Genomic DNA, 57671 nt, shown 5'->3' on the forward strand with positions numbered 1-57671 from the left:
CTTTAGTACCTGGTTTGTTCATGTGACGATCACGTTGGTGTTCTGTATTATGTGCCGCACCTATGTCTTTACGATCAAGAAGATTGAATTTATATTCAACAATCGCACTAAAGTTTTTGTTTAAATCGTAAGTTGCGCCTACAGATACATATTTAACTTCTGGTGAACTAAAACCTCGATACTTCCAAAGGTAACCATATTTTGAAAAGTTGTCATAATCAGAAGATTTAAGTTTGTGTTGAACATAAGCTAGAGAAGGAGTTAAACGACCAACCTCAAGATCGATGCCATATTGAGCAACTAATTCAAATCCTCTAACTTTTAGATCAGTATTTCTCAAGTAAAAATCTTTATTACTCACTGGATCATGGTAATAAGTAGCAAGACTATTCTTTAATTTACTTTGGAAATAGTTAGCACCTAAATATAAATTATAGTTATCATATTTAAGACCACCAGCCCAAGTACTTTGACGATTATCACTGTTTGAAGTTTGCGCATAACCCGCACCAGCAGTTAAACCAGAGTCAAAGATGTTCCATTGAACGTTTGCACCATAAGCTTCACGAGATTCACCTCTAATTGCATCTTCTTTAAAATCATTTGAGTTATCTCCGTTATCTGCATATTGTAATGCAAAGCTGATATCATCAGTTAAACCGAAGAAGTTATTGTTACGATAAGTTGCAACAGCTTTAGTTCGAGCTGAAAGTACGTTCCAATCGTTGTTTGCTGCATCACCACCAAATTGTGGTAATACGTCAGTATAAGCAGTAATTGCTTTTAACACACCGTCATTACGACCATAGTCGAATGAACCAGCATCACCAAAGTTTAAACCAGCGAATGCATAACGTACTTCATTATCAGAATTTTTACCCGCTTTAGCTTCGTATTCCCAACGACCATAGCCAGTTACGCTATCAGTGATTTGAGTTTGACCTGACATACCTAAACGAGCTGAAGTATCATCACCTTCGCCTTTTTGACCACGGTCAGTGATGTTGTTAGCTGCTTTTACTCGGCCGTAAAAGTCAACTTTATTACCATCTTTGTTCCAAACTTCGATAGATGCATTTGCACCAGCTGCTACTAAAAGCGCAGGGATAGCGATTGCTAATAGATTACGTTTCATTTTTTACCCTCATGGTTATTTTTTAAAAAGACACTTCCATAAGTTTAGTGTCAATTTTCGTACAATAATTATTCATCCAAAAAATAATATTTTTATCTATTATTTTTCTACTTTTTACAGTAGTGTAAATTATGTATAAATTTTTTTTAAAATCAAGCGAACTTTTAATTAAATGTAGTGTCTAAGTCTAAATTTAAGCCTGTTTGATTGTTTTTTAAACTAAAACAGATTAATATCTACCTACTGTAACTCTCAATAAATTCTTGTTAGGGATTTTAATCAACTTAAAAGTTTGCATTACGCGGCGTTCTTGGGAATGGAATAACATCGCGCACATTTTGAACACCTGTTACATAAACAATTAAACGTTCAAAACCAAGACCAAAACCAGAATGCGGCACAGTACCGTATCGACGTAAATCACGATACCACCAATAATCTTCTTTTTTGAGTCCCAATTCTTCCATGCGCTTATCCAACATATCTAAACGCTCCTCACGCTGAGATCCACCAATGATTTCACCAATTCCTGGCGCTAAAACATCCATTGCCGCTACCGTTTTACCGTCATCATTCATACGCATATAAAACGCTTTAATATCTTTCGGATAATTTTTTACTACCACTGGTGCCTTAAAATGTTGTTCAGCTAAATAACGTTCATGTTCTGAAGCTAAATCAATTCCCCAGCTGACTGGGTTTTCAAATTTAGCATCACAATTTTGTAATATAGTGATAGCATCAGTGTAATCCACTTGAGCAAAATCAGCATTAATAAAGTTTTCAAGACGATTGATTGCTTCTTTATCGACATGCTGAGCAAAAAATTGCATATCATCAGCACGTTTTTCTAGCACTTCTTTAAACACATATTTCAACATATCCTCAGCAAGCTTAGCGTTATCATCTAGATCAGCAAATGCTACTTCAGGCTCCATCATCCAAAACTCAGCTAAATGACGAGTAGTATTTGAGTTCTCTGCTCTAAATGTTGGACCAAAAGTATAAACTTTAGAAAGTGCACAAGCATAAGTTTCAGCGTTTAATTGTCCAGAAACGGTTAAAAAAGCTTCTTTACCAAAGAAATCTTTATCAAAATCAACTTTACCATTATCAGATTTAGGCAGATTTAGCATATCAAGTGTTGAAACGCGGAACATTTCGCCCGCCCCTTCAGTATCTGATGCGGTAATAATAGGAGTTGATAGCCAATAAAAGCCACGATCATTAAAAAACTGATGAATTGCTTGCGCAAGCGTATGGCGTACACGCGTTATCGCACCAACAATATTGGTTCTTGCACGCAAGTGAGCCACTTCACGAAGATATTCAATTGAATGGCGCTTTGCTGCCATTGGGTAAGTTTCGGGATCGTCAACAAAGCCATACACTTCAACTTGCGTTGCTTGTAATTCATATTTTTGACCTTGACCTGGTGACTCCACTACTTTACCAGTGACTTTAACGGAACAACCAGCTGTTAGACGCAAGATTTCTTGTTCATAATTAGGTAAATTATTTTCAATAACAGCTTGAATAGGATCAAAGCAGGAACCATCGTAAACAGCTAAAAATGAAATACCTGCTTTAGAATCACGGCGAGTTCTTACCCAACCTTGAACTGAAATAGTGCTACCAACAGCAATTTTGCCTTGTAACACATCAACAATAGGTGCAACTGAAGTCATTTAATTATCCATCTCTACATTAATTTGTTTAAGTAATATTTAAAGTAATACAGATATATTCTAAAGACTATCCCATAACGAAATGGAATTCTTGAATAACTTGTTTCTTATTACTAATTTTTAGTTTCTAATATTAATAATAAGTTAAACATGAATTATTATCATTGTTTAACACTAAAAGTTCGTTTTAATTCATCAATAAAATCTAAATCCTGAGATATCGTTTTACCTGGACTATCTGATAGTTTAGCCACAGATTGATTATTACATTCCGTTAATTTAAGCACAATGTTCAATGCTTTGGTATTGACCTCTTTAGATGGAATATCACAAGCTAAAAAACCACCGACGCCAAAAGATAATTTTACGCGATGATTAAAATGTTGATAGATTTTAATCGCCTTATCAAAATTTAAGCTATCAGAAAAAACCAAAAGTTTAGTTTGTGGATCTATGCCCAATTGCTGATAATGAGCAATTGCTTTTTCACCCCATTGAATTGAATCACCTGAATCATGACGAAGCCCTTGATAATGGGAAGCAAAATGCAAATCAAAATCACGTAAAAATGCATCCATTGTAATACAATCTGTTAATGCTATTCCTAAGTCATGAGGATATTCATCTAACCAAACTTGAAGAGCATTTCTTTGGCAATCTTGAAGATTAGCACTTAAACGTTGATGAGCTTGAAACCACTCGTGTGCTTGGGTTCCAACAGGAGTAAGCCCTAAACGATAAGCCAGTAAATAATTGCTAGTACTATGAAAGTTATGAAAGTGTGTTTTCAAATAACTGACAACTGCCTCTTGCACCGCAAACGAATAACGCCTACGCGTACCAAAATCCATTAAATTAAAGCCCGACATATCCATATTAGCTGTTTTTTCATTAAACACCGCCAATTTATCTTTTAGCCGAGCTAGTGCCTCAGAAACTCCAATATTAGGTGAACGATCTTTATGAACAATTTCACTGATAACGGCAAGTAATGGCACTTCCCATAGAATAACATCTAGCCATTTACCTTCAATTGTAATAGAAAGCACTCCATCTTCATTTTTTATAGTGAGCAAATCACTATTGAAACGCCATTTTTTAAGCCAATTTAAATAGTCAGATTTAAAAAAGGAAATATTTGATAAATAGTTAAATTCATCATCAGACAGCGCTAATGATTCCATTAATTTCACTTGATGTATTATTTCATCAACATATTGTCCCAATAAATCATCACTACGACAACGAAACTGCGCAACAACAGTTACCTCAGGGTAGTAATGAAATACAGCTTGCTGCATATGCAACTTATAAGCATCAGTATCTAATATTGATGTAATTATTGCTGGTAACATGTAAATTTAATGCTATTGCTTTAAATAAAAATTTCAAAGATTATAGCAGAATAATAATGAAGATATAGATTAATTATGTAATAAGATTGTTTTTAATCGACTATAATATCGATCAGTATAAAATATAAATTGATTTCAAACCAAAAGGTCATAACAACATGAATATAAAAACACCTGAATCGCAGCCTATTGCCAAAAATCGTCTTGATTATAAATCACCCGATTTTACCATTACCGACATTGATCTTGATTTTGATTTAGCTCCCGAAATAACAACCGTCACAGCTCGTAGCCGTGTTATTAAGAAAAATAATGAAGTGGACAATTTAATTTTAGATGGTGAAGATCTTAAATTGATTTCTGTTAATATTGACGAACAACCATGGCATGATTATCAGCTCACAAAAGCTGGCTTAATCATTCAGCGTGTTCCAGCAGAATTTACATTAACGATTGTTAACGAAATTAAACCAATTGACAATACAGCACTTGAAGGATTATATGTATCAGGCGAAGCGCTCTGTACTCAATGTGAAGCAGAAGGATTCCGCCATATTACCTATTATCTTGACAGACCTGACGTTCTTGCTCGCTTTTCAACACGTATTACCGCGAATAAACAACATTATCCTTATCTACTTTCGAACGGTAATCGCATAGCGCAAGGCGAGCTTGCTGATGGACGTCATTGGGTACAATGGCAAGATCCTTTTCCAAAACCGGCTTACTTATTTGCATTAGTTGCTGGTGATTTTGATATTTTAAAAGATCAGTTTATCACGCAATCAAAACGGAAAGTTGATTTAGAAATTTACGTTGATAAAGGTAATTTAGATCGTTCGCAGTGGGCTATGACAAGCTTAAAAAATGCCATGCGTTGGGACGAAACACGCTTTGGGCTTGAATACGACTTAGATATCTTTATGATTGTAGCGGTTGATTTTTTCAATATGGGAGCAATGGAAAACAAAGGATTAAATATCTTTAATTCAAAATATGTGCTTGCCAAGCCACAAACAGCAACAGATGATGACTATTTAGGTATTGAAGGTGTAATTGGTCATGAATATTTTCACAACTGGACTGGTAATCGGGTAACCTGTCGCGACTGGTTCCAACTTAGTTTAAAAGAAGGATTAACTGTATTTCGAGATCAGGAATTTAGCGCTGATATGGGATCTCGTTCAGTAAAACGCATTGAGGATGTCAAACTTTTGCGCACCGTTCAATTTGCCGAAGATGCTAGCCCAATGTCTCACCCTATTCGGCCTGAACAAGTAATAGAAATGAATAACTTTTACACAGTCACCGTGTACGAAAAAGGCGCTGAAGTTATTCGAATGATGCATACTTTATTAGGAGAAGATAAATTCCAAGCAGGGATGAAACTTTATTTTAAACGCCATGATGGTAGTGCCGCAACTTGTGATGATTTTGTTGCAGCCATGCAAGATGCCTCAGGTATTGATTTAACTCAATTTAAATTATGGTATAGCCAATCAGGAACACCTGAATTAACCGTTACCGATAATTATAACGAGAAAAATCAACAATATACTTTAACAGTAGAACAATATACGCCAGCTACTCAAGATCAAGCACAAAAACAAGCTTTGCATATCCCACTTGATATCGAGTTATATCAACACAATGGTGAAATAATTCCACTGCAATACCAAGGCAAATCTGTTCACCATGTTTTAAATTTAATACAAAACAAACAACAATTTATCTTTGATAACGTAACTCAAAAACCGATTATTTCAGTATTACGTGATTTTTCAGCACCTGTTAAGTTAACTTATGATTATCAAGATAATGATCTTATTTTCTTAATGCAACACGCTACTAACGCATTTAGCCGTTACGATGCAGCTCAAATGTTATTAGCAAAATATGTTCGCTTGAATGTGAAAAATTATCAAGAAAATCAAAATTTAATGTTGCCTGATTCAGTATTAGATGCATTTAGAGCCGTATTGTTATCAGAAAAAACTGACCCTTTCCTTATTGCACAAATCTTAACCTTGCCATCTGAAAACGAGTTGGCGAATTTATTTACTGTGGTTGATCCAATCGCAATTCATCAAGTGCGTCTATTTTTGTTAACGCATTTTGCAAACGAACTTTATGATGAATTATTAGCCATTTATCACCACAATAAAACATCACAATATCAAATTAAACATAATGACATTGCTAAGCGGTCACTTAAAAACTGTTGTTTAACTTTATTAGCTCATGCCGATGATAATTCGCACGCCAATACATTGGTTAACCAACAATATTATCAAGCAAATAATATGACTGATTGTTTAGCCGCCTTGAGTGTTGCTGTAAAAGCTGAACTTGATTGTCGAACTGAGTTATTGGCTAACTTTGATGACAAATGGCATCAAGATGGACTTGTTATGGACAAATGGTTAGCACTAAACGCAACAAGCCCAGAAAAGAATGTTCTTGTTACCGTGAAAAAATTATTAACTCACCGCTCATTTACACTCAGTAACCCAAATCGGATTCGTGCATTAATTGGAGCATTTGTAAATAATAACCCTGTGGCATTTCACGCTGAAGATGGCAGTGGTTATCAATTTTTAGTTGAAATTCTTACTGAGTTAAACCAAAAAAATCCGCAAGTTGCAGCAAGGCTTATCGATCCTCTAATTCGATTAAAACGTTATGACAAAAAGCGTCAACAGCAGATGCGAAAAGCACTTGAGGCATTGCTAAAAATTGAAAATTTATCTAAAGATTTATTTGAGAAAATTAACAAGGCACTAGAAGCCTAAGTAGGAAATAGCATTCTGCAATATCGTTGTAGGATGCTATTAATAAATTTAAAATTGAAGTTAAAATTTTATACTTAAACGTATAGTTTCCTGAAACTTTTTTACAAGCACTTTAATAAGTTTTAAATAATGACAATAAAAGAAATCACTCCCACAGAACTTGCACAAAAATTAAATCAGCAAGATAATCTATTTCTACTCGATGTACGAGAACCCAATGAAATAGCCATTTGCAGTATTGGCAACGCAACTCATATTCCAATGAATATGATCCCTTTATATCTAGATAAAATCCCAGATGAAATCGATATTGTTATTTATTGTCATCACGGCAGACGTAGCCTAACTGTTGCTCATTATTTAGCAGAAAACGGGTTTGATCCTAACTTTCTCTATAATCTTACAGGAGGGATTGATGCTTGGGCGCTAACAATTGATAAACAGATGGCACGATACTAAAATGCCCGTTATAAAACGGGCTTTTCTTCATTACTTTACCTTGCTATGCTTATTCTTGAGGCATCACCCAATAACCATTTTGGTTATGTGTTTTCATATAATCTTTAAATTGTTGAGATTGATAAATACGCTTCACATCTTGAGCCCATCGACTATTTTCGTTTCCTTCATTCACTACAACCATAATTTCCAAATCAGGAATGATGGTTTCAGAAAGTAATGCTTTGTTCGAGTCAATATTAGCAGAATAAACAATGCTACCTGGAATTACCGCAAAATCTAATTCATTAAGCACTCTAGGAATATTGGCCGAATCCATTTCAATAATTTCAATCCCTGCAATATTTTGAGCAATATCATTTCTACTAACAATAATAGGATTTGTATTATTTTTTAATTTTATCCAACCAGCTTTTTCTAGTAGATTATATGAACGAGCTGCATTAGAAGCATCTTGTGGAATAGCAACTTTTGCTCCTGAAAAAACTTGCGTTAGTGAGGTGAACTTATTTGAAAATATTGCCGCAGGTACCGATGGTACATGCACAACCGATTTTAAATTTGCTTTACGCTGGGCATTAAACACATTCATATAAGCTGTGTGCTGTGCAACGGTTAAATCAATACTACCTTCACTTAAAGCTACGTCTGATTCAAGTAAATGCGGAAAATTCACTAATTTAACCTTATAACCCTCTGATTCAAGTATGGGTTTAACAGCATCATTAAAAAGATCGTTATATGGACCTGGTGATACGCCCATGCTAATTTCTTTTTTTGTCTGATTATCGACTGGTTTAGACGAATTATCACAACCAATAGTCAAAAACACTGAACTAGCAACTAAAACGACTGATATGTATTTAAATATTTTTTGTTTGATAAACGCATTTTTCATTTCAGCTATCCTCTATAAGCTATAAGCATTAAATACACTCTAACACAGAAAAAAGCATTCATTTATTCCAAGTAATTCTATCTTATAACTATATGGAATAAGATATAAAAAACGATTATTAGAGCAACAATTTAACCTGTGATACCGTTAGATATATCAATTATTGTCAATCGTTGAATATGCAATATAAACACCTGCAATAAATGATTCAGCCAAATTGCCTAAGCAAGCACTTATTCAACTAGAACAAAATAAATAGGTGATGAACAATGATTAAATTTGAACATGTCTCAAAACAATATGAAAGAAATGGCGTCACAACACAAGCTTTAAACGATATTAATTTAACCATCAGTAAAGGTGATATTTACGGCATTATTGGTTACAGCGGCGCAGGTAAAAGTACCTTAGTGCGCTTAATTAACTTTCTTGAAAAACCAACACAAGGCAATGTCATTATTCAAAATAAACTATTAAATCAATTATCTAGTAATGAATTACGTCAAACCCGTCAAAAAATTGGTATGATTTTTCAGCATTTTAATTTGCTTGAATCAAAAACCGTATTTGAAAATATTGCTATTCCTTTAATTTTAATCAAAAAAGGTAAACATTCGATTAAACAAAAAGTCTATGAACTTTTGGAATTTGTTGGATTAAGTGATAAAGCTAACAGCTATCCCAAAGAGCTTTCTGGTGGGCAAAAACAGCGCATTGGTATCGCCCGAGCATTAGCCAACGGTCCTGATATTTTACTATGTGATGAAGCAACTTCAGCACTTGATCCACAAACCACTCAAGCTATTTTAGATTTAATCAAAAAAATCAATGAAGAATATAAAATAACAGTCGTGTTAATCACTCACGAAATGCATGTAATTGAACAAATTTGCCATAAAGTTGCAGTAATGGAAAAAGGCAAGATTATAGAACAAGGTAACGTACTTGACGTATTTGGACAACCAAAACACCAAACTACTCAAAATTTTGTTAGCTCAGTGATCAACGATCAAATTCCAAATGGTGTTGTGGAAAATTTGTTAGAAATAGAAGGTAAAAAAGACAATATTAAATTATTTAAGCTCGAATTCTTAGGAAGATCTGCGTCAGAACCCGTGATGAATTCACTTATACTGCAACAAAAAGTTATCGTCAATATTTTGTTTGCCCATATGTCAGAAATCGAAAAAACGGTTTTAGGTAGTATGTTTGTTCAACTAAAAGGTAACGATAGTAATATCAAAGAATCAGTACATTACTTACGTGAGTGCGGTGTGCAAGTCACTGAAATTAAACATTGGGAGATGAGTAAAAATGGAAATATTTAATACTATAATTGACTATTTGGCCTCTTGCTTTGCAACATCAGTAACCACTGAACAATTTGTTCAAGCATTCTATGACACCCTAATTATGGTATTTTTCTCCTTAATTTTAGGTTCATTAATCGGAATTCCACTTGGTATTTGCTTAGTTACAACAAGACCTTATGGACTATTAGAAAATCGTCGAGTGTTTCGAATTATCAACCCGATTATTAATATAGTTCGCTCATTGCCTTTTATTATTTTATTAGTTGCTATCCAACCTTTAACAAAGGTCATTGTAAATAGCTCTATTGGCACTATAGCAGCGATTGTTCCGTTAACATTTTATGTTGCTCCTTACATTGCTAGATTAGTTGAAAATTCATTACTTGACGTGAATAGTGGTATTATTGAAGCGGCTCAATCAATGGGAGCGACGCCAATACAAATTATTTGGTATTTTATGTTACCAGAGGCATTTAGCTCTTTAATTTTAACGCTTACAACTGCTACTATAGGTTTAATTGGTGCTACAGCGATGGCTGGTGCTATTGGTGCTGGCGGTATTGGTGATTTAGCTGTGTCATACGGTTATCAACGTTTTGATAATACTGTTACTTATATCTGCGTGGTGATATTAGTTATCGCTATACAATTTATTCAAAGCACTGGTAATTATTTAGCTCGTAAAGCACGGCATGAATAAAACACATAATCACTTTTAGTTATGCATGATCAGTAAAAAATGGGGGGAGCTAAAATATAACTTTCCCCATTTATTATTTAGAAAAATAGCCTTAATTATCTTTTATCTCTCTAATAAGATATTTTACGTAAAACCTCTGTTTGCCTATAAAAATCAGCCATCGAGTATAAAAACTATTTATTGAGCAGTTATACACAAATAGGCAAAACGTTTAATTGATTTCTTTATTTACAAATATCAAGTAAAATAAGCAAAATTTTACCATTCTAGAAATCTAGGAAATCAATGTGACAAACGCATTACAACAAAATTTGGTTGAAATTCACGATATGTCTTTTTATCGTGGAACAAGGCCTATTTATAAAAATATGAGTTTGAATGTCCCTAAAGGAAAAGTGACAGCAATCATGGGACCTTCAGGAATTGGTAAAACCACACTACTAAGGCTCATTGGTGGTCAATTAAAACCGCAGTCAGGAAAAATTTTATTCGATGGAGAAGACATTCCAAGCATGTCTCGCTCCCGACTTTATGAAGTACGCAAACGTATTAGCATGTTATTCCAATCGGGTGCTTTATTTACCGATCTAACTGTGTTTGATAATGTTGCTTACCCACTACGTGAGCACTTCAAATTACCTGAACCTATATTGCATAATTTAGTCTTAATGAAATTACAAGCTGTTGGTTTACGTGGTGCAGCTCAAATGATGCCATCGGAACTATCTGGTGGTATGGCAAGGCGAGCAGCATTAGCTAGAGCCATTGCGCTTGATCCCGATTTAATTATGTTTGATGAACCTTTTGCTGGGCAAGATCCTATATCTATGGGTGTTATTGTTAAACTGATATCTGAAATCAACCAATCATTAGGATTAACCTGTATCGTTGTTAGCCATGACGTGACCGAAGTGCTTAGTATTGCAGATTATGCTTATATTGTAGCCGAACAACATATTATTGCAGGTGGTACACCACAACAATTACGTGATAATGATGATTTACGAGTAAAACAATTCCTTGACGGGTTGGCTGATGGTCCAGTACCTTTTCATTATCCTGCTGAAGATTACAAATTAGACCTAAGCAGAGGTACAAAATAATGTTAAATATACTGGCAAAATTAGGACAATGGTTTATTGATGTGATTGCAATGATTGGTCGTTCTGGTGTGATGCTCTTTAGGGCATTAATTGGTAAGCCACAATTTAATAAACAATTCCCATTACTTATTAAGCAATTTTATTTTGTTGGAGTACAATCACTCACTATTATTATTGTTTCTGGTCTTTTTATTGGCATGGTTTTGGCCTTGCAAGGTTATTTTATTCTGACCACTTTTGGTGCTGAAGCCAGCCTTGGAATGATGGTAGCCCTTGCCCTACTTCGTGAGTTAGGTCCTGTTGTTGCTGGTTTGCTGTTTGCAGGTCGTGCTGGCTCTGCATTAACGGCTGAAATCGGCTTAATGAAAGCAACTGAGCAGCTATCAAGTATGGAAATGATGGCAATTGATCCATTACGACGTATTATTGCACCTCGTTTTTGGGCTGGTTTTTTCAGTATGCCATTTTTAACTGCAATTTTTGTTACCGTTGGTATTTTAGGTGGTGTTATTGTAGGTGTTGATTGGAAAGGTATTGATGCAGGCTTTTTTTGGTCATCTATTCAAAGTAATGTTGATTGGTGGCATGATCTAGGTAACTGTTTTGTAAAAAGCTTTGCATTTGCCATTGCCAGCACTTGGATTGCACTTTTCAATGGTTATGATTGTGTACCAACATCAGAAGGAATTAGTCGAGCAACAACAAGCACTGTTGTTTATTCATCATTAGTAATTTTGGGGTTAGATTTTATTTTAACCGCATTAATGTTTAGTCATTGAGGTCATTAAACATGAGTCGTAAAGTTGAAATCACAGTAGGATTATTTATGGTACTGGTCATTTGCTCGGTACTTTTTTTATGTTTCCGTGTAACGGATCCAACATCATTTGCTAGTCATAATTCATATCGAGTTTATGCTGTATTTGATAATATTGGCGGATTAAAAGCACGCTCTCCAATCAAAATCGGTGGCGTTGTGATTGGTCGAGTCAGTAATATAACACTAAAATCATCAGATCTTGATGTATATAAACCCTATGTAACAATAGATATTGATGCACAATACAATCAAATTCCAGTTTCAAGTTCGCTTTCAATTAAAACATCAGGTTTATTAGGTGAACAATTTATTGATATTAACTTTGGACTTGATAAAAGTACTGAATTAGAACTTGATTCATTGGATAGCGAAGGTACAAGCAACAATTTGCCAACAAATAATCATGAACCAGCTTATTTTCATGATGGTTTTGTAATATACAACACTAAACCAGCAATGGTTATTGAAGACTTAATTGGTCAATTCCTTTATAGTACTGGAGGTTCGACCGATGATAAAGATAAGAAACAAGATACACAAGATATAAATGAAAATTAAGGAGTTTTGTTACTATGTTAACCAAATTTAAACACACTATTTTTTTTGCATTAGCTTTAATATTTAGTGCTAATGCGTTTGCTGAAAATGATCCTTATAAAGAAATGCAAGTTTCTGCTGATAAGCTTTTTAGCACTATGAATGCACAATCTGCGGCACTAAAATCAAACCCTAACAAACTAAAAGAGATCGTAAGAACAGATTTATTACCTTATGTACAAGTAAAGTATGCTGGCGCATTAATTTTAGGTAATTATTATAAAAGTGCTACAGATGCGCAACGTAAAGCCTATTTCGCTGCTTTTGAAAACTATTTGGTACAAACTTTTGCTCAAGCATTATCTATGTATAATGGCCAAACTTATCAGGTTGAATCGCCAAAAGATTTAACAGGTAAAACGCTTATCTCTATTCGTGTTTTATTAAACCAACCTAATAAAAACCAACAACCATTGCGAATTGATTTCCAATGGCGTAAAAACTCTGTCACTGGCGAATGGAAAGCTTATGATTTAGTTGCAGAAGGCGTCAGCATGATCACCACCAAGCAAAATGAGTGGTCAACAATTTTACGCCAAGATGGTATTGACGCATTAACTAAACAATTAACTGATCTTTCAAATCGCAATATTGACCCAAACGCTAAACCAAAAGGCTAGCCATAATGTCGCGAATAAAAACAGAAAAACAACAAGAAATATTATCTTTACAGGGTGAACTTGATGTTCACTCTTTAAACGATTTGTGGTCAACACAAAATACTATTTTAAATGGTGTAAAATGCATTGATGTTGCGCAACTTACTCGGGTTGATTCTTCAGGGCTCGCAACTTTAATTTATTTTTGCAATAAATATCATGTAAAGCTCAAAGGTATTAATCCTCAGCTACAAACATTAATTACATTGTATGATCTACAACCTGTAATTAATATTTAAAAAATGTTAAGTTTTATACTGAAACACATAGTTACCTGAAACTTTTTAACAAAAAATTCCCCCATAATTTACATTAATGATGAGTATGAATAATGGATAAACAAGAAATTATAAACAAATTAAAAAATTCGCTTGAACTTGATGATGTACATGTTCTAACCGATGATGGAAGCCATTTCCAAGTTATTGCTGTAGGAGAATTATTTGCCGATTTAAATCGAGTGAAAAAACAACAAGCAATCTATGCCCCTTTGGCTGAATTTATTAATGATAACCGTATTCATGCGCTTTCTATAAAGACTTATACCCCCACTGAATGGCAACGTGAACGCAAACTTATGGGATTATAACCATTTCTTAGCATGATAATCCCTTGAATTAATTGTTTTCGCCACCATATTATGTTGTATCAATAGACAACACCATTTGTATAAAGGTATCGCTACATGACTAATCCATTATTAACAGATGCACCATTACCCCTTTTTTCACAAATTAAACCCGAACATGTTTTGCCTGCTATACAAGAAACTTTAAAAAACTGCAGAAATACCATTGAAGCAGTATTAAAGCAAAATAGCCAATATACTTGGGATAACTTAATTCAACCAATTGATGAAGCAGACGAAAAATTTGGACGAGCTTGGTCTCCAGTTAGTCATCTTAACTCAGTTAAAAATAGCCCTGAATTACGTGAAGCTTATGAAGCTTGTCTGCCATTACTATCTGAGTACAGCACATGGGTTGGGCAACATAAACCTTTATATCAAGCTTATAAGCAACTCAAAGAAAGCGAACAATATGCTACTTTAACCAAAGCACAGAAAAAAGTGGTTGATAATGCACTACGTGATTTTGAATTATCTGGAATTGGCTTACCCGATGACAAACAGAAACGTTACGGTGAAATTGTTGCAAAATTATCAGAATTATCCTCAAAATATAGTAACAATGTGCTCGATGCCACCATGGGATGGTCAAAATTAATTACCGATATCAAAGAACTATCTGGCATGCCTGAAAGTGCGCTTTCTGCCGCAAAAGAACAGGCTAAATTAAAAGATAAAGAGGGTTGGTTACTAACCTTAGATATACCAAGTTATCTTCCCGTCATGACCTACTGTGATAATCGTGATTTACGATTTGAACTTTACCAAGCCTATAATACTCGTGCGTCAGATCAAGGACCAAACGCAGGTAAGTGGGATAACACTGAAATTATCAAACAAATCTTAACGCTTCGCAATGAGCTTGCACTATTACTAGGCTTCGATAATTACGCTAATAAATCACTAGCAACAAAAATGGCAAGTTCAACAACTCAAGTTATTGAATTTTTGACCAATTTAGCAACTAAAGCTAAACCTCAAGGTGAAAAAGAGTTAGCAGATCTTAAACGTTATGCTTATGAGTTTTTTGGCGCAAGTGACATCAAACCATGGGATATAGCTTATTATAGTGAAAAGCAAAAACAGCATTTGTACGCTATCAACGATGAAGAATTGCGCCCTTATTTCCCTCAACAACGAGTTATTAATGGTTTATTTGAAGTAGTGCATCGCATTTTTGGTATTACAGCCAAAGAGCGACAAGGCGTTGAAGTTTGGGATCCTGAAGTTAAATTTTATGATCTCTTTGCCGCAAATGGTGAGTTAAAAGGTAGTTTCTATCTTGATTTATATGCACGTGAACATAAGCGTGGCGGTGCTTGGATGGATGATTGTATTGGTCGTATGCGTTTTGCTGATGGTCATGTACAAAAACCCGTTGCCTATTTAACTTGTAACTTCAATCGCCCTGTTGGTGATAAACCAGCACTATTTACACACGACGAAGTCACAACCCTTTTCCATGAATTTGGTCATGGTTTACACCACATGTTAACCGAAATTGATACTTCATCAGTTTCTGGTATTAATGGGGTGCCATGGGATGCTGTTGAATTACCAAGTCAATTTTTAGAAAACTGGTGTTGGCAGCCTGAAGCGCTTGCATTCATATCTGGGCATTATCAAACTGGTGAACCGTTACCAACTGATATGTTAGAAAAGATGCTAGATGCTAAAAACTATCAAGCAGCACTATTTATTTTACGCCAATTGGAATTTGGTCTTTTTGACTTTAAATTACATACACAAAAAGATCCTGATATTTTAAATACATTGGCTGAAATAAGAAAGCAAGTTGCCGTTGTTCCTACCGTTGAATGGGGAAGATTTCCACACGCATTTAGCCATATCTTTGCTGGTGGTTATGCTGCAGGTTATTATAGCTATTTATGGGCAGAAGTATTATCCGCTGATGCATTTTCACGTTTTGAAGAAGAAGGTATTTTCAACGCTAAAACAGGCAATGCATTTCTTGATAATATCTTGTCACAGGGTGGTAGCGATGAGCCTATGACATTATTTAAAAACTTCCGAGGGCGTGAACCTCAACTTGAAGCATTACTTCGTCATTATGGTATCCACTAATTCTAACTTTGCTCAGCTAAAATTATTAGCTGAGCAGTGGTTATCCACACATGCTGATCTTCCATTCGCTCTTGTTACCCAAAACAATCAACTTGAGTTACAAAAAACTGACGAACCAAAACTAGGGGCAATATGCGTAAACTTTGTTTCTGGAACAATGGCTCATCGTCGCCAATTTGGTGGTGGACGTGGCGAAGCAATTGCTAAAGCAGTAGGTATCAAAGGTGAGTATTTACCTACAGTTCTTGATACCACAGCAGGGCTTGGTCGAGATGCATTTGTTTTAGCATCAATCGGTTGCCATGTCACTATGTTTGAAAGGCATCCTGTTGTTGCTGCATTGCTAGAAGATGGCTTGCAGCGTGCCTACCAAGATCCCCAAATCGGTAGTTGGCTTGAGCAACATTTACGTTTAATTTATCATTCAAGCATTGAGGGATTGAGCACTTACCCTGAAAAACCTGATGTTATTTATCTCGATCCAATGTTTCCGCATCGTCAAAAAAGTGCGCTTGTCAAAAAAGAGATGCGTATTTTTCAACTATTAGTTGGTAGTGACAACGATGCTGACAGCTTATTAGAACCCGCAAGGCAACTTGCCAAAAAACGTGTAGTTGTAAAAAGGCCCGATTATGCACCGTTTTTAGCCAATCAAAAACCAACGGCCGAAATTAAAACTAAAAATCACCGTTTTGATATATATACACCTCTAGAGTAATACAAGGATATTGTTTAAATTATGCGATTAGATAAATTTCTCACTCATCACTTAGGCGCTAGCCGCACTATTGTAACCAAAGAACTCAAAGCTAAAAAAGTGACTGTCGATGGTGAAATTATAAAATCAGGTGCTTACCAGTTATTACCCGAGCAAGTGGTTGAGTATGATGGTTATGAAATCATACCCGTAACCAATAATCGTTACTTTATGCTTAATAAACCTCAAGGTTATGTCTGTTCAACTGATGATCCTGACCACCCTACTATACTTTATTTTATTGATGAACCAATGCCTGAAAAATTGCATGCAGCAGGTAGACTTGATCTTGATACTACAGGACTTGTTCTACTTACTGATGATGGTAAGTGGTCACACCGTATTACATCACCCAAACATCATTGCGAAAAAGTCTATGCCGTCACGGTTGAACAGCCATTATGTATTGAACTGATTGATATATTTAAAAATGGTATCCAATTAAAAAATGAGAAATCACTTACCAAACCAGCGAAATTAAATATTATTGATGACTTTCACGCTGAATTAACTATTAGTGAAGGACGATATCATCAAGTTAAACGCATGTTTGCAGCAGTCAATAACCATGTTGTTGAATTGCATCGCAAACAAATAGGTAAGGTAATTCTTGATATACCTGAAGGTGAATATCGACCACTTTCACAAGATGAAATCGACTCGTTTAATTGACACATATAATTTACATTAATCTTAATAGCAACTTTCCATTTAGATAAATAAATATTTTTTAAATAATTTTATCTCATTTATATGACATATTTTAGGTGCATTTTAAAAAATTTGAAGGAAGTATGACGTGCCAACTCAAGATTGTTTAAGTGATATTAAAATTTCCAAACAAGCGCTTATTTTTATCCTTGGATTACTTTCTATGTTGATGCCTTTATCCATAGATATGTATTTACCTAGTATGCCAACGATTGCACGCGACTTTAATGTAACCGATGGCACGGTACAGCTAACAATTAGTTGCTATTTATTAGGATTTTCTGTTGGACAACTTTTATTTGGACCACTCACAGATAGTTATGGGCGTCGTAATGTTCTCATTTTGGGTCTAATTATTTTTATAGTTGCGGCGTTAAGCTGTGGTATTGCCAACAATATTAATCAATTAATTACAGCTCGCTTTTTCCATGGCATTGCGGCAGCGGCTACAGCAATAGTCATTAATGCGTTAATGAAAGATATTTATCGTGATCGTGACGAATTTTCTAAAATGATGTCATTTGTCATGCTGATATCCAACGTAGCACCATTACTCGCACCAATTATTGGTGGATTTATTTTATATTGGTTTAATTGGCAAGCCAATTTCTACACTATTAGCCTAATTGCTTTGACTTGCTTTGGTCTAGTGATCGCATTTATTCCTGAAACACTTACAAAAACAAAACGCAATAAATTTAGTTTAATTCGTATTTTAAGTAATTTTATTACACTGTTCAGGCATCGCCAAGTATTAACTTATATGATGTTAGGTGCATTTTCTGGAGCTGGATTATTTTCATTTTTAAGCTTAGGACCTTTTGTATATATGAATCTACACGGTGTTGCATCAACTAATTTTGGCTACTACTTTGCATTCAATATAATAGTTATGGTGTTTATGAATACATTAAATAGCCGTTTTGTTAAACATGTTGGCTCGATTAAAATGATGCAGTTCGGTCTTTTGGTCCAATTTGTTATGGCAATAGGCCTTACTATCGTAACATTATTTAATCTCGGATTTGCCTATCTTGTTATTTGCATTGCAGGATATATTGGTTGTATGTCAACCATTGGTGGAAATAGTATGGCAATCGTTTTAGACTTTTATCCCTATATTGCAGGTACAGCCTCATCTCTTGCCGGTACAATTCGTTTTGCAATCGCTGGGGCAATAGGCATATTATTATCATTATTGGTATCAACTTCAACTGCACAATCCATAACGGTCAATAATACAACAGAGTGGCTAATGGTTGGCTCTATGGTGTTATGTAATTTTATTTCTGTGAGCTTATTTTTGAGTGTCAAAAATAATAAAAGGTAATAATTATGATCTATCAACTAGGTGATTTACATCCACAAATTCATCAAAATTGTTTTATCGCAAAATCTGCTGATATCATTGGTGATGTCGTTTTACAAGAGGGTGTTTCTATTTGGTTCAACGCTGTTTTACGCGGTGATATTGCTCCCATACATATTGGTAAAAATAGCAATGTGCAAGATAACACTACCATCCATATTGAAACAGATATCCCTTGCATTATTGGCGAGAATGTCACTATTGGGCATAATGTTATCCTACATAGTTGCACCATTGAAGATAATGTATTAATTGGTATGGGTAGTACTATATTAAACAATGCCAAAATTGCAAAAAATTGCCTTGTTGGCGCCAACTCGTTAGTAACACATACCATACCTTATGAAGAAGGTTGTTTAATTATGGGATCACCCGCAAAAATTATCCGCAAATTAACTAAAGCTGAAATTACAGCAAATATCACTAATGCACAACGATATGTAAAAAATGGTATAAGATTTAAAACTAGCCTACTTCCTGTTGCATAATAACCCAACAATAAATTGCGTTTTAAACAGTATTGGCTCTGTGAGCAAGCACAATTTATGATAAAATGCCAGCTATTTTAATAGCAATAGTTTTTAGGTACTTGTTTGAAAAAGCCCAAAATTACAAAAAAACAGATCATCACTCAATTGATTCTACTAACAATAATAGTTTTATCTGTTTGTTTATTTCTATCGCAGTTCAGTTACGATCCATCCGATCCCGGTTGGTCTCGTACGGCTTGGCACTATCCTATTAGTAATTTTGGTGGTTATGTTGGTGCATACATCTGTGACGTTCTGTTTCAATTTTTAGGCTTTATTGCTTATAGCCTACCTTTTATCGCTATTTTTATTTGTTTACAGTCAATCGTTTATTTTTATAAACATGCTAATGATCCTATAAACTACTTTAGTCTTTCATTTCGGATTATTGGTGTGTTAGCATTTATATTTAGTGCTACAGGATTTTTTACTTTAAATATTGCTGATTCTGAACAATTTGAAGCAGGCGGTTATTTAGGTGCGATAGTCATCGAAAGCCTTTTACCAATTATAGATAGCATTACTTTATCCTTAATTCTTCTTGGAACTTGCTTGGCCTGTGTCACATTATTAACTGGATTATCATGGTTGAATCTAATTGAAAAATTAGGTGCTTTTGTCATGATTTTACTACTACCGATCAGATGGTTAATTAAGCCTCGCACAGCCAATAAACTTAAACAACCAGATCCACAAAATGAAAAACCAATAGCGCAGACTGATGAGGAAATAAAAGATCCTCAATTTACAATACCTTTTGATACAAAACTAGATAAAAAATCAGATGATGATATCAATATCATTCCAACATCAAATACTATCTCTAGTGTTGAAACAACTCAAAATCAGACTGCAAATACCATCATATCGGCTGACGATAAAACAATCTCAATAAAAACAACCGATGAATTAATCAATTCATCCCACAAAGATACTCAAGTACCGCAGTCAACAACAGCGCCCCTAACAAGTGATAATCCACCAAATAAAGAGCTCGATCCTAACGAGATTTTATCTCGCCTTGAATCAATTATTCAAAACATGAATGGAAACAAAGCTACTCCAGAGCAAGAGCAAACCTTGTCTTCATCAATAGAACAAATAAAACAGGTAATACAAACACAAAAATCAGAAGAAAAACTACCATTCGATGAACCAGAAAAATACACAATTTCAGATGCACCAAGTAAACCACTGTTTACATCAGTACACAACGAACCCAAAATTAATTTTACTAATGAACAAACACCGTTTGAATCATCCATCAACCTTTCAGCTATAGAAACAACTGAAACCAAACAACCATTTATTCAAGAACCACAGGTTATTACAAGTACAAAAGACACTGCATCTATAGAAGATACACAAAACATAACAGATACAAAGACTGAAACTGAAATAAAAGAAGTGAAAGCAGACGTAGAGCAACTAGAATATGTTGACACTGAAGCTCTAAAAAAAGCAAATCCAATTATTGACGATATCTATCCTGAAGAAGATCGTGTTGAAGATATTCAACATAATCATTTCAATGAAAATGACGAAGATAGCTTAATTCATCCGTTATTAAGACGTAATGATAAACCGTTACCTAAACCGACTACACCACTACCGTCACTGAACTTATTAACTGCGCCACCAACAGCTCGAATCGAAGTCGATCATGGTGCCTTAAACGCAATGTCGGAACTGATTGAAAAAAGTTTATCGGATTATCGAGTGAAGGCAAAAGTGGTTGATTATTTACCGGGACCTGTGATTACTCGATTTGAAATTGAACTTGCACCGGGTATCAAAGCGGCACGAATTTCAACGCTAGATCGTGACTTAGCACGATCATTATCAATGCCATCGGTTCGTGTAGTTGAAGTTATTCCGGGAAAACCTTATGTAGGTATTGAATTGCCCAATAAAAATCGTCAAACAGTCTATTTTAGAGAAGTCTTAGACAGCCCTCAATTTAAAGATGCTCAATCGCCGTTAACTGTCGTATTAGGGAAAGATATTGCTGGGCAATCAGTGGTTGCTGATCTTGCTAAAATGCCTCATTTACTTGTTGCTGGTACTACTGGCTCGGGTAAATCAGTTGGTGTTAATGCGATGATTTTAAGCATTTTATATAAATCGCAACCTGAAGATGTCAGGTTTATTATGATTGACCCCAAAATGCTAGAGTTATCTATTTATGAAGGAATACCACATTTATTAACACAAGTGGTTACTGATATGAAAGATGCCGCTAATGCATTAAATTGGTGTGTTAACGAAATGGAACGACGCTATCGTCTAATGTCAGCATTAGGTGTGCGTAATATTGCTGGTTATAACGAAAAAATAAAACTAGCAGAACAAATGGGCAGACCAATTCCCGATCCACTTTGGAAACCAACTGATAGTATGGATCTTAATATGCCAACACTCGAAAAATTACCCTATATTGTGGTCATGGTCGATGAGTTTGCTGATTTGATTATGGCTGTCGGTAAAAAAGTCGAAGAACTAATTGCTCGGCTTGCTCAAAAAGCGCGAGCAGCAGGTATTCATCTAGTTTTAGCCACACAACGTCCATCGGTGGATGTCATTACGGGCTTAATCAAAGCGAATATACCAACTCGTATCGCTTTTACAGTATCAAGCAAAATTGATTCTCGCACTATTTTAGATCAAATGGGAGCAGAATCATTACTTGGTATGGGGGATATGCTTTATTTAGCCCCTAATAGCTCCATTCCAATTCGTGTTCACGGTGCATTTGTGCGTGATGAAGAAGTGCACGCCGTTGTGCAAGATTGGAAAGCACGTGGCACACCAAAATACGTTGAAAATGTCACAGTTGCGACCGATGATAGCGAAAATGGCAATTCCAACTCGTCAGATGAAGAACTCGATCCATTATTTGACCAAGTTGTTGCTTTTGTCATAGAAACACGAAGAGCTTCTATCTCTAGCGTACAACGAAAATTTAGAATTGGCTACAACCGAGCAGCCCGAATTGTCGAACAAATGGAAGTAGAAGGCATTATTAGCGCCCCAAGCCATAATGGAAATCGGGAAGTACTAGCTGTATCAACACATAACGATTATTAGTTTTATCACACACCAATCCATTTAAAAGAGTGGCTTGGTGTTTACATCATAGCATCATGCAAATTAATTAAATCGAATCCCTATAGGTAACCAATAGTAATGAGTGATTATTCTCAGCAAGTAGCATTATTAGAATTACAACTCAATAATGACCCTAACCGATGTTTATCAGCGCAATTAGCAACTAAAGCATTAATCAAAGAAATTTGCTTATCACCAAAACCCGGATTAGTTGATATGAATAATAGTGGTGCACATCGTGATATGGATTTCCAGACCTTTATTCAAAGTATTAGTGCTATTTGTGTCTGGTTTGAACGTTTTTACCAATATGGTAAAACATCAGCTTTGCATAAAAATCAACTTTTTTTAGCTGGCATTAGACCAATTGGTATTAATTGCGAACAAGCGATGTTTAAAGCCACCAATCAAGTTAATACTCATAAAGGCGGGATATTTGCCTTTGGTTTGTTGCTCGGCGCTATTGGCAAGTTAGAGCAATTAAACTTACCAATCAATATACAAAGCATTTGTAACGAAGTTTCATCCATTTGCCAAGGCATTGTTCAAAGCGAGCTAAAACAAAATAATCTAACAAATTCTGTTGGTGAAAAGCTATTTAAACTCCATAACCTTACAGGAGCAAGAGGAGAAGCAGAATCAGGTTATGCAACAGTTAGAAATATCTCACTGCCTATCTTTCAACAAATGCAAAAGAACGGCTACGATGAAGAAACTTGCTTATTACAAGCGATGTTACATTTACTTGCTTTTAATCAAGATACTAATGTAGTTTCACGAGGTGGACTTGATGGCTTGACCTTTGTCCAAGAACAAGCGAAAAAACTCATCAAACAAGGTGGGGTAATCAATCCCAAAGTACGAGAAAATTTATATCATCTTGACAGTGAATTAATAAAACGTAATTTAAGCCCTGGCGGATCAGCAGATTTAATTGCGATTACTTGGTTTTTGTCTCAATATAATGGATAAAACAAGACAATAAAAAGATAAGATTTATTGATATAAAAAGTAATTAAAAATAACAGAATTTAATATTTAACACTATTCTCCAATTAATTTTGGGGCTTTAATATCGGCCCCAATTAATATAACCAAAGATGAGTAATAATTATTGATTAATAAAATAACTCACCTTATGTGCTTCAGTCGGTAATGGAACTTCCCATTTATTTAATAACCGCTGAATTGCTTTATTTGGCAACGTAGTATCTCGTGCTGAATTACGGCGATACAACTCTTTTTCTGGTTGTTCAAGATAGACAATTTCCACATTCGCATGATAAGCATAAAGCAAATCGAGTGCTTTTTGACGCATTTCTTGCGATAAGTGGGTCGCATTCCAAATAAAAGGTTGTTTTGTTCTTAACCACTGTTTAACCTTTGCTAACACAAACTGAATAACCAGCCCTTCGTTTTCACCGTGCTTTAGTTTTAGCTCAGATCTAGCATCATCATAAGAAGCAACATCCCATGTTGGATAATGTTTACTCACCCAACTATTTTTACCCGATGCAGGTAAACCAGCTAGCATAATCACCTTAGATCCTTCTTGAGGATATAATGCATAATCGGGTAATACATTACTACCTCGAAAATATTCGATACGAGTATAATCATCAACAAATTGGCGAGGTTGATATAAACACCCTTCTTCAAGTGCCAATTGCCTAAAGAGTTCAACTTCATCAAGCGCTCGGCGTTTATCAGCACAAATACGACCTTCCATATCTGATTTAGCTTGCAAACACAACATCCAAATAGGCAATTGCCACGATAAGCGGTGAATTAAATATTCGGGTGATTTATTTCTTACGCCATCACTTAAAGCAAAAAAAGGCACTTGATGTACACTAATAATTCGGCAGATTTGTTCCCGCAAATCAAATGGCACCCCCATTCGCCATAATAATATACGACTACGGATCTCGCCTTTTTTGGAATGCCTTGGTTGTGTAATTTTACCTGTCAACTCATCTATGACGGTGGTTTCTGGCTTCGCAATATCATGCAATAAAGCAGTCATAAATAATACAAACTGCTCATCTTCTGTTGCGTTGGTAAACTCTTCTTGCGTTAATAATGCACGCACAACCATTTGCGTATGAACCCAAACGTTCCCCTCTCCATGATGCGAGGGATCTTGTGGCGTTATTATTAAACTATTCAATTCAGGAATACAGGTTAACCATGGGCTAAAATCATCTGTTGCCAACGTACTTGCTATTTGTTGTTTTAGTACTTGGTAATTCATAATTTACCCCCGTTTAGGCATCCATTATTCCAATTCACTGTTAATTGAGGTGTATATAACTCAACACCTTGAGCCAATTGGTTTGGAATAAAAGGCTGTTCACTATGATGTTGCCCTGCATCTAAAATCGCCTGAACAAAATCCTGCCTAACCCATTTTAATCGATCAATGGTTTGTTCTTCCGATTCGATTTTAAGATATAACCCTTCCATCAAGTCAGAGTTATCGCATTGTTGCCAAGCTTTGCTTAAGTCAAGCTTTTCACGCATCACGTTTTGTTCAAAGCAAGTACGCCAATTAGCGGTTTTAGCCAAAGATGGTTTGACTAACGCCAATAAATCGCTCAATTTAGAAGGTGCAATCCCTGCAAACAACACAGGCACCGATAAAACAGGACCATCAGCTAATAATTGATGTCGCTTTAGGGTAGATAAAAAACAGTTTTGTTGTCTATCCCAAATATCAAACTCGCAAAAATAGTGCGGTAAAGCATCATAAAAAATAGCATGTTTTTTGTGTAACCATTCACCATAAAGAATATAGCGATCTTCTAAACGCTCAAGTAACCAATATTCATGCACGCAAGCCCAATGCTTTAAAAGGTTGAATTGGCGTTCTCGTGAACCACCTATTAAGTAATGTCCTCGAGATTGAAGCAACAGCTCACCACTAGCTGAAAAACTGATAGCACAGTTTGCACCGTCAAGTTTTTCTTCAATAACGATATATTGACCAGCTAATTGTTTATAAGGACGTTGTCCATGTTCACTATCACCAAACTGTAAGCGTGAGCTTTCTAGGTGCAGTGTTCGTGGATATTTAATTAATTCTAAATTTTGAATATAAGATTCCTTTGTCATAATGTTTTCTCCAAAAAAATAAGGGAAAACCGACAAGGCAAAAATCTATAGATTGAATTGCAACGAAAGGGCTTAGATAATACTAAGCAAAAGACAATATGATAGAAGATACCAAGTCGGCATTAAGATAAAGTGTTAACTACAGGCATTTTGCCACCTCGCTATAACAAAAAATTCAGGTTAAAAAAACGGCGCTATTATCAACAGTTGCTCATGCTTTGTCAAGTTTAATTATAATAAATAATCATTTATGGAAATAACTAATTATAAATTATTTGTTTTTGCAAAAAATACAAATAAAATCAACATTCTAACTGACTATTTTTGCTACAGCCCTTTATCAGCTCTGGGCTTATTCTAATGCTAGATTAATGACTATATTAACCTTTAAGTGTTGTGAAAAATCGAAATGTTTTTCTATAAAACAGCTTAGATATTCAATTGATTTTATTAAATTTTTATTGGTTATTTTTTAATAGAATTAAATAATTATAGTCCGTTTTTGGGGATTTTGTATTTAAGTAAAGTCTATGTGGATGAGGTTAAGTTTCGGACGTTTTAACCTTTGGGAAAATAAATAACGCTAGAGTCAACATCCGAAACATTACCGAACAAATTACATTTAAAACTTACCCTTTTAATGCCAACCATGCCTATGCATAGTCGGTCGGGAGCATTTTTTGACTTTCAGTCATTAATGCAGTCATACCTGCTCAGCGTCCAACTGAGCGGGGGCTGGGTTCTTTGTTAGATTACCTCTATTTGCACCAGAATCGCCCCTTCGCCCTAAGGATTAAGTAATAAAAGCTAAAAACTAAGGTGTGGTGCAAACAGCATAATAGCCGAAGGTGGCACCCATGTTATTGCTATTGATATAGCCTGTGTCGGAGTAGACATAAAACTGACTGTTAGATATGGCATCACTCATCCAGTAACCATAGTGGGAGTGGGTGCTGTAGGCGAAGTCCGCATCAGCATAATGAGACATGTAGCCCCACTCCGTGAAAAATCCAGCTCCAATTCGACGCTGGTAACCATTCCAAACTGAAGAAGGCGTGGCGCCAGAAATAGGAACACTAGCTGTTCTGACTGCATTGGTTAAATCTCTTACCTGCGAAAGACGATACCCCAAACGACTACACCATGTTGTTTGAACAGAAACTGTATCGTATTTACTTCCTCGGTTAACAAACCACTGCTTTAACTTAAATCCATACCTTACCACTACATTGTTACTACGATCCTTTCCCACTAACTCAAAGGTTTTCGGTAACCTTGGCTTAGCTATTCGATTAGGATTAGGGTTGTTCCATTGATTTCTTGCTTCTGGACCTGTTAGCCTAACACGAGCTACGGCTTTTCCCTTATCCCAATTAGGAATCCACCTATCATTAGGTACAACATTTGCCACTGTTGCAGTAATTCCCTCATGCGTGACAGGTGCCCATGTCAATTCATTTATATCTACTCCACTTATGAGTAAATCAAAATATAAATTATGCGCACCTGTAGTTGGGAAATTTAAATCGTAAGATGAGGAACTTGTAGATTGAGTTAGAAAACCCTTAGTAGTACTCCATATGCTAGATGGGCCAGCGAATTTAGGATTGTCGTTAGAATCGATACCAGTCGTACCACCATATAGCAAATTCGGCCTGACCGAACAAATAACTGGTTGTGGCGGCGGAGTGATATAATACACCGCAGTACCTTCACTGAAAGTACTACTTTTGGGCACGCCATACTGCGTTGCTAAACTACCTCCCGTACTACTTAATGTTATCTTATAAGGTGCCTTACAAATATCTAATGCATCACGACGACTAACGGTATTACCATTTTTATCCGTAAATGATACCGATATATTCCCCATTGCCGTTACCTGATTATCACCATCATCATCGCCCCATTTACCCTGTGTCACCAAATCATTTAAGCTCACTGAATCAGCTGGCTGGACTATCATATCGATATTAGCCAAAGTATCCCCTATATTAGGTAACTCGATTGGCACTGTCGATGATGAAGGATTATTTTGCGGTGTGAATGTTCGTCCATTTGATAATTTAATAGTTAATAAGTCATCTGTTTTAGTCACTTTAGTAACACCGCCATCAAAGGTTAAATAAGGTGCAGTACCCTGAATGTAATTAAAAGTAGTAGCCGATAATGCCTGCGATTCTAATGAGTACGGCAATAATAACAACGGTGCTAATGCCAATGGGATTTTTGAAAATAGTTTTGTAGATAATTTCGAAAATAATTCGAGAAATAATTTGGAAGGTATAAATAAGTTTCGAGTAAAAACTTGTCGAATAGGGTTATTTGATAAATTTAAGACGTAGGTTAGCCAGTGCTTGTGCCTTGTGCCTTGTGCCAAAAATGATACTGCATTACGTTCCTCGTGTCAAGTAATATTTTGTTTTATTTGAATTTTTTATAATTATTCGCTTATTTTCCTATAGCAATAAGAGTATAGCCGTTTAAAAAATAGTTGGCTAGTTTTTTGGCGGACTTTTTTGTAAAGAAATGTAAAGATGAAAACGATTCGGTTTTATAGATAGGTTAATTTTATAATTAAAATAGGGTGTTAGCTTTAGGACATATTGGCTTTTGCGGAATGATTAATATTGCTAATAACATCTAAAACACAAACACGCCCAACAGCCCAGTTTGACGTGCTAGCTTTACTTTGTTATCGGTATATTTTGATGCTGTGATAAGGCAGGCATATTAGCATTGTGGTGCTATAAGTGTGTTTTGCTCTAAAAACGTTCAGGTAGACTATTGATTTGATTGAAGTTTTTATTTTTATTTCTAAATGAAATCAAACACTTATAGGGTGGTTATTTTTTTATTACATTGAATTTGGCTTTTTAAGAAAATCGCTTTTGTTATTTGATAATAGCTATTAATAACAACTTGTTAATAACAACCAGTTAATAGCAAAAGCGCAAGCTTTTAAGTCGTATCGGTCGAGGTGCTATTTTGGTTTTCTGCCATTAAAGCCCAAGGCTTGCAGGCTTTGCCTGCTCAGCGCCCCAACTTACGCGGGGGCTTTATTCTTTGTTATATTATCCTCTCAAGCACCATAACCACCCCCGCGCCCTAAGGATTAAGAATTAAACGCTAAAAACTAAGGTGTGGTGCAAACAACATAATCGATGTTGTTATCGTAGTCGACGACCCAGCCGCCGTGCGAGTCGACATGGTAGCTGCTACCCGGTGCGCCATATGCCCAGCAGCCGTAGCCTCTGAAGCCCGCATCAGGGTAGCTGAGCATTTCGCCCCACTCCGTGAAAAATCCAGCGCCTATACGACGTTGGTATCCACTATGTACTGACGACGGCGTGGCGCCATCTACGCCATTTATACATGGGAAAAAACTCACCCCCCCCCATGTACCACACTTCCCATTGGTTAAATCCCTTACCCTCGACATGCGATAACCCAAACCATTACACCATGCTAACTGGTCACTATAATAGTGCCATTTGTCCCCCCGATTGACGAACCACTGCCTCAACACAAACCCATATTTTACTACCTCATCATTAGTTTTTATATCTCTACCCACTAACTCAAACGTCTGCGGTAACTGTGGCTTAGCTATTAGGTTAGGATGAGGATTGTACCATTGATTTCTTGCCTCTGGACCTGTTAGCTTAACACGAGCGACAACTTGTCTCTTATCTTCTTTAGGAATCCAAATATCATTAGCTACAACATTTGTCACTGTTGCAGTAATTCCCTCATGCGTGACTGGTTCCCATGTCAACTCTTCTGGTTCTATTCCTGTTATAAGTAAATCAAAATATAAACCATCCATACCAGTGGTCGGGAAATTTAAATTGTATGATTCAGAATTGATTGATTGAACTAAGAAGCCCTTATCAGGACTCCATATGTCAGCTGGGCCTGCATATTTGCCGTTACCCAATTCTAGATTCGGCCTTACATAATTGATAACTGGCGACGGTATTACTATTGCATCACTACGATTACCTGTTCGAGATTTTTTGCCATTCGCCTGTAAATTCCATGACGATGACAATAATAACAGTGCTAATACCAGCAAAGCTGTTTTAGGTGATTTGAGCAATAATTTCGATAATAATTTGAGAGATAATTTGGAAAGTATAAATGAGCTTAGTGTAAAAACTCGTCGAATAGGATTATTTGATAAATTTAAGACATAGGTTTGCCAGTGCTTGTGCCTTGTGCCTTGTGCCTAAAATGATAATGCATTACATTCCTCGTGTCAAGTAATATTTTGTTTTATTTGAATTTTTATAATTATTTGCTTATTTAATAAGCTTGTTTTCCTACAGCGATAAAAGTATAACCATTTATAAAATAGTTGGCTAGTTTTTTGGCGGACTTTTTTATAAAGAAATGTAAAGATGAAAACGATTCGGTTTTATAGATGGGTAAATTTTATAATTAAAATAAGGTGTTATGTTTCCGTTATTTTGAGATTTGGTGAAATTATTAATATCTACACCTACATTCCAGCTCACCCTATTTAGTGGAATAACCTCGCTTAGCTATTGGCACATTTAAACCCCATGGTAAAGCGAGTATATTAATCTTGTGGTATTGTTAGATTTTTTGCTCTAAAAACGTTCAGGTAGAGTATTGATTTTATTGAAGTTTTTTATTTCGTTTTTTTTTAATTAAATCAGACAGTTATAGAGGACAGTGGTATTGTTTGAAGTAGTGGTTTTAAATATTTTTCCCTTTTGGGGAAATGAGTAGTATCGGTGGTAACATTCGATCCAAACATCCTTGTTTGGCGTACTACCTTACTCAGTTGCTGCGTATTCTAACGCCAAAATAAGGTAGATATAGGTATTTGGTTGTTATAGAAGCTGTTTTTTCCTTTGTTACTAGTACCAATAACTGAAAAAAAACTCAAATAAGTATGTTTTCAAAGCTAGTATTTTATCTGAAACAGATAAAATACTATTTCCCTAAACGTTTATATAGCCTTTCTGGTCGTCCAATTTTTCCATGATTAAGTTCGACTGTTAATAATTTGATTTGTACACAATATTCTAAATATCGCCTAGCAGTTGTTTTGCTAATATTGGCTTTTTCGACTATTTCGTCAACAGTGAGTGCTTTATCGGTTTGCATAAATAAGTCTTTGACTTTTTGTAGTGTGATTTCTTCAATCCCTTTGGAGTGGCGGTTCATATCAACAAAATCTTTAGTTTGCAAATTGAAAAGTTCGTCTATTTTTCGTTGATTGACATGTTTTTGTAGGCTTTGTCGGTATAAAAATAGTTCAAAACGCTCAAGCGAGTGTTTTAGCCTTTGGTAAGATACGGGCTTTATTAAGTAGTCAAAAGCGCCATAACGAATCGCTTTACTACAAGTATCCATATCACTTGCGGCTGTAATAAAAATAACATAGCAATCTAGATGATTATTTATGATGTATTCAAATAATTCTATTCCTTTGCCGTCAGGTAAATAATTATCGAGTAATATTAAGGTCGGTTTTAGTTTTTCTACCATTATTTTAGCTTCTTCTAGTGTTGAAGCTATTCCAATTACTTTAACCTTTGTATCTTTTTGAATAAACTCTGCATTTAGTTCTGCTAAAATTGGCTCATCTTCAACAATAAGCACTTTGATATTATCTTCTTGAAATTGATTCATATAATTGCCTTTTTATTATTTAGGTATAAATACAGAAAAAATTGTTCCATAAGGGGTATTATCTTCAAATGTAATATAACCATTGGCCTTTTTTATATAGGTCGAAACAAGGTGTAAACCAATACCGTGTTCTTTACCTTCTTGCGATGTGACGCCAGGTTCGAAAATTGAATCGCGAATATTTTCATCAATGCCACAGCCTTGATCAGTTACCTCTAATACAACTTCATTTGTTGCGTCGCTTAGATAGAGATAAATGGTTTTATCACCACGATCATTTTTTAAGCTAGCATTAAAAGCATTATCAAGCAAATTTCCTAAAATTGACATAAATTCTATTTCGGTGATAAGTGAAGGTAATGCATTTAATTGGCATGCTGGATCAAATACTAGATTTAAGCCAATTTCGTGTGCTTTTGAATATTTGCCAATTAATAAACCACATATAGCCGGCACATTAAAATGTTTGGTAATAAAGTCTAAATTACTTTGGTTATCGGCAGAATGCAATGCAATAAATGATTGCGCTTCATCATACCGTTTCATATATATTAAACCTGATAGCGTTGCTAACCAGTTAAGATGTTCATGCCTTAATGCGCGTAAATTATCGACATATTGTGTTACTTGCGTTAATTGCATACTTAATACATTAATATCATCAAAATTACGAAAAGTAATTACCCAGCCTTGAATTTTATCATCAATAACCACTCGAACTCGGCTGGCAATAACAATCATGTTATTGAAATAGCATATATGATCGTGTATGTCTTCAGTTTGATTTTCTTTTTTGTAGATAAAGTCACTTGAGGTGATAAATTCGCTTAAATCATGTTTATGTAACTCGTCATCATTTATCTTAATATCTAACATTGTGCGAGCAGATTGATTAATATTGATAATTTTATAATTAAGATCAATGGCGATAACACCTTCAAAAATCGATTCCATGATCGACTTTTGGCTTTTTACCAGTAGTGCGATTGCTTTAGGCTCTAAATTGAACATCTGTTTTTTAATTGCTTTTGAAAAACAGTATGAAAAGATAAATAATGCTAAGAATAACAAGGAACAAAAAATGATAAACGGTATAAACTGTTTTATATGCAATGCATAAATACCATCAATCATGTAACCGACCGAGACTATACCAATAATCTTACCGTTTTCAATAATTGGAGCTTTCCCCCTTAATGCTAGACCAAGAGAACCCTCACTAATAGTGATGCTACTATTACCGTTAAGAACCTCTTGATTATCCCCTCCTACCATGGGGGAATGTAAAGGGCTATTAGCTGTATGAAATAAACGGTTAGCATTAGCATCGCCAATAACAATATAGCTTGCATCACTTTGTTTAAATATATCTGTGATTAAATTAGCTATTTTATTTGTGTCTTTATCTTTGACATATTCAATTAAACTTGGTAAAACAGATAACTCTTTTGCTTGAATTTGCGCTTTTTCGCCCAAACTTCGATACAAATTTGTTTCAGTTGTGTTCCAAATATAGCTTTGTAATAGCGCAAGAACAATCAACGAAAAAAACAAAAGCGATAAAAAAAGTTTTGTGGTAAATGATAAGTGGATTTTTCTTCGCATTTTTGTATTTTCTTTTCAAATTAAGTTCAAATAAGTGTATCACAGCATAAAAAAACATATATCCTTTAAAACCATAAAAACCACAGTTAATTTATGATTTATATCACAAAAATTTCATTAATTTTTTGTAAATATACCCGCCAATAATTTTGAATAAATCAACTTATTTTGGAGAAAAAAATTAATGGTGAATTTTAACTCATCTGAGAAAAACATTAATGGAAAAGAATCAACGGGTAAGACTGTTACAGAAAATCTAACAGGTTGGCCATATAATTGGTGGCGTCTGATGGATAACTACAAAATTGGTGTTATCCCACTTCCATTATTTATTATCGCAGGTATTCTTATTTTTGCTGAAGTGTTAGTAACAGGTAAATTACCTAGCGAAATCGTTGTAATGGTAGTTACTTGTGCTTTTTTTGGTTTTCTATGTGGCGAAATTGGTAAACGTTTGCCGATCGTTGGAAAAATGGGAGCTGCCGCAATTTGTGCAACCTTTATTCCTTCTGCATTAGTTTATTATGGTATTCTTCCTGAACCAGTCGTTGTTGCAACAAAAAAATTCTATAAAGATACACATATTCTTTATTTATATATCTGTTGTATCATCGTGGGTAGTATTATGAATATGGATAAGAAAACACTTATCCAAGGATTCTTAAAAATCTTCGGTCCAATGGTATGTGGTGAAATCGTTGGTATGCTTGTTGGTGTCGGTGTTGGTTATTTACTTGGTTTAACACCATTTGAAACATTCTTCTTCTTAGTATTACCTATTATGGCTGGTGGTGTTGGTGAAGGTGCAATTCCACTTTCAATCGGGTACGCTTCAATCTTAGGTATGGAACAAGGTGATGCGCTTGGTCGTGTTTTACCAATCGTAATGTTAGGTGGTTTAACTGGTATTATTTGTGGTGGTATTTTAAATCGTATTGGTAAAGCTTATCCGCACTTAACTGGTAACGGTCGACTATTACCAGCAGATGATGAAGTTGCTGATAAAAAAGCAGCTAAAACTGAATCGATTATTGATGTAACTACATTCGCTTCAGGTGTATTATTAGCAGCTATTCTTTATATGGTTGGTATGATTGGTCACAAAGTGACTGGTATTCCAGCACCAGTAGGAATGCTATTTGCAGCAGTTTTTGTTAAATTAGTATCTGGTGTTTCACCTAAAGTATTAAGTGGGTCACAAGTTGTTTATAAATTTTTCCAAACGTCTGTTACTTACCCAATTTTATTTGCGGTGGGTGTTGCTATCACTCCTTGGGAAAAAATTGTAGATGCATTCACAATCACAAACCTAATTGTTATTGTTTGTACAGTTGTTAGTTTGGTTACTACTGGTTTCTTTGTTGCTAAAAAACTTGGTATGTATCCTGTTGATGCTGCTGTTATTTCTTGTTGTCAAAGTGGTCAAGGCGGAACTGGTGACGTGGCAATCTTAACTGCTGCAGAACGTATGGAACTTATGCCGTTTGCACAAATTGCAACTCGTATTGGTGGTGCAATTAATGTATCAGTATCATTACTTATTCTCGGCAATTTCTTAGTATAGATTTTACATATTAAATAACAACCTTGGTTTATACTAAGGTTGTTCATTTTTATTTAATATTTACAATTAACAAAATAGCTTTTAAGGAGTTTTCATGAAGCTTGTCAGTTATCTTGTCTCTGGTAGAGCAAGTTTTGGTCTTCTTACTCACAACGGTATTGTTGATTTAAAGCAAAAATTAGGTGATAAATATGCTGATTTAAAATCACTACTTGCCGATAAAGAAGGACTATCTATTGCCAAAACCTACCTTAATGCCCCAAGTGACATTGATGAACAAGATATTACTTATTTACCCGTTATTCCAAATCCAAATAAAATCTTGTGTGTTGGTATGAACTATGCCGAAAAACGAGCAGAATTTAATGAAACCTGTTCAGCACCAACGCTTTTTGTTCGTTTCCCTGATTCTCAAACAGGTCATAAAACCAACATTATTAAACCAGCTATTACTAATGAGTTGGATTATGAAGGAGAATTAGCTATTATTATAGGTAAAGCTGGTTTTCGCATTAAGCAAGAAGATGCGTTATCATATGTAGCTGGCTATAGCTGTTATATGGATGGTTCTATTCGCGACTGGCAATATACTTGGTTTACCGCAGGTAAAAACTGGCCTAGCACTGGTGCTTTCGGTCCATGTATTACAACAAGCGATGAAATTCCTGATCCAAAAGTATTATCTTTAACTACTTATTTAAATGGCGAGCAAATGCAACATGATTCAGTTAAAAATCTTGTGCATACTGTGCCTGAATTAATTTCTTATATTAGTACTTTTACACGTTTATCTCCAGGTGATGTTATTCTTACTGGATCACCAGGTGGAGTTGGTAAAAAACGTAATCCTCCAGTATTTATGAAAGATGGCGATACAATTGAAGTCGAAATTACAGGAATTGGTCGACTAACTAATTATGTAGTAGCTGAATAGAGGTAAATTTATGTACGATTTAGTTGATTATGCCGTTGTTGATATTTCTAAAGCAGAACAAGATTATAAAGAAGTTAAACAGTTGCTATCTCGCTCTGATCTTGATCTGGATTCACAAGTTACTGTTTTTATGGTAGCTAAAATCAATGAACAAATTATTGCTTGTGCAGGTATTGATCGCAATATTATTAAATGTGTTGCTATTGATCCTAATTATCGTGGCAATCAACTAAATCTAACCTTGATGGATCATGCAATAAAATATGCCAATGAAAACGGCTATTTTCATCTTTTTCTATATACAAAACCCGAAAATATAGATTTTTTTAAGGGATGTGGGTTTTATCCTATTGTTGAAATAACAGATCTTGTTGTCCTAATGGAAAACAATCCAGTTGGAATAAGGCAATATTGTAAACAACTAAGCACGCAACAAAAAGAAGGGAGCAAAATTGGTAGCATTGTTATGAATGCTAATCCTTTCACTAAAGGCCATCAATATCTTATTCAATATGCTGCAAGTCAATGTGATTGGTTGCATGTTTTTGTTGTCAATGAAAATGCATCGCTATTTTCATTTGATACACGTTTGAAGTTAGTTAAAGATGGTACTAAACAGATACAAAATGTGACGGTACATGCAAGTTCTCCTTATATTATTTCAAGAGCAACATTTCCAACTTATTTTCTAAAAGATAAGACAAAAATCGATCAGGCCTATATGGGTATCGATCTGCTTATATTCCGAAATTATATTGCTCCAGCGCTTAATATTAACTATCGATTTGTTGGAACTGAACCCTATGACGAAGTAACGAAGGCTTATAATGAAGCGATGTCTTATTGGCTTGAAGATAAAGCAGTTAGTAATCACTCCGCAATTACCTTTGTTGAAGTTCAACGAATAACCGAAGGTGATACTATTGTATCAGCTTCATTAGTAAGAAAATTATTGGCATCAGGGCAGTATGAAGAGGTAAAAAAACTAGTTCCATCTACTACATGGGATTACCTTTCAGCTAATTTGGATAAATTTAAAATTTAATACGTTTTAAAAGGTAAAAAAATGAAAATACAAAAAGAAGCCATGGCGGGGACTCTTGAATCTAGCGATTTGTTAGTCAAAGTCATGCCAAACACGGGAATTGAAATTGTTATTAATAGTGATGTTAATAAACAATTTGGCGATCAAATCCGTGCGGTTGTTAATCAAACTTTAAATGAGCTTAATGTAACCGACGGTTTAATCATTATTGATGATAAAGGTGCACTTGATTGCGCTATTAAAGCTAGAGTTCAATGTGCAGTTTTACGTGGCGCAGAAGAAGAAAACTTAGATTGGAGTAAATTACTATGAAAAAATTACGTCGAAGTATGCTATTTCTTCCAGGTGCAAACGCCGCTATGTTATCAACTTCGTTTGTTTATAAGCCTGATTCAATCATGTTCGATCTTGAAGATGCCGTTTCAATTAAGGAAAAAGATTCAGCACGTTTATTAGTTGCACAAACTTTACTTCTTCCTGTTTATAAAGAGCATGGGATTGAAACAGTAGTACGAATCAACGCACTTGATACTCCATTTGGTTTAAAAGACCTTGAAGCAGTTGTACGAGCGGGTGTTGATGTAGTACGTTTACCTATGACTAACTGTGCTGAAGATATTCATGAGTTAGAAGCCCATGTTGAAAGAATCGAAAAAGAGTGTGGGCGTGAAGTTGGTAGCACTAAATTAATGGCTGCAATCGAATCTGCTCAAGGTGTTGTTAATGCCGTTTCTATCGCTAAATCTTCTCCACGTTTAATCGGTATTGCGCTAGCTGCATTTGACTATCTTGTTGATATGCAAACTGAACGTGGCGATGGTACAGAATTATTCTATGCTCGCTGTGCAGTATTGCATGCAGCACGTGTGGCTAAAATTGATGCTTTTGACGTTGTTTACTCTAATGTTAATGATGATGAAGGTTTCTTGAAAGAAGTCAGCTTAATCAAAAAATTAGGTTACAACGGTAAATCGCTCATTAATCCTAGACAAATTGACCTGCTCCACAATGCTTATGCTCCAACAGCAGCTGAAGTTGAACATGCTCAAAAAGTAGTTGAAGCAGCAGAAGAAGGAGAAAGAAAAGGCCTTGGCGTTATTTCTCTAAATGGCAAAATGATTGATGCACCGATTATTGCTCGAGCTAGAAAAGTTATCGAGTTGGCTAAGTATTCTGGTGTACGTAAAGAAATTTGATAGGATTGAAAAATGACTACTTCTATAAACAAAAAAATTGATGATTTGCTTAAACAGCACCCTGATCTCAAGAATATTAAGCCTTTTGTTGATGCTAACGCAACAACTCCATATTTAAAAGATGAGTCTAAATACACGCGTAAATTGTGTGATTCTATTGAGCAAGCAATTAAAAAATGTGAATTGCGTGATGGAATGACTATCTCTTTTCACCATGCATTTCGTGAAGGCGATAAGGTTATCAACAAAGTTGTTGAGACTATCAGTAATTTAGGCATTAAAAATTTGACGCTAGCTTCAAGTTCTTTATTAAGCTGTAACTCAGCGTTAATTCCTCATATCGAATCTGGTGTAATTACTAAAATTTATACCTCTGGTTTACGCGGTAAATTAGCCGATGCGATTTCTCACGGTTTAATGGAAAACCCAGTCCATATCCATTCTCATGGTGGACGTGTAAAACTAATCCAAAGTGGTGAAATTAACATTGATATCGCATTTTTAGCTGTATCAACCGCTGATGAACAAGGTAACGCTAATGGTGTATCAGGAAAATCACAATGTGGTGCTCTAGGTTATGCTATGGTTGATGCGCAATTTGCTAAAAAAGTTGTACTATTAACTGAGGATATTGTTGGATATCCTAACCATCCAGCAAGTATTCGCCAAGATCAAGTTGATTATATTGTTAAAGTTGATGAAGTGGGTGACCCAACTAAAATTAGTGTGGGCGCAGCGCGTATAACTAGCAATCCACGCGAACTGATGATCGCTCGTTATGCAGCTGATGTTATTGAACACTCTGGTTATTTTAAAGATGGTTTTTCAATCCAAACTGGTTCTGGTGCATCGTCAACTGCAGCAACTCGTTTCCTTGAAAATCGCATGCGTGCGAAAAATATCACTGCATCATTTGCTTTAGGTGGTATTACAGCAAGTATTGTTGATCTTCACGAAAAAGGATTAGTTAAACGTTTATTAGATACTCAAAGTTTTGACGGCACTGCGGGGCAATCTTTAGGTAAAAATAAAGATCATATCGAAGTTTCAACTAATGTTTATGCAAATCCTGCCTCAAAAGGTGCAAGTGTTGATGAGCTTGATATTGTTATTTTAAGTGCGTTAGAAATCGACCTTGATTACAATGTTAATGTATTAACTGGTTCTGACGGTGTAATGCGCGGTGCTTCTGGTGGTCACTGTGATACAGCTGCTGGTGCAAACTTAACAATTGTTGTTGCGCCACTCATTCGTAGCCGTATTCCAACAGTAATTAAAAAGGTAACAACATTAGTTACTCCTGGTGAGAGCGTTGATGTGCTAGTCACTGACCATGGTATTGCTGTTAACCCTAATCGTCCAGAAATTGCTGAACGTTTAAAAGCAGCTAATTTACCAATTATGAGCATTGAAGAGCTTTATCAACGTGCTGTGTCTTTAACTGGTGAACCAAAACCAATCGAATTTAATGATAAAATCGTTGGTATCGTACATTTCCGTGATGGCTCGGTTATTGATGTCGTACGCCAAGTTAAAGATTAATTTTAATCTTTATTAATATAGTAATAGCCTGACATGTAAAAGTGTCATGCTATTACTTTTCTATTTGATGAAAAAAATGCAAATTAAATTTGATGATGGCACTCCTATTACCCTTGAGCAAATGCTACTAGCCAAGGAAAAGCGAGTTGAAAACCAAAAGCATGCAATGACATGCTATAAATATCCAATCATATCATTAAGCATAGTTATTCCTGGTCCTATAAAAAACAGTAGCGGAGCCCGTTATCTTTTTGACGAAGCAATTAAAGCTTTACATCTCTGTTTTTTACAAAACGATATAACAATAATCAATGAAGATCATTTCCATTACATTACTGGTTCAGAAGCAATCATAGCAATTAAATGTTCAGCTAAAACCCTAAAAAAATATTGTATTGAAGTCGAAAATAATCATCCCTTAGGGCGTTTGTGGGATATTGATGTTATTGACATTGTTACACAAAATAGCCTGTCACGTTCTCAATTCGAAAATCAACCAAGACAATGTTTGGTCTGCAATGAAGAGGCAAAAATTTGTGGTAGAGCTAAACGGCATTCAATTGATGAAATTTTTACCGCGATAAAAAAGAAAATAGAAAATTTCAGAAAGAATAAAACATCACTTTAATAAAAGTGCAAATAATAGGTTGATGAAATAACATTACAGCATTATATCATCAATCCTTTTTTAATCTAAAAATTCAATTAGATTGTTTCAAGTGCCTGCTGTAAATCAGCTAGTAAATCAGTAATATCTTCTAAACCAACTGAAATACGTAATAGCTGATCTGAAATACCCGCTGTTTTTCGTGCTTCTGCACTAATACCTGAATGTGTCATTGTTGCTGGGTGGCAGACAAGACTCTCAACGCCACCAAGTGATTGAGCTAATGTAATAATTTTAAGCGCTTTTAAAAACTTAGGCATTACATCGGCATTTCCAACCAGTTCAAAACTTAGTAACGAGCCAAACCCTTTTTGTTGTTCTTTAGCAATATCATGCCCAAGATTAGATGGTAAAGAGGGATGAAATACTTTTGCTATTTTTGGGTGATTAACAAGAAACTCAACAACTTTTTGGGCATTTTCTTGTTGCAAATTAACACGTGCAGCAAGAGTTCGTAACCCACGCAATAAAAGATAACTATCAAATGATGAAGTAAGCGTACCAATATTGTTGGCCCACCATAAAACATCTGTAGCAAGCTGTTGGTCTTTGAAGACTAAAATTCCCGCTAATAAATCCGAATGCCCATTTAAAAATTTGGTACAAGAATGGCTGACTATATCAGCACCAAGCTCCAACGGTTTTTGTAAAATTGGCGTCATAAATGTATTATCTACTAAAACCAAAGATCCAACATCATGTGCTTGTTGGGCTATTTTCTTGATATCAACAACACGAAGTAATGGGTTACTTGGTGTTTCAATCAATACTAATTTAGGATGTAAATTAAGTGCTTCTTGTAAAGCTATTGCATCGGACTGATCAACAAATTTCACTTTAAAATAGCCTTTTTGGCTTAGACTATTAAAAAGTCGATAGCTGCCGCCATAACAATCATGAGGAGCAACAACTAAGTCATTTGGCGCTAATAAAGCAACACTGATAAGATGAATTGCTGACATGCCACAGTTTGTTAAAATAGCATCTGCACCACCTTCTAATTTCGCAACGGTTTCTTCCACTAATCGCCGACTAGGATTAGCTTTTCGTGCATAATCAAACTTTCTTGGTTTTGCAAATTCTTCATAACGATAACAAGTAGATGGTGTAATAACAGGTACAACACTACCATATTGCTCATCAGTATTAATCCCACCACGAACAGCTATTGTTCCTTGGCTTAAATTGTTGGTTTGACTAACCATAATAATATTCCTCTAAATAATACTTTACTTACTTCAACAACAGATTGTATAAGAATAACACATTCAATAAGGACGTCAACATGTCTAGACGTCTAACTATCTTGGTGTGTAGATTGCAGAAAAATAAAAAAAACGTTAGAATTGCCCACATTATTTGTGATGTAATTTGGTGACAAGATGATGGAATGGAATGGCGAATATATAAGCCCTTATGCTGAACATGGTAAAAAAAGCGAACAAGTAAAAAAAATTACAGTATCAATTCCGTTGAAAGTTTTAAAAATATTGACTGATGAACGCACTCGCCGACAAGTCAATAATTTACGTCATGCAACAAATAGTGAATTATTGTGTGAAGCCTTTCTTCATGCTTATACCGGTCAACCTTTACCTTGTGACGATGATTTACAAAAAGATCGTGAAGACGGTATTCCTAAGCAAGCTAAAAAGATGATGCAAGATTTAGGTATTAATCCCGATTTTGATTGATTATTAACTAAAAAACTAATTTTGAAAAACAAAAGGCGCTTATGCGCCTTTTCAATTATTATTAATTTTGGGACATGGTTTTCCGAAAAATTATTTTTTACCACCAACCATAGCAAAACGTTGTTTGAACTTATCTACACGTCCACCAGTTGCAACATCACGTTGTTTACCAGTATAGAATGGGTGACATTCGCCACATACGTCAAGATGAATATCATGACCAACAGTAGAATGGGTTTTAATAACGTTACCACAAGAACAAGTTGCTGTAATTGCAGTATATTCTGGATGAATACCTTCTTTCATAATGAACCTCTAAAGTTTTTCGTATCGCTATATAAATGGCCATAAAAGCAAAATCTATACACCATACGAGTGTTAAAAAAACATGATAAGACAGCAGATTATACGGCCAATAGTCGAGTTAATCAAGAAATAAAAGAACAATTAAACAGGTAATTGACCTATTGTTAATTGCAGTTCAATCTTTTCCCCATTTCGCTGAACTATAATGGGGACAATTGTACCAGGTTTCAACTCAGCTATTTGATCCATTGTTTCAACAATTGATTTAACAGGTTTATTATCTACCATAATCAGAATATCATTAGCTTGTATTCCCGCTTGTAATGAAGGACCTTCCGCTCTGGTGACTAAAATACCTAACACCACTGGCATATCACTTGGATTTTGAGTTGGTGCAAATTCTAATCCATCAATTCCTATATATCCTCTAATAACTTTTCCATCGCGAATTAATTTATTCATGATTTTAACTGCTAATGCAGTTGGGATAGCAAATCCAATTCCTTCAGGAATATCATTGCCTAGATTTTTTGCAAAGGTAAGAGTATTAATTCCCATTAATTCACCTTTGCTATTTACTAGCGCTCCACCTGAATTGCCATGATTTATTGATGCATCAGTTTGAATAAAATTTTGCCTTCTGTATGGGCTCAATCCATCACGACCTGTAGCACTGATAATACCTTGTGTAATAGTTTGCCCTATATTGTAAGGGTTCCCTATGGCTAATACGACATCACCAATTTTAGGTTCGCGTTGAGGATTTATCAATATAGTGGGGATATTTGAAGCCTCTATTTTTAATACCGCTAGATCAACAAGTTTATCTGAGCCTACAGATAAAGCTTCAAATATTCGTCCATCTTGCAATGCGACGATAATTTGTTCTGCATCTTCAACTACATGATAATTAGTAACAATATACCCATTCCCATTCATAATTACTCCAGAACCGAGCGGAGTTATTGGACTATCTTGTGATTCCTGAGAAAAAGAATTAATTGAGCGGCTATAAATATTAACTACTGCAGGGGCTGCTGTTTTAACAGCACTAGAAAAACTTAATGGATCATCATGAAAAATTGAAGTTGGAAAATTTGATTGGTTTCCTTTTTGTAAAGAAGGAAAAATAATCAATAACACAATAGCTAAAACCGTTCCAATTAATATTGGCCATAGAATTTTTTTGAGCATTAGTTTCAGAATTGTAATGGGAAGAATAATGAAGATTTTAACACATCTATATAAAGGTTAAAATTAAAGTTTTCGTCGATGCTAAAGCATCGACGATATAAAAAATGACTAATTATCGTAAAATTAAATATAAACGACTATCACCACGAATTATATTTAATGCAATTACTGATGGGTGACTATCAATAATTTTTCTAAGATCTGCAATATTAGTTACTCGTTCTTTATTAACTCCAGTAATAAGATCTCCCTCTTGCAAACTGAGTCGAGACGCAGGCGAATTTTTAGCAATACTTTCTATTAAAACACCTTTTTGGCCTTTAATTTCACCATTGCTAAGCGTTGCACCATCAAGAGCAGAATGTAGCGATTTCGCATCCGTTGTTGTCTCGTCGCTATTTTTTAGTTTTACATCGACAGATATTGTTTTGCCATCTCGAATTAAACCTAGCTTAACAGTTCGCCCTGCTCCAGTTGTCGCAATTTTTGCACGTAGTTCAGCAAAACTATCAACTGGTTTACCATCCATCGAGACAATAATATCGCCAGATTTAATTCCTGCTGCTTGTGCGGCTGAATTCTCAATAACTTCACTAACAAAGGCTCCTTTTTGAACATCAACATCAAACGCTTTTGCTATATCCGATGTCAATTCATTACCTTTGATACCAAGCACGCCACGTTTTACTTCACCAAATTCTATAAGCTGAGAAGTTAAACTTTTTACCATGTTACTAGGAATTGCAAATCCTATCCCTACATTACCACCACTTGGAGCAATAATTGCGGTATTTATACCAACAAGCTCACCATTTAAATTCACAAGAGCCCCACCAGAGTTACCTTGGTTAATTGAAGCATCTGTTTGAATGAAGTTTTCAAAACCATTCATATTAAGTCCACTACGAGCTAAAGCTGAAATAATCCCTGAAGTAACAGTTTGACCAATGCCAAATGGATTACCAATAGCAACAGCATAATCACCAACACGTAAATTATCAGAATCTGCTAATTTAATAGCTGTTAATTTTTTGGCATCATCGATTTTAAGTAATGCTATATCACTTTGTGGATCCTTACCGATTAGTTTTGCTTTAAATTCATGCCCATCGTTTAGAGCAACCGTAATTTTATCAGCACCATCAATAACATGATTATTCGTAACAACATAGCCTTTTTCTGCATCAATAATCACACCAGAACCTAAACCTGTAAACGCCCTTGATTGGCTATCTGGATAACCAAAAAAACGTCTAAATTCTTCTGGCATATTATTTTGCATTTGAGCTGTTCCTTCAACTTTAATACTAACAACTGATGGTAATACAGTTTCAAGCATAGGCGCCAAACTTGGCAGTTGCGTATTATTATCGGTTGAGGCAGGAGGAAAAGCTGCATAAGTATTCGGAAGTACAGATAAACTTATTCCTAAACTTAAAGCTAAAATACTTAATAATTTTTTTTGTTGTTTTAATGAATTAATCATCTCAGAACTCTCGCTTTTACAAAAATTTACACTCTATAAAATTGCTTGAATATTAAGTAACGGAGAATAAAATCATTGGTTAAGATTTATTTTCATCCGTTTTAAATAAACCTGAAGAATCATCAGAATAATCTCTAGGCTGCTTATCAAGCGTAATTTCTTTTGTTTCGTTAGAATCTGTATTTGAATCAAAATCTAAAGATTGAATATTACCACTATCCATAAATTGACTGGAGTTTTCTGCCATATGTTGATAAAGGCGACGAAAATCTTTAGCCATATTATCCAATATTTCTGCACTATGTGAAAAATGTTTAGCAATCATTTGTTTTTGGGCTATTAATTCATCTTTTGTTTGATCTAACTCTTGTTTAACTTTGGCATATTTACGTGCCTTAGGACTAATAACACTAATAAAAATGAAACAAATAATAAAACCAATCACGAATCCAATTATAAGATAAGTAAGCATACCTTTATCCATTATTCACTCCTTATATCTTTAAGATATATAATTTTATAAAATTGAAGACTAATTATCAGCGCTTATTTTGCATGGTTAGCAAGTTTTATCAATTGTTTTTTTAACTTGTCTGGTGCATTTTCTGCTAATGCAGATAGAAACATTGCGCTTTTTTGTGTCATCACACTTGAAGTTAAAGATGACTTATCACTTTGATAATTGCTCTGTGACCACCTCACTGAAATATCTGGATTAATCTGATATTGAATAGAAGATAAGGATGGTAAAATAATTTTTCGTATTTCAGAAATTAAATTGCTTTGTTCATATTTCAATCTAGTTAACCAACAAGCTGAGCTAACCTCTAAAATCAACACACCTTGGCGATAGTTAGCAACTCGGCATTGTTGATTTAATGGTGAAGGCAATAAATCATAAACAATTTTAGCTAAAGAGCATAATGCATTAGTTCTATCTTGAATCTTAGACAGAGAAGAGGCTTGTGTCAAAATTGACGTCAACATTTGTGGTTCGTTATAACGCATAATTATGCCTTTTATTAAAAAATAGTAATAACTAAAATGCAAAAATATTTTCCACCAATGTTTAAGTAATTTATCTTATTTGAATGAAAAAGTCCCTTAAAAAAAGAATATTTTCACTTAATTAACACTTTATAAAAAGTTCACAAATAACTCAAAATTAGAAGAACAAAATAAAAAACTGGCAAATACTATTAATATAATATCTGCCAGTTTTATAAAAATGAAAGCTAATTATAAAGGTTAGCTTTGATTATTCCACTTATTTTCTCTAATAAAAGTCCATAAAACAATAGCACAAATAGCATGGCCTAGCCTTAATCCAATAGTATCAATAAAAAGATTATAATTGGTTGACCAATTGTATAAGTCAACTGGAAGGCACTTACTACCTCAATTCAGTTAATATTAGAAAAATATTTAAAATAATTGTTTTATATCTTAGTAAACACTTTATCGTAATACAGAAAATGCTATTAATGTGTAATAATTTTGACATTACATTCTTTTAAGCGCTATATTGAATGTGATCTTTTCTACATCTATATCGTTAAGCAGTTTTTTTAAAGCAGTTTAAATTTAAAGGAGATGTAATATGAACATTTTAAATAACATTTTTTCTAAAGTATTTCCAAATGCTCAAGCAAAAGTAGATAATGCTGTTGATGCTGTGAAGGATAAAGTTGAAAATATCACCGCATCTGTTAAAAATACAGTATCGAGTGGTTCAGAGAAAGTCCAAGATAAAGTAGAGCAAAGCGCATCTGAAACTAATGTTGATGTTTCCTCTATTCTTGAGAATTTAGCTAAAAAGCACCCTGAAACGCTTAATTGGAAAACATCTATCGTTGATCTATTGAAATTATTAGGTATAGATAGTAGTTTAGATGCACGGAAAAATTTAGCGAAAGAACTGAATTATCCAGGCAATACTGATGATACCGCAGCAATGAATACATGGTTAATTAAAGAAGTAATGAAAAAAATTGCTGAAAAAGGTGGTAATGTAACCCATCTTTTTTCTTAAAAGAGTATATTAAGACAATTAAATCCACCTAATATTTTAGGTGGATTTTTTTATTAAAGTGGATATTTATTGATTTTTACGTTATTGAAACATTCAACAATTTAACTAAGCTTTAAAAGCATGTAACTTGTTCATTGCAACGTCTATCCCATCAGACAATAAGATATCTGTACAACGCAAAGATTCGTCAATAGCTTTATCAATTAATTCCTGTTCAGGTTTAGATGGCTTATTTAAAACATAACCAACAACTTTATTTTTATCACCAGGATGTCCAATACCAATTCTTAACCGATAAAAATTTAAATTATTTCCCAATTTACTAGCAATATCTTTTAGCCCATTATGCCCACCATGACTACCACCAAACTTAAGTTTAGCTATTCCGGGATTTAAGTCGAGTTCGTCATGTGCAACTAAGATCTCTTCTGGCTTTATTTGGTAAAATGTCGTCATAGCTTGAACAGCTTTACCACTTAAATTCATGAAAGTAGTTGGAACTAATAAACGTACATCATGACCTGAAATGTTGATTCGTGATGTGTAACCAAAAAATTTTTGTTCATTTTTTAATGATTGATTATAACGTTCAGCCAATTGCTCAACAAACCACGCACCTGCATTGTGCCTTGTTGCTGCATATTCATTTCCGGGATTGGCGAGTCCTACAATCAGTTTTATCGTTGTCATAATATTTTTATTGTCACTAGATTTTATCGATAAAAATGCCCCAAAAAAGGGGCATTATACCAATGATAAAATAGGTTATTGATGGAACATTGCTGAAATTGATTCTTCGTTACTAATTCGACGAATTGCTTCAGCAAGCATACCTGATAATGTTAATTGGCGAACATTTTTCAATGCTTTTACTTCAGCCGTTAATGGAATTGTGTCACAAACAACAATTTCATCAATGGCACAGTTTTTAATATTACTTACTGCTTTACCTGAAAATATCGGGTGGGTAGCATAAGCAAATACTCTTTTGGCACCTCGAGCTTTTAAAGCATCAGCTGCTTTACAAAGTGTTCCAGCAGTATCAATCATATCATCAACTAAGATACAATCTCTATCAGCAACATCGCCAATAATATTCATCACTTCTGCTTCATTGGCACGTTGACGACGTTTATCAATAATTGCCATATCAGTATCATTAAGTAGTTTAGCTATCGCACGAGCACGCACCACTCCGCCAATATCAGGGGAAACAACAATTGGGCGATCAAACTCACGTTGTAGCATATCTTCTAAAATAACAGGGCTACCAAATACATTATCAACAGGCACATCAAAGAAGCCTTGAATTTGTTCGGCATGAAGATCAACGGTTAATACCCTATCGACACCAACAGTTGATAGAAAATCAGCAACAACTTTAGCAGTAATAGGTACACGAGCCGAACGAACTCGACGATCTTGCCTTGCATAACCAAAATAAGGAATAACAGCAGTAATACGACCAGCAGATGCTCGGCGCATTGCATCGATCATAACTAATAATTCCATTAAATTATCATTGGTAGGAGCACAAGTTGATTGAATAATAAAAACATCTTCACCACGGACATTTTCATTGATTTGGACATTAACTTCACCATCACTAAAACGGCTTACCACAATGTCACCAAGAGAAGTATAAAGACGATTAGCTATACGTTTTGCTAGTTCTGGTGTGGCATTACCAGCAAAAAGCTTCATATCAGGCACGAGAAATCCTCAAGCATGTATTCATGATTACTTTATTCGTAATCGGTTAAACTGGGGCTATAATTATATAATCATTTATCGATTATGCTCAACTACAATATAAAAATATATTGAAAATATTTGATATATTTTTATAAATCATTAAATAAAACAATTTGGCCATAAGATGCTTTTGCTGTGAACTCAAAATCGAGTAAACTAACTAACAAACCATTCTTTGGCTTTAATAAATTCCACAACAAAAGTAGATAACGTGATGAACGAACAATTAAACTCAGATAACGAAAATATCAAATCTAAAAGAACCATTCGTAGTTTTGTTTTACGGCAAGGTCGTTTAACAAAAGGCCAAGAACAGGCATTAATAAATTTATGGCCGGTATTTGGTATTGAATATGATGCAAATTCACCAATGGTTTTTGACTCTAACAAACAGGTTGTTCTTGAAATTGGATTTGGTATGGGTGCTTCGTTAATTGAAATGGCTAAAAATGCACCAGATAAGAATTTTTTAGGAATCGAAGTCCACAAACCTGGCGTTGGTGCTTGTTTGATGGCAATTGGAGAAAATCAATTATCAAACTTAAAAGTGATGTGTCACGATGCTGTTGAAGTATTAGAAAATATGATCCCTGATCATACATTAGACAAAGTACAAATTTTTTTCCCTGATCCTTGGCATAAAGCAAGACATAATAAGCGCCGCATTATTCAACCCCAATTTGTACAGTTAATTCGACAAAAATTAAAATTAGGTGGAATTTTGCACCTAGCTACCGATTGGCAACATTATGCAGAACATATGTTAGAGGTTTTAACCCAAGCTGAAGGTTTTGAAAATTTATCACCAAGCGGTGACTATATTCCGAGACCTGATGATAGACCAATTACTAAATTTGAAAAACGAGGTCAAAATTTAGGCCATGGCGTTTGGGATCTTCAATTTGTAAACAAATAATTATGCTAAGGAGCCACTATGCAAAATCAAACCATCGATCTACTTTGTCGACACCGCTCTATTCGTGCTTATAAAACAACTAGTTTAACTCAAGAACAAATAGCGTCTATAGTTCGATCAGCACAGTCGGCTTCTAGTTCTAACTTTATTCAATGTTCGACAATTATTCGTATTACAGATCCTCAAAAACGCGAAAAACTAGCTCATTATGCTGGTGATCAAAAATATGTTAACCAAGCTCCTGAATTTTGGGTATTTTGCGCCGATTTTAATCGTCATTTTCAAATTGATCCAACACTCAATCTTGGCAAAGCAGAGCAGTTATTATTGGGCTGTGTTGATACAGCAATTATGGCTCAAAATGCAGTAATAGCGGCTGAATCCTTAGGACTTGGTGCTGTGTATATTGGTGGACTGCGAAATGATCTTGATAAAGTAACCCAATTACTTGAGTTACCAAAATATGTTCTTCCTCTTTTTGGGCTTTGCCTTGGTTACCCCGATCATAATCCAGAAATAAAACCGAGGTTACCTAAAGAGCTTCTCTTTTTTGAAAACCAATATCAACCACTTGATCATGCAACTTTAGCAAAATATGATACCCAAATAGGTGATTACTATCAAAACCGTAGTACTAATCAAAAAACCGGTGGTTGGAGTGATAAAATTGCAAATACAATAAATAATGAACAACGTGATTTTATTTTAGATTATTTACATAAACAAGGATGGATCACAAAATGAAAAATAACCATTACCAATTAGATAAAATCGTTATACTTAGCCGTCATGGTATTCGTACACCATTACAAAATACTTTGCAGTTTTTAGAAAAAGTGACTCCCTTTAAATGGCCTAAATGGGATCATCCATATGGTTATTTGACCACTCGTGGTGGAATATTAGAAGTTTATTTTGGCCGCTATTTATCGACTTGGCTTGAAAAACACAATATAAAATTATCAAAACATAATACTGAATTATTCGTGTATTCTAATAGTCTGCAAAGAACTGTCGCGACCGCTCAATTTATGACAGCTGGTGCCTTTGCTGGGTATGATATTCCTATTCATCATAAATATGCCATTGAAAAAATGGATCCGATTTTCGATCCTAGCTTGCAAGACGATTCAACTGAGTTTAAAAATGCGGTATTGCGTGATATTGAAGAAGCTGACAAAGCAGCTAATATTTTTAAAAGCCTAGCACCAGCTTATGAAATCCTTTCCGATATTTTAGATTATAAGCATTCAAAATTATATGCTGAATATAAATGCGATTTAGCCGATATTCCATCCGAACTTTATTTTAAAAAACATGAAGAACCAGCACTCCTCGGACCACTTGCGATAGGTATTTCAGCCGTTGATGCATTCTTATTGCAATACTATTCAGCCTTTCCAAAAGAACAAATTGCATGGGGTAGACTGACTAGCCAAGAGCAGTGGCAACAAATTAGCGCAATTCGTAATCAATATATAAATTTAGTTTGCCATTCTAAGACGCTTGCCAAACACTCAGCTGCACTTATTATCAACATGATAAACGATCTTATGCTACAAGATAGTAAAGTCAATTTACTTGTTGGACACGATAGTACTATCGCTTCATTACTGGGGGCATTAGACTTTAAAGACTACCAACTACCAAATCAATTTGAAATAACCCCAATTGGTGGAAAAGTAGCTTTACAGCGTTTTCGTCACCTATCTACAGGCGAATACTTTTTTAAAGCCGAATATATTTATCAAAGTTTTGAACAACTCCATAACGGGCTAGCACTTGATGACAATAATTTACCACAACATTATCAACTTCATTTGGAAAATGCTTCTGTTAATAATGATGGTTATTATTATTGGTCAGATTTTGAGGAACGAATAAAATCAATTAAAACTAGGTAATTAACCATTAGGTTATCTAATTTTTCCAATTTAATTAAGATTAAACAAATTAATAATAAAAAGTTAAGCTAATACTAATTAATAAAAAATTCCTTGTCAAAAAGTTTCAGGTAGATATATGTTTCAGTATAAATGTTAATTGTTTAGCTTACTTAAATCATAGTCAATTACAATAGGCTAAATAGAGTGTAGATAGATAATATGTAATCGTTTTCAATAATTAATTGCATTTTATTTGTTTTATTTTATTTTTATTCCAATTAATTATTTTAAACCTCCTATCTAGTAGATTACCGATCTTTAATTTGCACTATTGTCATCATAAAATACAAAAATTATACTCAAACACATATTACCTGAAACTTTTTAACAAAAATTAATTTAACATCAAATGTAATCGATTTCATAAAATGTTATCTAGATCACTTTTTCAAAATTATTTTAGTGCTATTATCGCCTCAACAAATAACTTACCTGTTCATATACATACAGAAGTTTTTTTAAATGATTGTGTGGTCATTTAAAGCCTAACAAAGGAAGTTCATTATGAATCAAAAAATAAAGTCATCACTAAGTAATAAGAATTATTGATATTCAGTCTCTACTTCTTTCTGTACTTTTTTATTATGGGAGCATACTGCCCTTTTTTTCCTGTTTGGCTAAAAATGAATGGGCTTGATGAGGCAAATACTGGGGACGTTTTTTCATTTATTTCACTATTTGCGCTTTTTTTTCAACCCTTGTTCGGGTTAATTTATGATAAACTAGGATTAAAAAAACATCTTCTTTGGGTTATCACACTTCTTCTTGTACTATTTGGTCCATTTTTTATCTTCGTTTTAGGGCCATTACTTAAATTAAATGTCACCTTGGGCGCAATTGTTGGTGGATTTTATCTTGGTATGGTATTTAGTGGGGGGCACCAGCTATTGAAGCACTTGTCGAAAAAATAAGTCGACGTAGTGGTTTTGAATTTGGTCGCTGTCGCATGTTTGGCTGTTTTGGTTGGGCTATATGTGCTTCGTTTGTTGGAATTATGATTTCTAAAGATGTCAATGCCGTTTTTTGGTTATGTTCTGGATTTGCATTGATTCTTTTAATTTTAGTTAAAATCGCCGATCCTGCAAAAACCACAACGACTGAAGTTGTTGAGCAAATGGGATTAAATAAACCAAAGCCATTCAATCTAAAACTTGCCCTTGATTTACTTAGTATGCGTAAAACATGGTTTTTCATGCTTTACATTGTTGGGGGTTGCTTGTACTTATGATGTATTTGATCAACAATTTGCAAACTTTTTCACCTCATTTTTTACTAACGAACAAGTGGGTCGTGAAGCTTTCGGCTATGTAACTACGCTTGGTGAATTTTTAAATGCCACTGTGATGTTTTTTGCTCCTCTGATTGTAATGAAATTAGGCAGTAAAAATACATTACTCATTGCTGGTGCTATCATGTCCATTCGTATTACTGGCTCAGCATTTGCCAGCACAGCTGTTGAAGTGGTGATATTAAAAACGCTACATATGTTCGAAGCACCTTTATTACTTGTCGGTGCATTTAAATATATTACTAAACACTTCCCTATTCACTTATCAGCAACTGTTTACTTAATTGCATTTTGTTTTGCAAAACAATTATCTATCATGTTTATGTCCACTTTTGCGGGGTTAATGTATGTTAAAATAGGTTTCGAAGGAGCATATTTAATCCTTGGCTTGATCGCATTTAGTTTTACGCTTATTTCATCCTTTACATTATCAGGGCGTGGACCATGGGATCTTTGGAAACATAACAACAGTGAAGAGTCTGAAAATTAGCAGACACTCACTATAACTATTATTAAACTAGATGAAGGTTTTATTATGAATAATATTAGTAACTGGTGGTTGTGGATATATAGGAAGTCACACATGTGTTCAACTAATTAAATCTGGCTACACACCAATTATTATTGATAATTTGTTTAACAGTAAAGCATCAGTACTAGATAGAATACAAAAAATTACTGGGCAATCCGTCATTTTTTATCAAGGCGATGTATGCGATGAAAAACTATTAACTAAGATTTTTTCAGAACATGACATTAAAGCGGTGATCCATTTTGCTGGTTTAAAAGCAGTCGGTGAATCAGTCCACAAACCGCTAGAATATTATGAAAACAATGTCTACGGCAGTATCGTACTTATGAAAGCAATGCGAGCTGCTGGCGTTAAACAGTTAGTATTTAGTTCGTCGGCCACTGTCTATGGCGAATTAGCCCCTGTTCCTTATGTTGAAACATTACCACAAGGTTTACCTACTAGTCCGTATGGAAAAAGTAAATTAATGGTTGAGCAATGTATTATGGACTTAGCCTTTGCTGAGCCCGATTGGTCACTAACTTTACTACGTTATTTTAATCCTGTTGGAGCCCATCCAAGTGGATTAATGGGCGAAGACCCACTTGGTGTTCCTAATAATCTTATGCCTTATATTACCCAAGTTGCTGTAGGCAAAAGAGAGTCATTAGCTGTTTTTGGTAATGATTATCCAACAATAGATGGGACTTGCGTTCGTGATTTTATACATGTTGTTGATTTGGCCGATGGGCATATCGCTGCACTCAAAACCGATCAAAACAAAGCTGGTGTGCATATTTACAATTTAGGATCAGGTGTTGGTTATAGCGTATTACAAGTCATTAAAGCTTTTGAAAAAGCATCAGGAAAACCTCTTAATTGGCACTTTGCCCCAAGACGAGCAGGTGATTTACCAGCATTCTGGGCTGATGCTAATAAAGCTGAGCAAATATTAGGTTGGAAAACCAAACTCACGCTTGATGACATGGTAAAAGATTCATGGAATTGGCAATCAAATAACCCTCAAGGCTATCCTGATTAATAATACATTTTATAAAACATACAAAATTAACAGAAGAGGCAAAAATGGATATTTTTAACCCAGTTGACCATCCTCATCGTCGTTACAACCCATTGACCAATCAATGGGTACTTGTTTCACCACATAGGGCAAAACGCCCATGGCAAGGACAACAAGAAGTATTAAACGAAGAGCAAAAACCAAGTTATGATCCAACTTGCTTTTTGTGTCCAGGAAATAAACGGGTAACAGGAGATATCAACCCCAATATAAGGGACCATTTGTTTTTACTAATGATTTTGCAGCATTAATGGAAAATACTCCAGAATCACCAAAAAACGCCGATCCATTATTCTAAATGCAAAGCGCAAAAGGTACTAGTCGAGTTATCTGTTTTTCACCCGATCACAGTAAAACATTACCTGAACTTGATTTACCTGCAATTGAAGGAGTAATTAAAACTTGGATAGAACAACAGCAGGAGTTGGGCGAAAACTATCCTTGGATACAAGTATTTGAAAACAAAGGATCAGCAATGGGGTGCTCTAACCCTCATCCGCATGGACAAGTTTGGGCAAATAGCTTTTTACCGAATGAAATTGCGCGCGAAGATCTAAATATGCATAATTACTTTGAAAAATATCATCGCAATTTATTGGTTGATTATGCTAAAAAGGAACTTATTAATCGTGAACGAATCGTTGTAGAAACTAAGTATTGGCTTGCCGCTGTTCCTTTTTGGGCAATATGGCCATTTGAAACATTATTATTACCAAAAATTCACATCCCACAATTAACCCAATTAAATGACGAACAACAAAGTGATTTAGCTATTGCGCTCAAAAAATTAACGAGTCGCTATGATAATTTATTTCATTGTTCTTTCCCATACTCTATGGGCTGGCACGGTGCGCCATTTATGCAAGATAAAAATGATTATTGGCAAGTACATGCACATTTTTATCCCCCTTTATTACGTTCCGCTACAGTAAAAAAATTTATGGTAGGTTACGAAATGTTAGCCGAAGTACAACGTGATTTAACCCCAGAGCAAGCAGCTGAAAGATTACGTAACGTTAGTGATGTGCATTATAAAGACAAAAAGGATAAATAGATGAACGCATTAATCAAAGTAACTACACAAGCATTTGAATCTAAATTTGATTATAAACCCGATATACTTATACAAGCCCCTAGTCGTGTAAATTTGATTGGCGAGCATACCGATTATAATGATGGTTTTGTTTTACCTTGTGCTATCGATTATCAAACGATAATAAGTTGTCACAAACGTTCAGATAATCTTGTTCGAGTTATTGCGGTTGATTATGATAATCAACAAGATGAATTTTCTTTAGATTCTCCTATTGAAAAACATCTGGATTATATGTGGGCTAACTACATACGTGGGGTGGTAAAGCACTTAAAAAAATATGCAAATAATATCCATGGCGTCGATTTTGCTATTAGTGGAAACGTTCCTCAAAGAGCAGGACTAAGTTCATCAGCATCTCTAGAGGTTGCGGTAGCTAAAATGTTCCAAGTTCTTTACAACTTAGCTTTAGATGGCACCAAGTTAGCCTTAATTGGTCAAGAGGCCGAAAACCAATTTGTTGGTTGCAATTGTGGCATTATGGATCAACTAATATCTGCCCTTGGAAAAAGCCAACATGCATTATTAATTGACTGTCGTTCATTAGAAGTTAAACCAGTCTCAATTCCTAAAGATTTTGCTGTAGTTATCATCAATTCAAATATCAAACGAGGATTAGTTGATAGTGAATATAATACTCGACGTAAACAGTGTGAAGCAGCACAAGCCCTTGGGGTAAAAGCCTTAAGAGACGCGTCCTTAACTGAATTACAACATATTGAAAACACGCTCGATCCAATTGTCTTTAAACGAACTCATCATGTAATCACTGAAAATGAGCGCACACTAAAGGCAGCACAAGCTCTTACAGATGGTGATTATAAATTATTATCAAAACTCATGGCACAGAGTCACAATTCAATGCGTGATGATTTTGAAATTACAGTCCCCGCTATTGATTATCTAGTTGAAATAATTCACGGTGTAATTGGTGAACAAGGCGGTGTTCGCATGACAGGCGGTGGCTTTGGTGGTTGTGTTGTGGCAATAGTACCAAAAGATAAAGTTGATGCTGTTAAAACCGTTGTTAGCGATAGTTATGCTAAAAAATTTGGTATTAAAGAAGATTTTTATGTCTGTAAACCAAGTGAAGGAGCACACGCGATATGCCTATAACGCAAATTATTGAACTGTCCAATAAACAAGGAATGCGAATAAAACTTTCAAACTGGGGAGCTACATGACTTTCCTGTGAATTGCCCGTTAATGGACAGACTCGTGAAGTGCTACTCGGCTGTCGCTCACTTGAACAATACCAACAGCAGGATGCCTATTTAGGTGCTACAATAGGCCGATATGCTAACCGTATTGCCAATGCTACTATTAATATTGACAATAAACAATATTATCTCACTGCGAATCAAGGTGTAAATCAATTACACGGCGGAAAATTAGGCTTCGATAAACAATTATGGTTAATTCAATCTTGCTCCGATCAGCAAGTGACCTTCCTTTTGATTTCACCTGATGGTGATCAGGGGTTTCCTTGTGAGCTGAATGTAACAGTAACGTATAAACTCACCGATGACAATCAAGTAATTATCTTGTTTAATGCAACTACAACAAAAACTTCGCCAGTGAATTTGACTAATCATGCTTACTTTAATCTAGATGGTGAAATAAGCAAGAATATACTTAATCACAGATTAAAAGTAAATGCTAACTATTAGTTAGCCAGTTAATGCCAATGGTATCCCTAATAAGAGCTTAGCTAGTGTTGCCATGCACGATATGGATTTACGTCAACCAAAACTTTTATCGGAAAAACTGCTTGAAAGCGCAGAAAGGCAAATAACTGGTGGTTATGATCATGCTTATTTATTAGATAAAACCAAAGCGATAGCCGCTCAACTCATTTCATCTGATAAAAAAGTAACAATGAATGTTACTACAACCAAACCGTCATTACAGATTTATACAGGTAACTTTTTACAACATACACCAAACCGGCATAATGGTGAATATGGAAATTTTGCTGGCATAGCATTAGAAAGCCAATTTTTACCAGACAGCCCTAATCATCCTGACTGGCCACAACCAAGCTGCTTTTTACAACCAGAACAAATATATGAACATTACACTGCTTACCAATTTTTTATAAATCAATAAGTTGTTTGACTTAATTATTGCTGTATATTAATAATATCTAGCTTTTTCATATTTACATTACTAGAAATCTAACAAATTGAGCAAAAGAATTTTGCATGGTTAAACTAACAATCCTAAGTAAAATTAGGTATGATACAGTCATCATACCTAATGGATAATATTAAATATGAAAAGCAAAAGTTTAACTGCTATTTTCCCGGGTACTTTTGATCCCATTAC

48 protein-coding genes and 5 pseudogenes (2 of these 53 cut by a window edge) are annotated in these 57671 nt (G+C 34.9%); 35 read left to right on the forward strand and 18 right to left on the reverse strand.

What is annotated here, in order from left to right:
• From GYW75_RS04930 to pncB, 3 genes are all read right to left on the reverse strand, one after another.
• Positions 1–1135: the 5' portion of a porin gene (locus tag GYW75_RS04930; protein WP_174798652.1), read on the reverse strand. The gene continues 35 nt to the left of window position 1, outside the view; the window shows 1135 of its 1170 coding nt (coding positions 1–1135); the start codon lies at positions 1133–1135; the stop codon falls past the left edge of the window.
• 284 nt (positions 1136–1419) lie between these two features.
• Positions 1420–2823, reverse strand: coding sequence for an asparagine--tRNA ligase (gene asnS / locus GYW75_RS04935; RefSeq protein WP_065589445.1), 1404 nt, complete (start codon positions 2821–2823; stop codon positions 1420–1422).
• 161 nt (positions 2824–2984) lie between these two features.
• Positions 2985–4178: a nicotinate phosphoribosyltransferase gene (gene pncB, locus GYW75_RS04940; protein ID WP_174798653.1), complete on the reverse strand. Its 1194-nt coding sequence runs from the start codon at positions 4176–4178 to the stop codon at positions 2985–2987.
• A 158-nt stretch (positions 4179–4336) separates the two neighbouring features.
• Between pncB and pepN the strand changes: the two genes are divergently transcribed.
• On the forward strand, positions 4337–6970 hold the full coding sequence (gene pepN, locus GYW75_RS04945; RefSeq protein ID WP_174798654.1) for an aminopeptidase N: 2634 nt from the start codon (positions 4337–4339) through the stop codon (positions 6968–6970).
• Between the two features lie 129 nt (positions 6971–7099).
• Positions 7100–7429, forward strand: coding sequence for a rhodanese-like domain-containing protein (locus GYW75_RS04950; protein ID WP_065560916.1), 330 nt, complete (start codon positions 7100–7102; stop codon positions 7427–7429).
• 49 nt (positions 7430–7478) lie between these two features.
• On the opposite strand, the gene GYW75_RS04955 is transcribed toward GYW75_RS04950, so the two are convergent.
• Positions 7479–8327, reverse strand: a complete 849-nt coding sequence (locus GYW75_RS04955) for a MetQ/NlpA family ABC transporter substrate-binding protein (protein ID WP_174798655.1) — start codon at positions 8325–8327, stop codon at positions 7479–7481.
• A gap of 269 nt (positions 8328–8596) precedes the next feature.
• Between GYW75_RS04955 and GYW75_RS04960 the strand changes: the two genes are divergently transcribed.
• From GYW75_RS04960 to citG, 15 genes and pseudogenes are all read left to right on the forward strand, one after another.
• Positions 8597–9655, forward strand: coding sequence for a methionine ABC transporter ATP-binding protein (locus GYW75_RS04960; RefSeq protein ID WP_174798656.1), 1059 nt, complete (start codon positions 8597–8599; stop codon positions 9653–9655).
• 85 nt (positions 9656–9740) lie between these two features.
• The gene (locus tag GYW75_RS04965; RefSeq protein WP_446719040.1) at positions 9741–10340 is read left to right on the forward strand and encodes a methionine ABC transporter permease; all 600 of its coding nucleotides are present in this window, start codon (positions 9741–9743) and stop codon (positions 10338–10340) included.
• A 287-nt stretch (positions 10341–10627) separates the two neighbouring features.
• Positions 10628–11443 carry a phospholipid ABC transporter ATP-binding protein MlaF gene (mlaF, locus tag GYW75_RS04970; protein ID WP_218055882.1) on the forward strand — a complete coding sequence of 272 codons (816 nt, stop codon included), beginning with the start codon at positions 10628–10630 and terminating at the stop codon, positions 11441–11443.
• Entirely contained in the window at positions 11443–12222 is a 780-nt protein-coding gene (gene mlaE, locus GYW75_RS04975; protein WP_143422022.1) for a lipid asymmetry maintenance ABC transporter permease subunit MlaE, read from the forward strand. Before mlaF ends, mlaE begins: the two co-directional genes overlap by 1 nt.
• A gap of 11 nt (positions 12223–12233) precedes the next feature.
• On the forward strand, positions 12234–12821 hold the full coding sequence (gene mlaD / locus GYW75_RS04980; protein ID WP_085164251.1) for an outer membrane lipid asymmetry maintenance protein MlaD: 588 nt from the start codon (positions 12234–12236) through the stop codon (positions 12819–12821).
• 14 nt (positions 12822–12835) lie between these two features.
• Positions 12836–13480, forward strand: a complete 645-nt coding sequence (gene mlaC, locus GYW75_RS04985) for a phospholipid-binding protein MlaC (protein ID WP_174798658.1) — start codon at positions 12836–12838, stop codon at positions 13478–13480.
• A 5-nt stretch (positions 13481–13485) separates the two neighbouring features.
• Entirely contained in the window at positions 13486–13758 is a 273-nt protein-coding gene (locus GYW75_RS04990) for an STAS domain-containing protein (protein WP_065607173.1), read from the forward strand.
• A gap of 92 nt (positions 13759–13850) precedes the next feature.
• Positions 13851–14108 carry a BolA family protein gene (locus GYW75_RS04995; protein ID WP_065560910.1) on the forward strand — a complete coding sequence of 86 codons (258 nt, stop codon included), beginning with the start codon at positions 13851–13853 and terminating at the stop codon, positions 14106–14108.
• A 96-nt stretch (positions 14109–14204) separates the two neighbouring features.
• On the forward strand, positions 14205–16232 hold the full coding sequence (gene prlC, locus GYW75_RS05000; RefSeq protein ID WP_174798659.1) for an oligopeptidase A: 2028 nt from the start codon (positions 14205–14207) through the stop codon (positions 16230–16232).
• A complete protein-coding gene (locus tag GYW75_RS05005; RefSeq protein ID WP_174798660.1) occupies positions 16219–16950 on the forward strand; it encodes a class I SAM-dependent methyltransferase in 732 nt (243 codons plus the stop codon). Before prlC ends, GYW75_RS05005 begins: the two co-directional genes overlap by 14 nt.
• Positions 16951–16971: 21 nt before the next feature.
• Entirely contained in the window at positions 16972–17661 is a 690-nt protein-coding gene (rsuA, locus tag GYW75_RS05010) for a 16S rRNA pseudouridine(516) synthase RsuA (RefSeq protein ID WP_174798661.1), read from the forward strand.
• A gap of 127 nt (positions 17662–17788) precedes the next feature.
• Positions 17789–19030 (forward strand): Bcr/CflA family multidrug efflux MFS transporter, encoded by a 1242-nt coding sequence (locus GYW75_RS05015; protein WP_202983925.1) that lies wholly within the window; start codon positions 17789–17791, stop codon positions 19028–19030.
• Between the two features lie 5 nt (positions 19031–19035).
• Positions 19036–19557 (forward strand): gamma carbonic anhydrase family protein, encoded by a 522-nt coding sequence (locus GYW75_RS05020; RefSeq protein ID WP_174798662.1) that lies wholly within the window; start codon positions 19036–19038, stop codon positions 19555–19557.
• 147 nt (positions 19558–19704) lie between these two features.
• Positions 19705–22686: pseudogene (locus tag GYW75_RS12745) on the forward strand (DNA translocase FtsK 4TM domain-containing protein); the annotation flags it as partial.
• Positions 22687–22785: 99 nt separating this feature from the next.
• A complete protein-coding gene (citG, locus tag GYW75_RS05030; protein ID WP_174798664.1) occupies positions 22786–23679 on the forward strand; it encodes a triphosphoribosyl-dephospho-CoA synthase CitG in 894 nt (297 codons plus the stop codon).
• A 139-nt stretch (positions 23680–23818) separates the two neighbouring features.
• Here the strand turns inward: citG and GYW75_RS05035 are convergent, their stop codons facing one another.
• From GYW75_RS05035 to GYW75_RS05060, 6 genes are all read right to left on the reverse strand, one after another.
• Complete coding sequence (locus tag GYW75_RS05035; RefSeq protein ID WP_174798665.1) at positions 23819–24961, reverse strand: AAA family ATPase; 1143 nt, start codon at positions 24959–24961, stop codon at positions 23819–23821.
• A complete protein-coding gene (locus GYW75_RS05040; RefSeq protein WP_174798666.1) occupies positions 24958–25821 on the reverse strand; it encodes an RNA ligase family protein in 864 nt (287 codons plus the stop codon). The genes GYW75_RS05035 and GYW75_RS05040 overlap by 4 nt, the downstream gene beginning before the upstream one ends.
• 814 nt (positions 25822–26635) lie before the next feature.
• A complete protein-coding gene (locus GYW75_RS05045) occupies positions 26636–28042 on the reverse strand; it encodes a hypothetical protein (RefSeq protein WP_238786404.1) in 1407 nt (468 codons plus the stop codon).
• Positions 28043–28957: 915 nt separating this feature from the next.
• Positions 28958–29899: a hypothetical protein gene (locus tag GYW75_RS05050; RefSeq protein ID WP_238786405.1), complete on the reverse strand. Its 942-nt coding sequence runs from the start codon at positions 29897–29899 to the stop codon at positions 28958–28960.
• An 887-nt stretch (positions 29900–30786) separates the two neighbouring features.
• Positions 30787–31488: a response regulator gene (locus GYW75_RS05055; RefSeq protein WP_034914423.1), complete on the reverse strand. Its 702-nt coding sequence runs from the start codon at positions 31486–31488 to the stop codon at positions 30787–30789.
• 15 nt (positions 31489–31503) lie between these two features.
• Positions 31504–33093, reverse strand: coding sequence for an ATP-binding protein (locus GYW75_RS05060; protein ID WP_174798669.1), 1590 nt, complete (start codon positions 33091–33093; stop codon positions 31504–31506).
• 277 nt (positions 33094–33370) lie between these two features.
• On the opposite strand from GYW75_RS05060, the pseudogene GYW75_RS05065 reads away from it, so the two are divergent.
• The 7 genes and pseudogenes from GYW75_RS05065 to citX all read left to right on the forward strand — a co-directional run.
• Positions 33371–34657 (forward strand): annotated as a pseudogene (locus GYW75_RS05065) (2-hydroxycarboxylate transporter family protein); the annotation flags it as partial.
• A 94-nt stretch (positions 34658–34751) separates the two neighbouring features.
• Positions 34752–35591 carry a fumarylacetoacetate hydrolase family protein gene (locus GYW75_RS05070; RefSeq protein WP_174798670.1) on the forward strand — a complete coding sequence of 280 codons (840 nt, stop codon included), beginning with the start codon at positions 34752–34754 and terminating at the stop codon, positions 35589–35591.
• 10 nt (positions 35592–35601) lie between these two features.
• On the forward strand, positions 35602–36636 hold the full coding sequence (gene citC, locus GYW75_RS05075; RefSeq protein ID WP_065589425.1) for a [citrate (pro-3S)-lyase] ligase: 1035 nt from the start codon (positions 35602–35604) through the stop codon (positions 36634–36636).
• Positions 36637–36657: 21 nt separating this feature from the next.
• Positions 36658–36948, forward strand: coding sequence for a citrate lyase acyl carrier protein (gene citD, locus GYW75_RS05080; protein WP_065589424.1), 291 nt, complete (start codon positions 36658–36660; stop codon positions 36946–36948).
• Positions 36945–37832, forward strand: coding sequence for a citrate (pro-3S)-lyase subunit beta (gene citE, locus GYW75_RS05085; protein WP_034914409.1), 888 nt, complete (start codon positions 36945–36947; stop codon positions 37830–37832). The genes citD and citE overlap by 4 nt, the downstream gene beginning before the upstream one ends.
• Before the next feature lie 12 nt (positions 37833–37844).
• Positions 37845–39374, forward strand: a complete 1530-nt coding sequence (citF, locus tag GYW75_RS05090) for a citrate lyase subunit alpha (protein WP_065589423.1) — start codon at positions 37845–37847, stop codon at positions 39372–39374.
• Positions 39375–39450: 76 nt separating this feature from the next.
• Complete coding sequence (gene citX, locus GYW75_RS05095) at positions 39451–40002, forward strand: citrate lyase holo-[acyl-carrier protein] synthase (protein WP_065589422.1); 552 nt, start codon at positions 39451–39453, stop codon at positions 40000–40002.
• 77 nt (positions 40003–40079) lie between these two features.
• Here citX and metB read toward each other — a convergent pair whose 3' ends face one another.
• Complete coding sequence (metB, locus tag GYW75_RS05100; RefSeq protein ID WP_174798671.1) at positions 40080–41246, reverse strand: cystathionine gamma-synthase; 1167 nt, start codon at positions 41244–41246, stop codon at positions 40080–40082.
• A 177-nt stretch (positions 41247–41423) separates the two neighbouring features.
• Between metB and metJ the strand changes: the two genes are divergently transcribed.
• Complete coding sequence (gene metJ / locus GYW75_RS05105) at positions 41424–41735, forward strand: met regulon transcriptional regulator MetJ (RefSeq protein WP_034914400.1); 312 nt, start codon at positions 41424–41426, stop codon at positions 41733–41735.
• Positions 41736–41825: 90 nt separating this feature from the next.
• Here metJ and rpmE read toward each other — a convergent pair whose 3' ends face one another.
• The 5 genes from rpmE to GYW75_RS05130 all read right to left on the reverse strand — a co-directional run bounded on the left by rpmE (position 41826) and on the right by GYW75_RS05130 (position 45729).
• Positions 41826–42041, reverse strand: a complete 216-nt coding sequence (gene rpmE, locus GYW75_RS05110) for a 50S ribosomal protein L31 (RefSeq protein WP_034914396.1) — start codon at positions 42039–42041, stop codon at positions 41826–41828.
• A 141-nt stretch (positions 42042–42182) separates the two neighbouring features.
• A complete protein-coding gene (gene degS / locus GYW75_RS05115) occupies positions 42183–43235 on the reverse strand; it encodes an outer membrane-stress sensor serine endopeptidase DegS (RefSeq protein WP_174798672.1) in 1053 nt (350 codons plus the stop codon).
• A 112-nt stretch (positions 43236–43347) separates the two neighbouring features.
• The gene (locus tag GYW75_RS05120) at positions 43348–44721 is read right to left on the reverse strand and encodes a Do family serine endopeptidase (protein ID WP_065609090.1); all 1374 of its coding nucleotides are present in this window, start codon (positions 44719–44721) and stop codon (positions 43348–43350) included.
• A 79-nt stretch (positions 44722–44800) separates the two neighbouring features.
• On the reverse strand, positions 44801–45205 hold the full coding sequence (locus GYW75_RS05125; protein WP_065561406.1) for a YhcB family protein: 405 nt from the start codon (positions 45203–45205) through the stop codon (positions 44801–44803).
• 62 nt (positions 45206–45267) lie between these two features.
• Positions 45268–45729: a DUF721 domain-containing protein gene (locus GYW75_RS05130; RefSeq protein ID WP_174798673.1), complete on the reverse strand. Its 462-nt coding sequence runs from the start codon at positions 45727–45729 to the stop codon at positions 45268–45270.
• A 592-nt stretch (positions 45730–46321) separates the two neighbouring features.
• Between GYW75_RS05130 and GYW75_RS05135 the strand changes: the two genes are divergently transcribed.
• Positions 46322–46753 (forward strand): DUF3597 domain-containing protein, encoded by a 432-nt coding sequence (locus GYW75_RS05135; protein WP_174798674.1) that lies wholly within the window; start codon positions 46322–46324, stop codon positions 46751–46753.
• A 105-nt stretch (positions 46754–46858) separates the two neighbouring features.
• On the opposite strand, the gene pth is transcribed toward GYW75_RS05135, so the two are convergent.
• Together pth and GYW75_RS05145 are read right to left on the reverse strand one after the other, a co-directional pair.
• Positions 46859–47443 carry an aminoacyl-tRNA hydrolase gene (pth, locus tag GYW75_RS05140; RefSeq protein WP_174798675.1) on the reverse strand — a complete coding sequence of 195 codons (585 nt, stop codon included), beginning with the start codon at positions 47441–47443 and terminating at the stop codon, positions 46859–46861.
• Between the two features lie 75 nt (positions 47444–47518).
• Positions 47519–48466, reverse strand: coding sequence for a ribose-phosphate pyrophosphokinase (locus GYW75_RS05145; protein WP_034915766.1), 948 nt, complete (start codon positions 48464–48466; stop codon positions 47519–47521).
• Positions 48467–48719: 253 nt separating this feature from the next.
• Between GYW75_RS05145 and trmB the strand changes: the two genes are divergently transcribed.
• The 9 genes and pseudogenes from trmB to coaD form a co-directional block, all read left to right on the forward strand.
• Complete coding sequence (trmB, locus tag GYW75_RS05150) at positions 48720–49424, forward strand: tRNA (guanosine(46)-N7)-methyltransferase TrmB (RefSeq protein ID WP_065561444.1); 705 nt, start codon at positions 48720–48722, stop codon at positions 49422–49424.
• An 18-nt stretch (positions 49425–49442) separates the two neighbouring features.
• Entirely contained in the window at positions 49443–50168 is a 726-nt protein-coding gene (gene nfsA / locus GYW75_RS05155; protein ID WP_065609093.1) for an oxygen-insensitive NADPH nitroreductase, read from the forward strand.
• The gene (locus GYW75_RS05160; protein ID WP_174798676.1) at positions 50165–51328 is read left to right on the forward strand and encodes a histidine-type phosphatase; all 1164 of its coding nucleotides are present in this window, start codon (positions 50165–50167) and stop codon (positions 51326–51328) included. The genes nfsA and GYW75_RS05160 overlap by 4 nt, the downstream gene beginning before the upstream one ends.
• A gap of 587 nt (positions 51329–51915) precedes the next feature.
• Positions 51916–53148 (forward strand): annotated as a pseudogene (locus tag GYW75_RS12640) (oligosaccharide MFS transporter).
• Positions 53149–53197: 49 nt separating this feature from the next.
• On the forward strand, positions 53198–54211 hold the full coding sequence (galE, locus tag GYW75_RS05170) for a UDP-glucose 4-epimerase GalE (RefSeq protein WP_174798708.1): 1014 nt from the start codon (positions 53198–53200) through the stop codon (positions 54209–54211).
• 103 nt (positions 54212–54314) lie between these two features.
• Positions 54315–55304: pseudogene (gene galT / locus GYW75_RS05175) on the forward strand (galactose-1-phosphate uridylyltransferase); the annotation flags it as partial.
• Entirely contained in the window at positions 55305–56459 is a 1155-nt protein-coding gene (gene galK / locus GYW75_RS05180) for a galactokinase (RefSeq protein ID WP_174798677.1), read from the forward strand.
• A pseudogene (gene galM, locus GYW75_RS12750) lies at positions 56450–57452 on the forward strand (galactose-1-epimerase). Before galK ends, galM begins: the two are co-directional and overlap by 10 nt.
• 166 nt (positions 57453–57618) lie before the next feature.
• Positions 57619–57671: the 5' portion of a pantetheine-phosphate adenylyltransferase gene (coaD, locus tag GYW75_RS05190; RefSeq protein ID WP_174798678.1), read on the forward strand. 436 nt of this gene lie beyond the right edge of the window; 53 of the gene's 489 nt are visible here — the first part of the coding sequence; the start codon lies at positions 57619–57621; the stop codon falls past the right edge of the window.

This window comes from Gilliamella sp. ESL0232, assembly GCF_013346885.1.
Classification (GTDB): domain Bacteria; phylum Pseudomonadota; class Gammaproteobacteria; order Enterobacterales; family Orbaceae; genus Gilliamella; species Gilliamella bombi.

Coding starts and splice junctions, on each gene's coding strand:
- mlaD (WP_085164251.1), top strand. CDS start 12,234: ATGAGTCGTAAAGTTGAAATCACAGTAGGATTATTTATGGTACTGGTC.
- GYW75_RS05125 (WP_065561406.1), bottom strand. CDS start 45,205: ATGGATAAAGGTATGCTTACTTATCTTATAATTGGATTCGTGATTGGT.
- asnS (WP_065589445.1), bottom strand. CDS start 2,823: ATGACTTCAGTTGCACCTATTGTTGATGTGTTACAAGGCAAAATTGCT.
- GYW75_RS04990 (WP_065607173.1), top strand. CDS start 13,486: ATGTCGCGAATAAAAACAGAAAAACAACAAGAAATATTATCTTTACAG.
- rpmE (WP_034914396.1), bottom strand. CDS start 42,041: ATGAAAGAAGGTATTCATCCAGAATATACTGCAATTACAGCAACTTGT.
- GYW75_RS04950 (WP_065560916.1), top strand. CDS start 7,100: ATGACAATAAAAGAAATCACTCCCACAGAACTTGCACAAAAATTAAAT.
- GYW75_RS05040 (WP_174798666.1), bottom strand. CDS start 25,821: ATGACAAAGGAATCTTATATTCAAAATTTAGAATTAATTAAATATCCA.
- mlaC (WP_174798658.1), top strand. CDS start 12,836: ATGTTAACCAAATTTAAACACACTATTTTTTTTGCATTAGCTTTAATA.
- GYW75_RS05120 (WP_065609090.1), bottom strand. CDS start 44,721: ATGATTAATTCATTAAAACAACAAAAAAAATTATTAAGTATTTTAGCT.
- GYW75_RS04955 (WP_174798655.1), bottom strand. CDS start 8,327: ATGAAAAATGCGTTTATCAAACAAAAAATATTTAAATACATATCAGTC.
- GYW75_RS05035 (WP_174798665.1), bottom strand. CDS start 24,961: ATGAATTACCAAGTACTAAAACAACAAATAGCAAGTACGTTGGCAACA.
- GYW75_RS05130 (WP_174798673.1), bottom strand. CDS start 45,729: ATGCGTTATAACGAACCACAAATGTTGACGTCAATTTTGACACAAGCC.
- pth (WP_174798675.1), bottom strand. CDS start 47,443: ATGACAACGATAAAACTGATTGTAGGACTCGCCAATCCCGGAAATGAA.
- degS (WP_174798672.1), bottom strand. CDS start 43,235: ATGCTCAAAAAAATTCTATGGCCAATATTAATTGGAACGGTTTTAGCT.
- citC (WP_065589425.1), top strand. CDS start 35,602: ATGTACGATTTAGTTGATTATGCCGTTGTTGATATTTCTAAAGCAGAA.
- prlC (WP_174798659.1), top strand. CDS start 14,205: ATGACTAATCCATTATTAACAGATGCACCATTACCCCTTTTTTCACAA.
- mlaE (WP_143422022.1), top strand. CDS start 11,443: ATGTTAAATATACTGGCAAAATTAGGACAATGGTTTATTGATGTGATT.
- GYW75_RS05055 (WP_034914423.1), bottom strand. CDS start 31,488: ATGAATCAATTTCAAGAAGATAATATCAAAGTGCTTATTGTTGAAGAT.
- citX (WP_065589422.1), top strand. CDS start 39,451: ATGCAAATTAAATTTGATGATGGCACTCCTATTACCCTTGAGCAAATG.
- GYW75_RS04965 (WP_446719040.1), top strand. CDS start 9,741: ATGGTATTTTTCTCCTTAATTTTAGGTTCATTAATCGGAATTCCACTT.
- GYW75_RS05005 (WP_174798660.1), top strand. CDS start 16,219: ATGGTATCCACTAATTCTAACTTTGCTCAGCTAAAATTATTAGCTGAG.
- pepN (WP_174798654.1), top strand. CDS start 4,337: ATGAATATAAAAACACCTGAATCGCAGCCTATTGCCAAAAATCGTCTT.
- GYW75_RS04960 (WP_174798656.1), top strand. CDS start 8,597: ATGATTAAATTTGAACATGTCTCAAAACAATATGAAAGAAATGGCGTC.
- GYW75_RS05060 (WP_174798669.1), bottom strand. CDS start 33,093: ATGCGAAGAAAAATCCACTTATCATTTACCACAAAACTTTTTTTATCG.
- GYW75_RS04995 (WP_065560910.1), top strand. CDS start 13,851: ATGGATAAACAAGAAATTATAAACAAATTAAAAAATTCGCTTGAACTT.
- citF (WP_065589423.1), top strand. CDS start 37,845: ATGACTACTTCTATAAACAAAAAAATTGATGATTTGCTTAAACAGCAC.
- metJ (WP_034914400.1), top strand. CDS start 41,424: ATGATGGAATGGAATGGCGAATATATAAGCCCTTATGCTGAACATGGT.
- citD (WP_065589424.1), top strand. CDS start 36,658: ATGAAAATACAAAAAGAAGCCATGGCGGGGACTCTTGAATCTAGCGAT.
- GYW75_RS05020 (WP_174798662.1), top strand. CDS start 19,036: ATGATCTATCAACTAGGTGATTTACATCCACAAATTCATCAAAATTGT.
- citE (WP_034914409.1), top strand. CDS start 36,945: ATGAAAAAATTACGTCGAAGTATGCTATTTCTTCCAGGTGCAAACGCC.
- GYW75_RS05070 (WP_174798670.1), top strand. CDS start 34,752: ATGAAGCTTGTCAGTTATCTTGTCTCTGGTAGAGCAAGTTTTGGTCTT.
- nfsA (WP_065609093.1), top strand. CDS start 49,443: ATGCAAAATCAAACCATCGATCTACTTTGTCGACACCGCTCTATTCGT.
- GYW75_RS05160 (WP_174798676.1), top strand. CDS start 50,165: ATGAAAAATAACCATTACCAATTAGATAAAATCGTTATACTTAGCCGT.
- rsuA (WP_174798661.1), top strand. CDS start 16,972: ATGCGATTAGATAAATTTCTCACTCATCACTTAGGCGCTAGCCGCACT.
- citG (WP_174798664.1), top strand. CDS start 22,786: ATGAGTGATTATTCTCAGCAAGTAGCATTATTAGAATTACAACTCAAT.
- galK (WP_174798677.1), top strand. CDS start 55,305: ATGAACGCATTAATCAAAGTAACTACACAAGCATTTGAATCTAAATTT.
- GYW75_RS05135 (WP_174798674.1), top strand. CDS start 46,322: ATGAACATTTTAAATAACATTTTTTCTAAAGTATTTCCAAATGCTCAA.
- pncB (WP_174798653.1), bottom strand. CDS start 4,178: ATGTTACCAGCAATAATTACATCAATATTAGATACTGATGCTTATAAG.
- metB (WP_174798671.1), bottom strand. CDS start 41,246: ATGGTTAGTCAAACCAACAATTTAAGCCAAGGAACAATAGCTGTTCGT.